This is a genomic window from Stenotrophomonas sp. Steno-C15 (assembly GCF_056393265.1).
In genome coordinates, this window is the sequence record NZ_JBWJPF010000024.1 from 1 (window position 1) to 54293 (window position 54293).

The window sequence follows — 54293 nt, forward strand, 5'->3', positions numbered from 1 at the left end:
TGACTCAGCCGCCCAGCGCCGGTGGTTCACCATAGAAGCGCCGCAGATGCGCGGCGACATCGGGCAGCGCTTCGGCCAGCACGTCCGGAGCGGAGAAGTGGTACTCGCTGGCGACCGCGAAGAACTCCTCCGGTGCTTCGGCGGCATACGGGTCGATCAACGTCTCCTGGCCGGCATCCACCTGCGCGCAGAACGCATCGTAGGACTGCTGGAAGACAGCAGCCCACTCACGTTGCCACGCACGCGGCAGCGGCGGTGTGCCGTCCATCGCGCCATCGAGCGCATCGAGCTTGTGCACCATCTCGTGCACGGCCACGCAGTAGCCCTCGTGCGGTGCGGCCAGATCGGCCTGCACGTCGGCCCAGGACAGGATCAACGGCCCGCTGTCCCACGATTCGCCGATCAGCTCGTCGTCCCATTCGTGCAGCACGCCCGCCGCATCCATGTGGCTGCGATGCACGCGGAATGCGTCGGGGTACACGATCAGCTGCGACCAGCCCTGCAGCCCCACCTCGCCGAACTCGAGCAGTGGCAGGCAGCACAGGGCCGCCAGCAGCACGCCGTCGGCGGCCTGCAGCTGCAGGTTGCCGATCGGGGTGATGGTCTTCTCATGCAGGAAGCGCGCCGCCAGCGTGCGCAGCCGGGCGCGTCGTTCGTCGGAAAGCCCCTGCAGCCATGCCGCACGGCGGCAGGCCTCATCCCAGTATGCGTCTTCGATCGGCCGCGGTGCGGGCCGCAGCCACTGCAGCAACGACTTGATCAGCGGAACATTCCTGGCAGGTAGCTGTGCCACTTCGGCGCGCGCAGCCGCTGCAGCATGTCCTCATCGCTGCCGCCACCGCCGGTGCTGGTCGCGCTGCTGGCCGCCGGGCGTGCCGGAGCAGGCTTGGCCGTGGTGGTCGATGCCGTCGGTGCGCGCTGCGAGGCGGCATCGCCGTTGGAGGACACACAGGCGCCGCGGCTGTCATCCAGTGCTGCTGTGGCCGACGCCGCGAAGGGCATCGTCAGCAGGATCAGGCAATGGGCATAACGGCGCATTGACGACATCCACGTTAAGGGAAGGTGAGTTCCCGATTCTAGCCCGAACCCGGCACCGGATTGGAAGCCCGCTGCCGGCCCCGTGGCGGGCGTCGCTGGCGGCTTTCCCGCATAATTCCGTCCTGACTTCGTGGAAGCTGCCGTGGACGATCGCCAATTGCTGGCCAAACTCGCTGCCGGTCGCCTGTCCGGCGACGCCCTGGCCCGTGAGCTGGGTCAGACCCGGGCGGCAATTTGGAAGCGCATTCAAGGGCTTAGGGCCGCAGGTGTCGATATCGAGGGCCGTGCCGGCGAAGGCTATGGCCTGACCCGCCCGGTCGAGCTGCTGGACCCGGCGGCCATCCGTGCCGCCCTGCCGGCCGATGCCCTGTCCCTGCTGCATGACTTGCAGGTGGCCTGGACGGTGGATTCCACCAATGCCGAATTGCTGCGGTGCAGCGCGCCCCAGCGCGGGGTCAGCGTCCTGCTGGCCGAACGCCAGACCGGAGGGCGGGGGCGGCGCGGCCGCACCTGGGCCTCGCCGCTGGCGGCCCACGTCTATCTGTCGGTGCTGCGCCTGTTCTCCGGGGGCCTTGGCCGGCTGGCGGGGCTGAGCCTGGTTGCCGGTATCGCCGTGGCCGAAGCGCTGCACGATCTGGGTTTCACCCAGGCGCAGCTGAAGTGGCCGAATGATCTGATCGTCGATGGCCGTCGCAAGCTGGTCGGCCTGCTCGCCGAGGGCGGCGGCGAATACGCCGGTCCGGCTCGCGCGGTGATCGGCATCGGCATCAACACGCACATGCCGCCCTCGTTCGCCGAGCAGATCACCCAGCCCTGGGTGGATCTGGACACACTGGCCGGCACGCCGGTCGACCGCAACATCGTCGTCGCCGCCGTGCTCGCACGGCTGCTGCCGGCGCTGGAGGAATTCGATCGCGAAGGGCTGGCCCCGTTCCTGCCGCGCTACGCCGCCTTCGACATGCTGGCCGGCCGCGAGGTGCGCGTCGAACTGGAGGGGCAGTGGCAGCACGGCACCGCACTGGGCCTGGCCGATGACGGCGCGCTGCGCGTGAGCATCGACGGCTGCGAGCGCCGCCTGCATGCCGGCGAAGTCACGGTGAGGGCGGCATGAGCGACTGGTTGTTCGACCTGGGCAATTCGCGCTTCAAGTTCGCGCCGTTGCAGGGGGATCGCGCGGGTGACGTACAGGCCTGGGCGCATGGCGCCGAAGGCATGGCCGGGCAGCCGCCGCACAGCCTGCCCAGCGGCGCGACGGCGTTCGTCGCCAGCGTGGCCGCACCTTCGCTGACCAGCGCCATGCTGGACCAGCTGCAGCGGCGCTTCGACCAGGTGCATGTGGTGCGCACCAGCGCCGAATGCGCAGGCGTGCGCATCGCCTACGCGCGCCCGGAGAAGTTCGGCGTGGATCGTTTCCTTGCCCTGCTGGCCGCCGCCAAGGCGCAGCGCCCGGTGCTGGTGGTGGGCGTGGGCACGGCGCTCACCATCGACCTGCTCGATGCCCGTGGCCAGCATCACGGCGGCCGCATCGCCGCATCACCCACCACCATGCGCGAAGCACTGCATGCGCGCGCCGTGCAGCTGCCCGCCAGTGGCGGCGATTACAGCGAGTTTGCCAATGACACCGCCGACGCACTCGCCTCCGGTTGCGATGGTGCTGCGGTGGCGCTGGTCGAGCGCAGTGCGCAGCAGGCGCAGGCACTGCTGGGTGTGATGCCGTCGCTGCTGGTGCACGGTGGCGGCGCGCCCGCGCTGATGCCATTGCTGGACGGCGCCGACTACCACCCCTCGCTGGTGCTGGACGGCCTCGCCCGCTGGGCGGTGCACCAGCCTGCAGGCTAGTATCCGCGCATGCTCACCCGTGCCCTGATCGTCGTTCTGGCCATCCTCAACCTCGGCGTTGCCTGCTGGTGGCTGCTGCGCGATGCGCCGCAGAAGCCTGCGCCGCCACCGCGGCCCGCCGGCGTGGCGGAACTGCGCTGGGTGCCCGGCGGCACCGATGCGGCGGTGGCCGCGCAGGCATCGTCGGAGGCACCGGCGCCAGCACTGGTGGAGCGCGACCCCGCAGCGGCGACCGCCGTGGCGTCCACTCCTGCCCCTGCCGCGCCGGCCAAGCCGCAAGCCGAGCCGGCCAAGGCGCCGGCTGCGGAAGCAACCTCCAGCCCGACGCCAGCGCCGGCGCCGGTCGCACCGCCGGTCGCGCAGGCGCCTGCCGCCAGCGAGCCGCCGCGCTGCATCGCGTTGGGTCCGTTCGCCGATCGTGCCGCCGCCAGCGCAGCGCAGGGCCGGGCCGGCACGCTGCTCAGCCAGGCGCGCCTGCGCGAGCAGCCGGCCGCCAGCGGCAGTGCCCGCTACCGCGTGCTGCTGCCGGCCGCCGCCAGCCGCGAAGAGGCGCAGGCCACGGTCAAGCGCATCGTCGCTGCGGGCCTGGGCGACTACTACATCATCAGCCAGGGTGAGGACGCCAACGCCGTGGCGCTGGGCCAGTACCGCAACCGCGAAGGCGCCGAGCGGCGTATCGCTGCGGTGCAGGCCGCCGGCTTCCAGCCGCGCCTGGTGGCCAGCGGCGACGCCGGCCAGTGGTGGGTGGACGGGCAGCTGGCCGGCACCGCACAGCCTGCGCAGGTGCAGCAGCGCAGCGGCGCCGCCCGGCAACAGTCGCTGGAATGCGCGCGACTGCGCTAGAATCCCCCCACTGCGGCGCTGCCGCCAGTGCGTCACCCATGCCGCTTTAGCTCAGTTGGTAGAGCAACTGTCTTGTAAACAGTAGGTCATCCGTTCGATTCGGATAAGCGGCACCATCCCGCAGTCGCTCGCTTCCGCAGCGTTCTTTCTCCTGCCGCGAATTGCAGCGCGTTTGCCAGGCGCCAGAGTCGCATACGCAGGGCTGTCAAAAAGAAGAGTGAACTCGAAGCATCTGAGGTGGCCACGCATCTCCGTACGCCTGAAGAAATGGCCGCCTATCTCGATGCCTGCATCATTGAAAGCAATGGCGATTCGGCCTTCACTGCCAAGACACTGGGCGATATCGCGCGTGCCCAGGGGATGAGCAAGATTGCACGAGCGACGGGGTTGTCGCGCGTGAGCCTCTATCGGGCGCTGTCCGGCGAGCGGAGTCCTGATTTCGCGACCGCTACCTGAGCGGCACGCGCTCGCGCACACGATCTCCCGGAGGCGGCATGCTCAGTCCGGAATGCGGGCGATCACCTTGATCTCGAAGTCGAATCCGGCAAGCCAGTTGACGCCCACCGCCGTCCAGTTGGGATAGGGCTTCTCGGGGAAGACCTCGCTCTTTACGGTCATGACGGTTCCGAACTGGTTCTGCGGGTCCGTATGGAGGGTGGTCACGTCGACGATGTCGTCAAGCCCGCAACCACCGGCCTTCAGGGTTGCCTCCAGGTTCGCGAAGGCCAGGCGGACCTGCGCCTCGAAGTCGGGCTCGGGCGTCCCGTCGCTGCGGCTGCCCACCTGGCCGGACACGAACAGCAGGTCACCCGACTGGATCGCGGCCGAATAGGTCTGCGAGGTGTACAGGTCCTGCCGGCCGGCCGGGAAAACGGCATTGCCCTTGCTCATGGGATTCTCCAGAAGGGGATCGATGAGCCTCAAGGTAGTCCTCGGCATTGGCCGGATAAACGCCTATAAAGCGCCATCACTATTTGCCAAATCAAAACAATCGGCGGGCGTGGCGGCGCGGCTCATGCCGCGTGCAATTGCAGCTCCACATACTCCGCCAGCCCCCGGCAGGCCAGCAGCAGGCCTTCGCGCGCGCCGTCGCCGATGTCGTCCTTCTCGGCGCCATCCACACGCACGCGCTCGGCGGCGTGGAATACCTCCAGCAGCGTGACCAGGCCGGCGGCGGCGCGGTCGGTACGCGCACGGGTCACGCCCTGGCCTGGGCTGGGTACGGGGCCTTTCCACGGCTGACCATCGGCGGCATCGCCGCTGCGGATACGCTGCAGGCAGCCCACCAGCGTGATCGGCTCAGGCAGATCAACGGCAGCGGAAAGCGCAGCTTCCAACGGCTCTGCCAGTTCGCGGGGCAGGTGCTCGGCGGCATCGCCCAGGGTGGCAAGCAGATAGGGGTAGCGGGGTGCGGTCATGGGACATCCTCATGCGGAACAGAGGCGCCACCCGCAGAGGGTGGCGGACGATGCGTGGTTCCAATACCGGAGTCGATGAACCGGCGGGCACAAGGCCCCCACGCACCGCCCGCCGTAGATCGGCAGACGGATTGCCAGCCGGCGCCACCCCGAGACAGGTGGCGCCGACTGACAAGCGTAAACAACATCGACTTCCGGGATTGGAGCCCGGGCCACCCGTTGTCGGTGGCGATTCATCATGCGCACGCGCAAACACCGCCCGCCAGTCATTCTTTCCAATGACTTCGTGCGATTCGAAAGAAAAAATGAATTATCGCTTTTGACCTGTTTCGCGCGATGTAAAGGCAAAAGCGACATCCTGCGCGATGCCTTTGCAATGGCGGATTCCAGTGATTCCCACGCACGGCAATGGACGCGACATACGCGAAGTAAAGCTGGCTTAACCGGTGCGGCAGACCGAGCCAGCACGATGCTAACGGCAATGGCCGGCAAGTGCAGCGCCGATCCTGATGGTGCTGAAGGATCGGCGCTGCGGTAGACGCCACAGTGTTGCCATCCGCCCAGCCTGGGTGCCCTGCCATCTGCGCATGCGTCGTCATGGCCCATCGCTCACGTGCGGGCTGGCTACATCGCCCATACGCGCCCGGCCGTGCTGATTCCGACACTGTGTTGCCATGCGGTGTTCCGCCACCGCTGACCGCATCTGCCCTGCTGCACCGCCGCGAGTCGTGTCACACAGCTCTGGCTAGACTGTGCTTCTTTTTCCGTTGCAGGAGGCACCCATGGCCCATCCCATTTCCGTCTCGTTGATCGGCGTCCCCACCGATGTCGGTGCCGGCCATCGGGGCGCGCGGCTGGGGCCGGAAGCGCTGCGCGTGGCGGGCCTGCCGGAGGCGCTGGCGGCGCGCGGTGTGGACGTGCGCGATCTGGGCAACCTGGACGGCCCGCGCAACCCGTGGACCGCGCCGGTCGAAGGCTACCGCCATCTGGACGAGGTGGTGGCCTGGAACCATGCACTGATGGAGGCCAGCTATGCCGAGCTGCAGGACGGGCGCATGCCGATCATGCTCGGCGGCGACCATTGCCTGGGCATCGGCTCGATCACCGCAGTGGCCCGCTGGTGCCGCGAGCAGGGCAAGACCCTGCGCGTGCTGTGGCTGGATGCACACTCGGACTTCAATACCAGTGATGTCACGCCGTCGGGCAACATCCACGGCATGCCGGTGGCCTGCCTGTGCGGGCTGGGGCCGGAGGCACTGACCCGTCTGGGCGGCAGTGCGCCGGCAATCACGCCCGCCCAGATGCACCAGATCGGCATCCGCTCGGTGGACCCGGAAGAGAAGCGCCTGATCAAGACCCACAAGGTCGACGTCTACGACATGCGCTACATCGACGAGAACGGTATGAAGCGCACCGTGGAGGCCGCGCTGGCCGGAATCGATGACAGCACCCATCTGCATGTCAGCTTCGATGTCGACTTCCTCGACCCGAGCATCGCACCCGGCGTCGGCACCACGGTGCCGGGTGGGGTGAACTACCGCGAAGCGCAGCTGGTGATGGAAATGATCGCCGACAGCGGGCGCATGGGGTCGCTGGATATCGTCGAGCTCAATCCGCTGCTGGACAAGCAGAACGCCACCGCCGAACTGGCCGTGGACCTGGTGGAAAGCCTGTTCGGCAAATCCACGCTGATGCGCGATTGAGGGCATCCCTGAACGGATCGCCGATCCGTTCACGCCCGCTGCACGCCGCAGCCGCCAGATTGCACCTCACGCGGCGGCGGTGGCTTCGGCCCTGCCTGCCGAGCGACAGAACCCCATCCGCGTTGTAGCGGTGAAGCGGCGAACCCAAGGAGAAGCCCATGAAGCGCGTAGTTGCCCTGATGCTGTTGTCGATGTTCTCGGTGGCCATGCTGGCCGGCTGCAACACCGTTGCCGGTGCCGGCAAGGACGTGCAGAAGGCCGGTGAAAAGGTCGAGGATGCCGCCAAGGGCAACTAAGCCCGACGCGGTGTGGAACAGAAAAAGGCCGGGATCTTCCCGGCCTTTTTTGTGCGTGTGTGCTGCCGTGTTGTTGCCATCGCGTGTGGCGATGGAGTGAACCATTCAAGCACGTGAGCATGTGTTTCATGAGCGGTTGACCGCCTTTCAACAGCGGATGCGGGAAGCTGCAGTCACGGTAAGAACGCCGTTGCAACCAAGGATTCCCAGCAATGAACAAAGACATCATTTCCGGCAAGTGGTCGCAGCTGAAGGGCAAGGCCCAGGCCAAGTGGGGCGATCTGACCAACGACGATTTCGATGTGGCCGAGGGCAATGCCGAATATCTGGCCGGCCGCCTGCAGGAACGGTATGGCTGGGCCAAGGACCGCGCCGAGAAGGAAGTCCGTGACTTCGAAGACAGCGTGCGCAAGGACTACCCGGACTACAAGTAAGCAGCCGGCGGTAAGCGGTTCCCCCACGTCGACGCCCGCACCCTCTGGTGCGGGCGTCGTGCTGTCAGGGACTCAACGTGTCGGCGGATCCGGCACGTAGCGGTTCGGAAACGCCTGCGGCTCGCGCGGCAGGCGCGAAGGCGGGTCGAGCACGATGCCGCGTGCGCGCAGCGCGCGTGCGCTGTCGTAACGCAGCTGCACGACCTGCGCCGGCGTGCGGCTGGCCCGTTCGAATGCGGTATCACGCACCGAGGAGCGTTCGCGCGCGCCGTGACCGGTGCCCAGCGACGGTGCCTGCGACCGCGCTGAGTAGCCGTCCATGCGGCTGGCGCTGGCGTCCGCAGCGGATTCCGCAGCGGCCGGTGCCGGGGCGCCACGGCGCAGCAGCGGCTCCGGTCGGAGCGGCCAGCGACGGGCCTCCTCGAACACCGCCGCGCCGATCACGCCGATGTTGTCCGCACGGCCGGTACGGCTGGCATAGCTGCCACTGGGGCTGCTGAAGACGAACTGCGCCACTTCATCCTGGCTCTTGCGCCAGCCGGTGATGTCGGCGCGCTGGCCGGGGTTGAGCACATAGCCGGTCTGCGACGGGTCGGCATCTTCGCCGGAGATGGCATTGATGCCATCCACCGAGAGCACCACCAGCACCCGCCGCGGGCTGTCGTTGTAGAGGCGTACCGCATAGCGATGGCCGCGCTCGCCCGCCACCCAGCGCTGTCCATCGGCTGCATGGCTGCGCAGTTCGGTGCCGCGGTCGCGGTCGATCAGGGTCATCCGCACAGGGCCGTCCTGCGGCATCGGCGGTGGCGGCGGAACCGGGCGGAAGCCGGCCAGGGGCAGGATCAGCAGCAGGGGCAGCAGGCGTTTCATGTGGGAACTCCGGTGGGCTCGGGTGAATGAACGACCCGCAGGCCCTGACGGGGTTGGCCGTGGGCACGGTAAACTGGTTCTGTTCATCGAAGGTTTCCCCACGCAGTCATGACGACCCGAGTCCTTACCGGCATCACCCCCTCCGGCACCCCCCATCTGGGCAACTACGTTGGCGCCATCCGTCCGGCCATCGCGGCCAGCCGCACCCCGGGGATCGAGAGCTTCTTCTTCCTGGCCGACCTGCACAGCCTGATCAAGGCGCAGGATCCGCAGCGCACCCAGCGCGCGACCCTGGAGATCGCAGCCAGCTGGCTGGCCTGCGGCCTGGATCCGGAACACGTCTGGTTCTACCGCCAGAGCGACATCCGCGAAACCACAGAACTGATGTGGTTCCTGACCGCGATCGCCAGCAAGGGCATCCTCAATCGTGCCCATGCCTACAAGGCAGCGGTGGACAAGAACCGCGAGGAAGGCCTGGACGAGGATGCCGGCGTCAGCGCCGGGCTGTTCATGTACCCGGTGCTGATGGCTGCCGACATCCTGATCTTCAAGGCCAACCAGGTGCCGGTCGGTCGTGACCAGATCCAGCACATCGAGATGGCCCGCGACTTCGCCCAGCGCTTCAATCACGTCTACGGCAAGGAATACTTCCCGCTGCCGGAGGTGGTGATCGATGAGCAGGTGGCCACGCTGGCCGGCCTCGACGGCCGCAAGATGAGCAAGAGCTACCACAACACCATTCCGCTGTTCGCGCCGCGCGAGGAGCTGAAGAAGCTGGTGTTCTCGATCCTGACCGACTCGCGCGCACCGGGTGAGCCCAAGGACACCGAGGGCTCGGCGCTGTTCCAGATGTACCAGGCCTTCGCCACCCCGGAGCAGACCGCTGCTTTCGCCCGGGCATTCGCCGAGGGCATCAGCTGGGGCGATGCCAAGCAGCAGTTGTTCGAGCGCATCGACGGTGAGCTGTCACCGTTGCGCGAGCGTTACAACGCGCTGATGGCCGAGCCGGAAAAGATCGAGGCGCTGCTGAAGCGCCGTGGCCAGCAGCTGCGCGAGACGTTCGCGATGCCGCTGCTGGATGAGCTGCGGCACGCCGTGGGGTTGCGCGACCTGTCCACCGCCGGCGACATCGCCAGCGAGGATGCCGGCGCTGCCCGCGTGGCGCCGCCGCAGTTCAAGCAGTACCGCGAAAAGGATGGTCGCTTCTACTTCAAGCTGACCGCCGGCGACGGCACGCTGCTGATGCAGAGCATTGGTTTTGATTCGCCGCGCGATGCCGGCCAGCTGATCGCCGTGATCAAGCAGGCCGAGCAGGGTGATGCGCTGCAGAGCGAGCTGTTCAAGCTGGAGGCGGAGGTTGACGCGGTCCTGGCGGCACTGGCCGCGCTGCGCGAAGATGCCTGAGCGGACGATGCTGTAACGCCGGGCCCATGCCCGGCGGCGCTACCTGATGCACCCCGCCGGGCATGGCCCGGCGCTACCGATGGATGTGGAGCCGGGCATCGGGCCCGGCGCTATGGAAGGAGTCTGCGATGGCGTGGTTGTCGCTGCTGCTTTTCCTGCCCTGGTTCGTCGTGCTGGGCAGCCTGTACTGGCTGTTCCCGCGCCAGCCGCGCACGTCGCGGCGGCGCCTGTTCGATGGCCTGGTGCTGCTGCTGGCCTTTGTTCTGAGCATCGTGGCGATGCTGTGGGGCCACCACCTGGGCCTGGTGCAGACCGACGCGGGGCCGATCTGGCCGCAGGTGCTGGCGGTGCTCTATGCCTACGGCGCGTTCCTGGCGGTGCTGGTGCTGGCACTGCTGCTGCGACCGCGATGGTTGTAGTCCCGGGGCAGAGTGCGTGCCTCCGACCAAAGCCGCATCGAACCGGTCCTGCCTGCGCGCCTACCATGGACGCCTGATTCCGATTCCGCCAGGTGCGTGCCGATGATCGCCGACCCCAGCATCCACACCATCGATACCGGCTTCCAACGTCCCGACTTCGATGCGGCGTACCTGATCGTCGAGAACGGGCGGGGCGCCTTCGTGGACTGTGGCACCGGCCTGTCCGTGCCGGCGATGCTGCGGGCGCTGTCCGATGCCGGCCTGCAGCCCGACGCGGTGGACTGGCTTCTGCTGACCCATGTGCATCTGGACCATGCCGGCGGTGCGGGCCTGTTGATGCAGCAGCTGCCCAATGCCCGGGCCGTGCTGCATCCGCGCGGTGCGCCGCACATGATCGATCCGACCCGGCTGATCGCAGGCGCCACCGCGGTCTACGGCGCGGAGGAGATCGCACGCAGCTATGGCCGCATCGAGGCGATTCCCGAGCACCGCGTCGTGGTGGCCGAGGATGGCCATCGCCTCGATCTTGCCGGACGCGAACTGCTCCTGCTGCATACGCCCGGCCACGCACTGCATCACTACTGCGTATGGGATGCGCGCAGCCGCAGCTGGTTCACCGGCGATACCTTCGGTATCTCCTACCGCGAACTGGACAGCGCGCAGGGCGCCTTCATTTTTCCGACCTCTTCGCCCGTGCAGTTCGATCCCGAAGCGATGAAGGCGTCGATCCAGCGCATGCTCGACTACGATCCGCAGTCGATGTACCTCACCCACTATGGCCGCGTGGAGCAGGTGCAGCGGCTGGCCGGCGACCTGTTCGAGCAGATCGATGCGATGGCGGCGATCGGCCGCCAGTGCGACGAGCGGCCCGACCGCCATCGCTGCCTGCTGGCGGCGCTGCAGGCCCTGTACCTGGAGCGCGCGCAGCAGCATGGCTGTGTGCTGGATGACGCAGCGGTGGTGGCCGTGCTGGCCATGGACATCGAGCTCAACGCGCAGGGCCTGGCCTGCTGGCTGGATCGAGAGCGCCGCTGACGGAGCGGGACTGCGGCCGGCACTGCTGTCACGTTACACTCTGATGACTTCCCATCCTGCCGTGGTATTGCCGTGAACCCGATGCGCGTGTTGCTGCTGTCGTCCTGCCTGTTCGTGGGTGGCCTGGCCCAGGCGGCCAATGACCTTCCCGGCGGCGGTATCGACCCGCAGGCGCTGTCGCGCCACGTGCGTGTACTGGCGTCGGACGAATTCGAGGGCCGCGCTCCGGCCAGCGAAGGCGAAGAGCGCACCGTGCAGTACCTGATCGAGCAGTTCCGCAGCTATGGCCTGCAACCCGGCGGCGTGGACGGCAGCTGGGTGCAGCCGGTGCCGCTGGTGCGTGCGCAGCTGGAGGGGGCGGCCACGGCCAGCCTGGCGTTGAAGCAGGGCCGCCGCGCCCTGGTCAATGGCGTGGATGTGACCCTGCAGAGCCTGCAGCCGCGCGCCCGGGTGCAGATCAAGGATGCACCGCTGGTGTTCGTGGGCTATGGCATCGACGCACCGGAACGCCATTGGAACGACTACAAGGACATTGATCTGCACGGCAAGATTGCCGTGGTGCTGATCAATGATGCCGATTTCGAGGCCGACGCTCCCGGCGCGTTCGATGGCAAGGCAGTGACCTACTACGGCCGCTGGACCTACAAGTTCGAGGAGGCTGCGCGCCGCGGTGCCGAAGGTGTGCTGATCGTGCACGAGACCGCACCTGCGGCCTATGGCTGGGCGACGGTGAAGAGCTCGGGTACCTCGCCGTTGTTCGATATCGAGCGCAGCCAGGCCGAGGCAATGGCCCAGCACACACCGCTGCGCGGCTGGATGCAGCGCGAGCTGGCCGAGGCGATCTTCGCCGACGCCGGCCTCGATTTCGAGGCGGAGAAGCGCAAGGCGATGCGTGCCGACTTCCGTCCGGTGGCCCTGGACAACGCGCGGCTGAGCGTCGATTTCGCCCTCAAGCGCGAGCAGGTGGTGACCCGCAACGTCGTGGCCAAGCTGCCGGGCGGCGAGCACGGCGATGAAGCGGTGATCTTCTCGGCGCACTGGGACGCTTTCGGCATCGGCCAGCCCGATGCGAAGGGCGACCGCGTGCGCCGTGGCGCCATCGACAACGCCACCGGCGTGGCCACCGTGCTGGAACTGGGCCGGGTGTTCGCGGCCGGCCCGCAGCCGCAGCGCACGCTCTACTTCGTGGCGCTGACGGCTGAAGAAAAGGGATTGCTGGGGGCCAGCTACTACGCTGCGCATCCGCTGGCGCCGCTGGACAAGACCGCTGCCGTACTGAACATCGAGATGTTCAGCCCGGACGGGCCGACCCGTGACATCGCTTCGTGGGGCAAGGGCCGGGTATCGCTGGAAGGCGACCTGGAGCGGGTGGCCAAGGCACGCGGCCGCAGCTACAGCCCGGACCCCAACCTGGAGGCCGGTTTCTTCTACCGCGCCGACCATTTCGCCTTCGCCCGGCTGGGTGTACCGGCGATCACCATCGGCCCGGGCCTGGACAAGCTGGACGGAGGCGTGGAAGCAGGGCGCGCGCTGCGCGAGAAGTACTTCGCCGACTGCTATCACCAGGCCTGCGACGCGTGGACGCCGGGCTGGGATCCCAGCGGTCATGCCGCCGATACGCTGCTGGTCTACGACCTGGGCGCGGAGCTGGCCAACAGCCGGCGCTGGCCGACCTGGGAGAAGGACTCCGAGTTCCGCGCTGCCCGCGACAAGAGCGAGGCGGCACGCCGCTGACGGCTAGCGCCTGCGCAGCAGCGTCCAGGCACCCCATGCACTGGCGGCCAATGCCGCCAGGTAGCAGGTGATCATGGTGCCGAGGCTGACCGTGCGCAGGCCGCTGAAGCGGCCGAGCAGGTTCATCCGCAGCGAGCTGTGACCGCTGCCCAGGTCCACTGCCAGCTGCACTGCCAGCGCGCTGGCGAAGACCAGAAGGGCGATGCCGAAGCCGGTGCGTGGCCAGCGCGCCTGCGCGCCCGGGCGTCGCAGCAGCCAGCCCAGCGTGGTTGCCACCGCCAGCAGCAGGGCGGCCCACATCAGGGGCGTAGCGGGAGTTGCGGCAGCCACCGGCATTGCACCGGTGGCTGCCATCAGCACGGCATCCTTACTTGCGGGTGCCGTCGAGCCAGTTCGGGCCCTTGTTGGTGAGGAAGAACACATAGACCACCAACGATACCGCGATGGTGGCAGTGACATAGATGGCGAACCAGTCCACGTGGCTGGTCTTCAGCGCGCCCTGGTACAGCAGCGGGGCCGTACCGCCGAACAGCGAGTTGGCCAGCGCGTAGCCCAGGCCCACGCCCAGTGCCCGAACGTGGGTCGGGAACAGCTCGGCCTTCACCACGGCGTTGATCGAGGTGTAGCCGGTGAGGATGACGAAGCCCAGCGCCAGGGTGAGGAAGGCGAGGGTGGCATCGTGCTGGTGCGGCAGCTGCGTGATCAGGTACCAGCTGTACAGCACGCCGCCCACGCCGAAGAACACCAGCAGGCTCTTGCGCCCGATGATGTCCGACAGCCAGCCGCCGACCGGCTGCAGCACCATCAGGAAGGCCAGCACGCCCAGGTTGATCAGGGTGCCGGTCATCGGGTCGTCGCCTGCGAAGGCGCTCTGGATCATCTTCGGGCCGTTCACCGAGTAGGTGTAGAAGGCAATGGTGCCGCCGGCGGTGATCAGGAAGCACAGCAGCAGCGGGCGCCACTGGTGCACGAACAGTTCGTACATCGAACCGGATTTCTTGGCCTTGCCTTCGCGCGCGGCCTCGATCGAGGATTCTTCCAGCGACTCATCCATGCCACGGCGCAGCCAGAACACCACGACCGCGGCGATGCCACCGATGCCGAAGGCGATGCGCCAGCCGAACTCGGAGATCTCCGGCTTGCCCCAGACGTTCAGCATCAGGAACAGGGTCAGCTGGGCCAGCACATGGCCGCCGACCAGGGTGACGTAGTGGAAGGAGGACAGGAAGCCACGACGGCCCGGAATGGCGGCCTCGGACATGTAGGTGGCGCTCGCGCCGTACTCGCCACCGGTGGCGAAGCCCTGCAGCAGGCGCGCGAACAGCAGGATGATCGCCGCCCAGATGCCGATGCTGGCGGCAGTGGGGGTGATGGCGATGATGAAGGAGCAGAACGCCATCAGCGTGACCGATACGGTCAGGGCCAGGCGACGGCCATGGCGGTCGGCGAAGCGGCCGAAGAACCAGGCACCGATCGGGCGCATCAGGAAGGTCGCGGCGAAGATCGCCCAGACGTACATCGTGGAGTTCTTGTCTTCCGGCGAGAAGAACTGCGACTCGAAGTACACGGCGAACACCGAGTACACGTAGACGTCATACCACTCCACCAGGTTGCCGGCGGAGCCTTTGAGGGTATTGGAGATCGAGCGGCGCAATGCGGCGCCGTCGTTCGCGGGAACAGCAGGGTGGGGCGTGGTGCTCATCTGGGCGGGGATCCTCGATGCGATAGCGTCCGTGCGCGGAAAATACAGCGTCCGACCATGTGGTGGCGCAGCCGGGCAGCCTTCTTGGTACTGCATGACCCGTCAACGCGGGGTGGCAGGCCAGGACAGGGTGCATGGATGGACGACAGCGTGCCACCTTGCGGGGTGCCGGACCATACTCAAAACGTCCTAGAATCCGCCTTCCCCCGGTCCCTTGGTGCGTCATGTCGGCTCCCCCTGTTCCGTCTGCGGCTGCCCCCCGGGGCGGCCTTGTCGTGTTGGCGCTGCTGCTGGTCTACGTGGTCTGGGGCTCGACCTATCTCGGTATCGCCAAGGCCCTGCACGGCGGTGCGCTGCCGCTGACGATGGTTTCTGGCAGCCGCTTCATCATCGCCGGGGGCCTGATGTACCTGGCGCTGCGCCTGTTCTGGAAAATGCCGAAGCCGACGTTGCGGCAGTGGCGCAACCTGGTGCTCATGGGGGTGACCATGCTGGTGCTGGGCAACGGCATGGTGGTGCTGGCCGAACGCGATGTGTCGTCCGGCCTGGCGGCCACGGCGGTGGCATCGGTGCCCCTGTGGATGGCGCTGTTCTCGGCGCTGCGCGGCCAGCACGCCAGCCGTGGCGAATGGCTGGGCATCGCCATCGGCTTCCTCGGCGTTGTCTGGCTGAATGCGGGCAGCAGCCTGACGGCGACGCCCACCGGGCTGGTGCTGCTGCTGATCGCACCGATCGGCTGGGCCTTCGGCTCGGTGTGGGCGCGCGGCCTGGACCTGCCTGGCCCGTTCATGACGGCCGCCGGGCAGATGATCTGCGGCGGCGTGCTGCTGGTGCTGATCGGGCTGGCGGTGGGTGAGCGGCCCACCACGCTGCCCGATACCGGTGGCCTGCTGGCCATGGCCTATCTGTGCGTGTTCGGCTCGATCGTCGCGTTCACGGCCTACGTGTGGCTGCTGCAGAACGTACGCCCGGCGCTGGCCGGCAGCTACGCCTACGTCAACCCGGTGATCGCGGTGCTGCTGGGCGCAGCTCTCAACAGCGAACGCTTCGGCTGGCGCGACGTGCTGGCGATGGTGGTGATTCTGCTGGGCGTGGTGGTACTGACAATGGCAAGGACGCGCAAGCGATGAGCATCGACGAGACAGAACAACGCCGGGGCCTGCTGGTCACCGCATCCACCTTCGTGCTGTGGGGGCTGGTGCCGGTGTACTGGCACCTGCTCAATGAAGTGCCGTCGTTCCAGATCATCGCCCATCGCATCATCTGGAGCACGGTGCTGGTGGTGGCCTGGCTGCTGCTCAGTGCGAAACTGGGCTGGTGGCGCAAGATCGCCGCCCAGCCGCGCGCGCTGCCGATCCTGGCGGTGTCGAGCCTGACCATCGCGTTCAATTGGGGCCTGTACATCTGGGCCGTCAATGCCGGCCACGTGATCGAGACCAGCCTGGGCTACTTCATCAACCCGCTGGTGAACGTGCTGCTGGGGGTGCTGGTGCTGAAGGAACGCCTGCGCCGGCTGCAGTGGGTGGCGGTGGGCATGGCGGCGGTGGGCGTGGCCTGGCTGACTCTCGACGCTGGCACGCCGCCGTGGATCGCGCTGGGCCTGGCCTGTTCGTTCGGCCTGTACGGCCTGCTGCGCAAGCTGGTCTCGGTCGATCCCGTAGCCGGGCTGGGCGTGGAAAGCCTGTATCTGTTCCTGCCTGCGCTGGCGTTCGCGGTCTGGGCCGAGAATGGCCACGGTGGCGGATTCTTCAGCGGCTGGGGCCTGCGCAACGATCTGCTGCTGATCTTTGGCGGCGTGGTCACCGCCGTGCCGCTGATCGGTTTCGCCTACGGTGTGAAGCGCATCGCGCTGTCGCTGGTGGGCATCCTGCAGTACATCGCACCGAGCCTGCAGCTGCTGCTCGGCGTGTTCTTCTTCCACGAATCGTTCGACATGGCCAAGGCCGTCGGTTTCGCAGCGATCTGGGCCGGGCTGCTGCTGTTCATCGGTGACAACCTGCGCACGATGCGGGCGGCAAAGCGCTGAGCCGGAAAGCAACGCGGGACGGAGCACCGGCCCCGTCCCGCGTCCGCGCCGCCTCCGCTGGCGGCGCACGCATCAGGTTTCGCGCAGTGCCGTGGTGATCGGCAGGCGGGCGGCGCGCAGCGCCGGGAACAGGCCACCGACCAGACCGATGCCCAGCGCCCACTTCAGTCCCGTCCACAGCAGTTCCGGCGATACGTGGAACTTGAACACCACCGCGCTGAAGTTGCTGCCGATGGTGGACACGCTGTAGCCGTTGAACAGCAGCCACGCCACCGTGCAGCCCAGCAGGCCGCCGAGCAGGGCCAGCAGCATCGTTTCCAGCATTACCGCGGTCACCACCGGCAGTCCGCGGAAACCGATCGCGCGCATGGTGGCGATTTCGCGCGCACGCGTGGCCACGGCGGCATACATGGTGTTGAGCGCGCCGAACACCGCGCCCACCGCCATGATGGTACCGATCACCTTGCCGAGGATGTCGATCAGCTTGGTCAGGCCGCCGCCCTGCTTGCTGTAGTACGCGCGGGTGGTTTCCACGTCCAGCTTCAGGCGCGGATCGGCGGCGACGGCGGCCTTGAACTGATCGAAGCCCGGCTTGCCCTCGGTACGCACGCTGATCGACTGCCAGGCACTGCGCTGGTACGTGGTGGCCAGGGTATCGGCGTCGGTCCACAGTTCGGAGTCATGCGCATCACCGGTGGCGAACACACCGACCACCGTCCAGGTCTGGTTGCCCAGGGTGAGCGTCCTGCCGACCTCCATGTCGCGGAACTGGCCCTTGGCGCCCTGGCCGACCACGATCTCGCGCAGGCCGGTGGCGAACTTGCGGCCTTCGATGATCTTGACCTTGTCATGCACCGCCCACGCCTGCGGCCCGACGCCCCGGAACTGCGCGTTGACGTCGGTACCGTCCGATTTGGAGACCAGGTTGACCACCTGCGAGAGTTCAGGCGACAGCAGCGGCCGTCCCTGCGCATCGCGGCTGATGCCGGGCAGGGTGGACAGGGTCGGTACCTGCTCGCGGGTGATGACCGAATTGGTTTCCGCCTGCGAACCACCGCGCAGCACGATGGCGGTGGTGTCATCGCCGGTGTTGCTGAGCGTGGCCTGGAAGCCTTCGCCCATCGCCAGCATCGCCACCAGTACGCCGACGACGCCGGCGATGCCGACCACGATCACCGAGGATGCCCCCCAGCGCTGCGGCAGGCTGGCGATGCCGATGCGGGTGGCGGCCAGGGCCAGCCGCCCGCTGCGGGTCAGCGCCAGCCACAGCCCGACCAGCACCGCCACGGCAAGCACGCCCACCCACGGCAGGCCGATCCATACCGCCAGGCCGATTGCCAGCGCCAGCACGGTCACCGCGTTGCCGAACCACTTCTTGAGCTTGTTCTTGAACATGTCGGTGTCCTCCTCAGCGGCCGGCCAGTGCGTCGACGATCTTCAGGCGCTTGGCGCGCAGCGCCGGCAGCAGGCCGACGACCGCGCCGATCACCACGATCAGGCCCAATCCCATCAGCCAGGTCGGGGTGGGGATGTGCGGCGGCAGCAGGCCCATGCTCTTCGGGCCGATGGCGGGCAGGATCAGTGCCGCCAGGCCCATGCCGATCAGGCCACCGAGACCGATCAGCAGCACCGATTCGATCATCACCAGTATCAGCACCGTGCTGTCCTTGAAGCCCAGTGTCTTCAGCGTGGCCAGCTCCGGCACGCGCTCGCGCACGGCCTGCGCCATGGTGTTGCCGGTCAGCAGCAGCAGGGTGAAGAACACCGCACCCATGATCGAGGTGACGATCATGCCGATGTCGGCAAACTGCTTGACGAAGGCCTGCTGGAACGCCGATTCGGTCTGGGTCTTGGTCTCGTGGTCGGAGTTGGCGGAAATCGCATCGATGGCCTGTGCCACCCGCGAAGAATGGTCGGGGTTGTCGAGCGTCACCGTGTACCAGCTGACCTGGTTCTTGATGTAGTCGTTGGACTCATCGAAGTATTTCCAGTTCATCATCAGCTGGCGCTCTTCGTTGGAGGCCTGCGCCGGATCCTTGGAACGGAAGATGCCCTTCAGTTCCAGCGGCCAGTCGTTGCTGCCGCCGCGCGGGAAGATCGTCGCCTGCAGCGGGATGGTATCGCCGACTTTCCAGCCGAACTGCTTGGCCAAGGTCTCGCCGACGATCGCACCGGTGCGGGTGTTCTTCCAGTCTTCCAGCTGCGCCGGGTCGATCTGCAGTTCGCGGTAGACGTCGAAGTAGTTGGGCGATACCGAGAAGTTCGGGAAGAAGTTCTTCGGATCCTGGTAGATGCCGCCGAACCACGTGCCATAGGCCACGTCGCGCACGCCCGCCACCTGGCGGATCTGCGTTTCCAGGCGGATCGGCAGCGACTGGGTGATCGACAGGCGCGAGGCCACCACCAGGCGGTTGGCCCCTTCCACGCTGCCACCGGAGGTGAATGCCACGCGCACCGAGTCGAGCATGCCGAACAGGAGGAACGCGGCCACCACCGACAGCAGGGTCAGCAGGGTCCGGGTGCGGCTGCGGAACAGCTGCGCCCAGACCAGAGAGAAGTATTTCATCGCTGTGGCCTCCGTCAGTGGGCCAGCGGCGCGTCGGCCAGCTCGCCCTTGTCCAGGTGCACCGTGTGCGTGGCGTACTCGGCGGCCTTCGGGTCATGGGTGACCATGATGATGGTCTTGCCGTGTTCGCGGTTGAGCTGCTGCAGCAGGCCCAGGATCTCCTCGGCGGACTGGCGGTCGAGATCGCCGGTGGGTTCGTCGCAGATCAGGAAGGTCGGGTCGGAGACGATCGCACGGGCGATCGCCACGCGCTGCTGCTGGCCGCCGGACAGCTCGTTGGGACGATGGTTGCGGCGGTCGGCCAGGCCGACCAGGGTCAGCGCGATCTCGGCGTTGCGGCGGCGCTGCGCGGCATTGAGATGGGTCAGCAGCAGCGGCAGTTCGACGTTCTTCTGCGCGGTCAGCATCGGCATCAGGTTGTAGAACTGGAACACGAAGCCAACGTGGTGGCTGCGCCAGGTCGACAGCTGGCCACCGCTCATCTGATCGATGCGCTCGCCTTCGATGCTGATCTCGCCGCCGCTGGGATTGTCCAGGCCACCGATCAGATTGAGCAGGGTGGTCTTGCCTGAACCGGACGGCCCCATCAACGCGACGAAGTCGCCGCGGGCGATGTCCAGGTCGATGCCGCGCAGCACCTGCACCTTCTCGGGGCCGCGCTGGTAGGTCTTGGTGATGTTGCGCAGTGAAACCAGGGTCGACATGGGTGGTTCTCCACGTAGGCGGGAAACGGTGACGCACCCCGGCTGCCGGCCGGGCATGCGTGGAACGGTGTCGTTGTCGAACGGTGCCGCTGGCGGCGCCCCGGAAGGCGCCGTGCCGCTACTGCGTTTGCTTCTGCTGGACCCGGGTGCCATCGCGCAGGGTGTCCGGCGGGTTGACCACCACCAGCTCGCCGGCATTCACACCCTTGAGCAGCTGGCGATCCTTGCCCATGGCCTGGCCAGCCTGGACCGTGCGCTGCTGCACGCGGTTCTCGTCGCCGAGCACGAAGGCCACCGATGCACCCTCGCGCTCGACCACCGCGCCTGCCGGCACACGCACGCCCTGCGGCTTGGCTTCAGCCTGCGGCGCCGCCTGTTCCAGGAAGCTGACCCGCACGCCCATCTCCGGCACGATGCGCGGGTCCTTCAGCTTCAGGGCCACACGCACCTTCACCGTCGCCTTGCCCCGGTCGGCGGTGGGGATGATGGCGATCACCTCGGCCGGAATCTTCCATTCCGGATAGGCATTGAGGATGGCTTCCACCGGCATCTTCGGTTGCACGCGGCCAATGAAGGCTTCGCCGACCTCGACCTCGATCTCCAGCGAATCCATGTCGACGATGGTGCCGATGCCTGTGCGGGTGAAGCCGCCACCGGCCGACAGCGGCGAGACGATCTCGCCCGGCTGTGCCGCCTTGGCCGTGACCACGCCGGAGAACGGCGCACGCACGATGTTGTTGTCCACCCCAAGGTCGGCGATCGCCAGCTGGTCGTTGGCGACCTTCACGTTGCGCTGTGCTGTTTCCAGCTGCGCGCGCAGGCTGTCGCGCTGGGCCACGGCCTGGTCGTACTGCGAGCGCGAGACCAGCTGCTGCCCGACCAGCGCCTGCAGCCGGCTGGCCTCTGCCGCCGCCTGCCTCTGCTGTGCCTCCAGTCCGGCCACCTGGCTGCGTGCGGCCTGCAGCTGCGAGGCATACAGACTGCGCTGCGCGTCGGCATCGATCGGGTCGAGGGTGGCCATGATCTGTCCCGCCTCCACGCGCATGCCTTCCTCGATCATCACCTCGCGCACCTTGCCGGTGATCTTGGCCGACACCGTAGCCATGCGCCGGGCGACGACATAACCACTGGCATCGAGGACCGAGCTGCTGGCGCTGCCCTGCTGGATGGCGACCGCCGGTGCGGTTTCCACCTGCACGGCCGGAGTGCGGCCGAACAACGCGAAGGCGCCTGCGGCCAGGAGCAGCACCACCGCGATCACGGCGATCCACAGCCAGCGGCGACCGCTGCCACCACCACCAGAGGCAGGCGGCGGTGACTTGCGTTCGATACGGAGTTCCTTCAACAGCTCGGCAGAAGCGTTCATTCGTTCCATCACAGGCGTTCGGGCGGGTGTGACCGGAAGGGCGACAGCGGCGGTTCCGGCAGTGGAGCGTGCGGCACAGCATGACGGCAGGCACGGGGATGGCGGCAGTGACAGCTGTCATCCGATGACCTTGACGGTGGCAACTGCGAAACGTGACCAAGGGGGCGCAGGATGGCAACGTCCCCGCTACCGGTACCGCCCATGGCTCCGATCGCCCCGTCGCTGGCTGGCCTGCAGCAGGTGCAGGTGCGCCGTAACGGCGCCGGCAAGAGTACCGCGATCAGCGGGCTGTTGCGCCTGCGCAGGCCTGGCGGAGGGCAGCGCACGCGACCGGCAGGGCCGTGCTGGCGCGCCCGCGCCTGCGCAGGATCGGCTGAACTGGCATGATCGGCAGCGATCGTTCCCGCCTGGACCCTCCCGTGTCATCGAGCTGGCTGGCCTCCCTGCTGCGCCCTGCGCCGGACTCGGCGGTCGCCGACACGCTGCGGCGCGGCAAGTCGCCCTGGAGCGAGGCGATCCATCTGCTGTGGTCGGTGTGGATCGTCCTGACCCCGCTGCTGGGCCATGGGTTCACCCTGCGCTGGCTGCTGCTGACCCTGGCCAGCTACCCGCTGTTCCTGCTGCTGTACGCCAAGGTGCTGGTGTCGCCCCGCCACCACGCAACCCGTTATGCGCTGGGTCTGATTGCAATGGCCCTGGTCCTGCTGCCCTGGTATCCGTCCGGGCTGACCTACTTCGTGTTCGGCTGCGTACTGATGCGGGTCAGCGGGCGTGGCGGCTGGTGGCGGTACCTGCTGCAGTTGACCGGTCTGAACATCGTGTTCTGCGTGGTCGCGCTCGCGTTCGAGTATCCCTGGCAGAGCCTGGTGTGGATTCCGGCGGTGTCGTACATCGTCGGCCTGGTCGTCAATGTCGAGGCGCTCAACCAGGAGAAGGAGGCGGCCCTGCAGCTGTCGCAGGAGGAAGTACGTCGCCTGGCGGCGACCGCCGAGCGTGAGCGGATCGGTCGCGACCTGCACGACCTGCTGGGCCACACGCTGTCGCTGATCACCCTGAAACTGGAGCTGGCACGCAAACTGCACGATCGCGGCGACGCGCGCGCGCGGCAGGAGATTGGCGAGGCCGAGGCCATCGCCCGCGAAGCGCTGGCGCAGGTGCGCAGTGCGGTCACCGGCATCCGGGCCAGCGACCTGGCCGGGGAGCTGGCCTCGGCGCGGCTGCTGCTGGAGTGCCAGCAGGTGCATCTGCAGTACGCGCCGCCGCCGCCGATGCCGGTGGAGGTGGAGCGTGGCCTGGCGCTGGTCCTGCGGGAGGCCGCGACGAATATTGCCCGCCATGCGCAGGCGACACAGGCGCGGGTGGACTTCATGAAGGAAGGAAAAGTACTGGTGATGCAGATCCGCGATGATGGCCGGGGTGGCATGCAGGCCGAGGGCAATGGACTGAGCGGCATGCGTGAGCGCACTGCGGCGCTGGGCGGGTATGTCACCGTGCAGTCTCCGCGCGGCGAGGGCACGGTGCTGAGCGTGCGCGTGCCGCTGTCGGCGGCCACTGTCCCGTTGCCGCCCGCTGCACCCGCGCCGGTGGCGCAGGACGGCGCGGCATGATCCGCATCCTGCTGGCGGAAGACCAGGCCATGGTGCGCGGCGCACTGTCCGCATTGCTCAGCCTGGAGGCGGACATCGAGGTGCTGGGCAGCGCCGCCGATGGCGAGGCCGCCTGGCGCATGCTGCAGCAGCTGAAGCCGGACATCCTGGTGACCGATATCGAGATGCCCGGTCTGTCAGGGCTGGAACTGGCCCAGCGCATCGCACGCCACGAACTGCCCATCAAGGTGGTGATCGTGACCACCTTCGCGCGCGCCGGTTTCCTGCGCCGCGCGCTGGACGCAGGCGTGCTCGGCTATCTGCTCAAGGACGCGCCAGCGGAGAACCTGGCCGATGCACTGCGCAAGGTGAAGCAGGGCGTGCGTGCGATCGACCCACAGCTGGCACTCGATGCCTGGTCACAGGCGGACCCGCTGACCGACCGCGAGCGGCGCGTGCTGCGCCTGGCGGGCGAAGGACGGACTGCCAGCGAGATCGCCGAGCAGCTGGGGTTGTCGCACGGCACGGTGCGCAACTACCTGTCCGAGTGCATCGGCAAGCTGGGCGTGGCCAACCGGATCGAGGCGTACCGGCTGGCACGGCAGAAGGGCTGGCTGTAGCGGAGTGGCTCGACCCTTTTGAGCCGAGCCATGCCCGGCGGCTCCCGAGGGGTTCCCTGGCCCACGAGCGATCGACAGGCCGCAGTCGCGTCAGTCCTTCCCGCGCGCCATCGCCTGGAACACGCCATCGCGGCGGACCCACAGGTGGAAGAGGGCGGCACCGACATGCATCAGCACCGTGGCGAACAGCACGTAGGCCAGCAGGCTGTGCGCGCTGCGCAGTGCTGCATACAGTGCCGGTGTGTGCGGCACGATCGGTGGCAGGTGCAGTCCGCCCCCCAGCACGATGGGGTAGCCTCCCGCGGACAGCATTGCCCAGCCCACCAGCGGCATTGCCAGCATCAGCGCGTACAGCATCCAGTGCGATGCCTTTGCCGCCATCACCTGCCACACCGGAAGATCGGCCGGCAGCGGCGGCGGCCGATGGCGCAGGCGGTTGTACAGGCGCAGCAGCACCAGCACGCCGATCGCGATGCCCAGCGGGCGGTGCAGGTCGAGCAGCATCGGCCGCAGGTGCAGCGAGGCGACCATGGTCACGCCGATGAACAGCATGGCGATGATCATCACCGCCATCGACCAGTGCAGTACCCGCGCCAACAGGTTGAAGTGGCCATTGCCGGTACTCATCGTGCAGCCTCCTTCGGTTGCGCTGCCGCTCCGGCCGCGCGCTCGCGCTCGCGCCGGTTGAACGACTGCGAATAGACCGCCGACCGCGCGGCCAGGATCGGATCATCACTGCCGCGGATGCCGCTGGGCAGGATCAGCGGGTCGAAGTTCAGCTCGCCGCAGGCGCCCTGTTCCTGCGACTGCATGCGTTCCAGGCTCAGCACGCCTGCCACCACCGTTTCCCGCGCGTCCGGCCAGGGCACCGACGGATCATCGATGGCGTCCCCCGGTTCGGCGATGCTGACCACCAGGTCCCATTGCACCGGGCCGGCCGCCAGCCGGCGCTGCAGGTCCTGGCTGAGGAAATCGACATCGGCGCGCTTGCGGGCGTCGGCATCAAGCTCGGCGACCGGCGTGCGGGGCTGCCACTGCCAGCGCACGGCGCGTCGCTGGCCCTGCGCATTGGTGAACCAGAAGCTGTTGACGCTGTTGAAGCGGGTATTGGCCCAGCTGTCGGTCCACGGCGCGGTCCGTGCCCATTGCTGGAACGCCTGCGCGCTGGGGTACTTGGCCAGCACCGCCGCCATCTTCTGCGGGTCGGGCTTGCCGGTCGCCGGATCGGGGATCTGCGCCTGCGTCTGTTCGAAGAAGGCCTCCGCCGTCGGCACCGCGAAGAACGGGAAACTGTTCATCGCCATCCGCCATTCCTGGCCATCGTCGCTGACCAGCTGCAGGGCGATGCTGCGCACCCGGGCGCTGCCATCGGCCCCATGGGGATCGCCACCACCGATCGACAGGCGGCCCAGCACCGGTACCCGGGCCTGCGAGAACACGCGCGCGCTGGACAGCGTCGGCGCCTGTGCACTGGGTGCGAACCAGCCACTCACGCACACGCCCTTGCTGTGCGCACGGCGGAACCCGGGATGGGCCGGGCCGGTGGCCTCGATGGTGTCGGTGAAGCGTTGCGCGGTGAGGCGGTGGCCGACCCAGCCGGCCAGCCAGGCAAAGCCCAGCGTGATCCCGCCAAGAATCAGGGCGATCAGCGCGATCCAGGGCAGCGGCGAATGCCTGCGCGGTGTGCGCGGCCCCTGGCCGGCGCGGGTGTAGCGGAAGAGCGACATGGTCGGAGTCCTGCCTTCACGGAATGTGTGGGTGGTCGACCGACACATCCTCGCAGAACCCGACCGTGGCCGGAATTCAATTTTTCGTCACAACTCGGTGGAGCGGACCCCTGTCCGGCTCCACCCGCGCATCGGCTGCGCTCAGGCGTAGCGTGCCTTCAGCATCGCCCAGGCCGAGCGCAGGGCCAGTGCTTCGCCGCCGGCCGGGCGGCCCGGCCGTTCGCCATCGTTCCAGGCGTACACATCCAGGTGCGCCCAGCGCTGGCCATCCTCAAGGAAGCGCTCCAGGTATAGCGCGGCGGTAACCGAGCCCGCCATGCGCGAACCGGCATTGGCCAGGTCGGCGATGCCGCTGCTCAGGTAACGCAGGTAGGGACGCCACAGCGGCATGCGCCAGACCGGGTCGCGCGTTTCATCTCCGGCCTGCAGCCACTGCTGGGCGACGGTGTCATCGTTGCTGAAAAGTGCCGGCAGGTCCGGGCCCAGCGCGATGCGCGCAGCGCCGGTCAGGGTCGCGAAGTCCAGAACCAGGTCCGGCTTCTGCTCAGCGGCGAAGGTCAACGCGTCGCACAGGATCACACGGCCTTCGGCGTCGGTGTTGTCGATCTCCACGCTCAGGCCCTTGCGGGTGGCGATGACTTCGCCCGGACGGAACGCATCCGGGCCGATCGCGTTCTCCACCGCCGGCACCAGCAGGGTCAGGCGCACCGGCAGCTGCTGGGCCATCACCAGTCCTGCCAGGGCCAGCGCGTGCGCGGCGCCGCCCATGTCCTTCTTCATGTTGCGCATGCCATCGGCCGGCTTGATGTCCAGCCCACCGGTATCGAAGCACACGCCCTTGCCGACCAGCACCAGCGCAGGATCCGTCGCCTTGCCCCAGCGCAGCACGACCAGGCGCGGCGCGCGATGCGATGCGCGGCCGACGGCATGGATGGCCGGGAAATTCTGCGCCAGCAGCGCATCACCGGTGATCGCTTCGACCTCGGCGCCGTGCGCCGCTGCCAGCGTGCGTGCGGCCTCTTCCAGCTGCTGCGGACCCATGTCCTCGGTGGGCGTGTTGACCCAGTCGCGCACGCGCAGGCTGGCGGCGATCAGATCCGCCACTTCCCCGGTCGGTGCGGCAACCAACTGCGCCGGGTGCCGGTTGCGCTTGCGGTAGCGGTCGAAGCGATAGCTGCCCAGGCCCCAGCCCAGCTGCAGCAGTGCCTGCTCGCTGGCCGGCAGCTCACTGGCGAGCTGCCACACGCTGCCTTCGGGCAGGGCGTGCGGCGCGTGCGCATAGCTGTAGGCATCGCCGCGATCGCCCACGCCCATCACCGCACCGGCCAGACCCTCGCTGCCGGGCAGCAGGGCGATGCTGTGCGAGCCGGCGATGAAGCCCTGCGAGGCCAGCCACGCCTGCGTGGCGGCCGGCTGTCCGGCGTTCCAGCGGGCGAACTGCTCGCGATCCAGCACGTACAGCGGCAGTGCGGCAGAAGTGTCGGCGGTGAAGCCCGTGATCTCGCTCATGCGTCAATTGCTCCGGGGTGCGGTGGCGCCGAGGTTGGCGTCCAACCAGTCGGCCAGGCCGGTGAGGGTGTCGAACTGCAGGTCGGGCTGCAGCTGCGGATGGGTCCAGGTGGCGGCGTCGCGGTTGATCCAGCAGCCGCGCAGGCCGGCGGCGATGGCGCCGGCCACGTCCATCTCGATGTGGTCACCGACATGCAGCACCTGCGCCGGGGCCACGCCCAGCCGGGCACACGCGGCATGGAAAATGCTCGCCTCCGGCTTCGCCGCGCCATGTTCGCGCGCACCCAGCTGGAAGGCGAAATGATGGGCCAGCCCGATCCGCTGCAGGTCCGCATTGCCATTGCTCAGCGCGGCCACCGGTACCCGCGCGGCGATACGCGCCAGGGCATCAAGCGCATCGGGATAGCACTCCACCTGATTGCGCGCGGCATAGAACGCTTCGTAGGCCGGCTCCAGCAGGTCCAGGCTGGCGCCGCTGTTCTGCAGCGCCTCACGCAGCGTCAGCCGGCGCAGCGCGCTCAGGTCATGATGCAGATGCGGGTTGTCGCGGAACGAGCGCTCGCGCAGTTCGCGCATCGCCGCCAGCGGATACATCGCGGCGGTGGCCGGGCTGTGTTCACGCATCCAGTCGTGCAGCACCTGGTCGATGCGGGCGCCGATCGGTGCGAACGGCCACAGCGTGTCGTCGAGGTCGAGGGTGATGGCAAGGACAGGGAAATTCACCCGGCCATTCTACGCCTGCCCGCACGCGCTTTCATTCCAGCAGGCGCGCCCAGCCCTGCATGCCGTCCAGCCGGGCCAGCACCAGCTTGATGCAGACCAGCAGCGGCACCGCCAGCAGCAGCCCGATCATGCCCCAGGCCCAGCCGAACACCATCAGTGCCAGGATCAGGACCAGCGGCGAGAGCTTCATGCGCCGGCCCAGCACGATCGGGGTCACCAGCTGGCCCTCCAGGGTATGCAGGCCCAGATATGCCGCAGCGGGCAGCAGTGCCTGCAGCGGGTCGCGGAATTCGACGAAGCCCATCAGCAGCATCAGCGCCACTCCGATCAACGGGCCCACATAGGGCGCGAAGTTCAGCAGTGCCGCCACCGTCCCCCACAGCAGCGCTTCCTGCAGGCCGATACCCAGCAGCATCAGCACGCCCGCGAAAACCAGGCCGACCAGCGTGTTGATCACGCTGATGGTCAGCACATAGCGCGACACCTCGCGCTCGATCGAGCGCAGGATGTCGCTGGTGAAGCGCTGTTGCTGGCGGTTCGGGAACAATGCGATCGCCGCGCGCTGCAGGCTTTGCCCATAGATCATGAAGAACAGCGTCAGCAGGACCACGGCCAGTACCGAGGCGGCCAGCCGGGGTGCGCGGGTCAGCATGCGATAGGGATCGTCCAGCTGGGTCCGGATCACCTGCACCTTGCGATTGCTGTCGCCGCCGGCAACGCGGGCGAAGTTCTCGGCCGCCAGATTGGCCTGCTGCACCGGCTTGGTCAGATCCTGTACCTGCCGGGCGACCTTGCGCAGCTGTTGTGGCGCTTCCTGCGCCCATTCCATCGCCGGGCCGATCAGCTGCACGGCCAGCGAGCTGGTCACGCCCAGGCCGGCACCGAGAACCAGCAGCGCTCCCAGCGCCCGCGGAATCCACAGCTTCTGCAGCAGGCGCAGGATCGGGTTGCCGACCAGCGCGAAGAACATCGCCAGCAGTACCGGCAGGATGATGTCCTGTGCGGCCCACAGCGTGTAGGCCACCGCCAGCGTTGCCAGCACCACCAGCGACATCGGCCCGCGCGGGCGGGTGGGCGGCGGAAGGGCGGCAGCAGACGGTGCGGGTTCGGCCGGTGACGGGGACAGGAGGGACTCGCTCATCGACGTACCGACCGGGAAGGGGAGCCTATTATCCGTCCGCCGCGGTCAACGCGGCGGATGCTGTTCGTCAACGTTCGGACAGTTCGGTGGCCGCTTCGGCAGGCCGCGGTTCGCGCGCCTCAGGCTCGGCAGGTGGCGCGGAAGCGGGTGCCGCGGCAGCGGGAGCGACCGGGTCGGCGGCGGCTTCGGCAGTGTCGGCCGCATCGTCTGCGGTGTCGGCGGCGTAGGCTGCCACGGCGGCAGCCAGTGCTGCCTGGCCGCTGGCCACCAGGCTGGAGACCGAGCCGATCATCTGCAGCCAGCGCGCACCGTTCACTTTGCCCGGCACTTCCAGCTTGCCGGCCACGAAGCCACCGGCCAGGCCGACCACCACGATGCGCAGGGGAGACCAGCCCCGGCGCCAGACCTCGCTGAGCACGGTCCAGTTGTCCTGGGTTTCACCCATGCGCACGGCCACCACCTGTTCGCAACGCTTCACCCGCCGCTGCAATGCGCCGAACTTCATGGCTTGCCCTCCGGAATCTGTACGCCGGCATCGGGATCGTCTTCGCTGGGCTCGTCGAACAGGCCAAGGCGCGACAGCTGGCGCCGGGTAGCGTGCATGCCGGTGTGGTGGAAGAAGTAGGACACCCGCCAGATCGCATAGCCGGTTACCGCGAGGCTGATCAGCGAGGTGATCAGAAGCGCCTGCAGCCAACTCAGGCCCCAGCTCTGCAGCAGGGCGATGAGCGTGGCGGCCATCAGCAGCCAGGCCGAGGCCCCGAACACGATCGCCACGCCCGCCCAGGCCAGGGCCCGGCCGAACGCACTGCGGGCGAGCGCGAAATCCGACGAGGCCAGGCGACGCAGCGAGCGCAGCGTGTGCTTGGCCGAATCGGCGGCGGCGCGACCGGCCGCGCCGACCTGGCGGATGCTCTCGTCCAGCGGCGGGGTGGCCGCCGGATCGGGGCGTTGCGTGTTGTCTTCGCTCACGCCGTGGACTTACTTGTCGCTGCTGCCGCGAGCCAGCTTGGCGATGATCCAGCCAGTGGCGAAGGCAACACCGAACGATGCCAAGGGACGTTCACGGATCAGTTCAGCGGCGCTGTCGATCAGATCCTTGCCCTTGTCCATCAGTGCATCGACCTGTTCCTTGGCGGCAGCGCCGCCGAATTCAGCCGCAGCCAGGCCGGACAGCGCCGTGTCGGACAGCTCGGCCTTGACGTTGGCCTTGCCGATGCGCAGTTCGTCGGTTGCAGCGCCGGTCGCGCCCTTGATCGCACCGCCGGCAGCACTGGCGGCCTGCTTGAGGTGGGAACCGGCTTCACCCAGGTGTTCCTTCAGGTTCTCGGTATTGGTGGGGCTCATCGAATCACTCCTGTTGCGATGGGGGAACGGACGATCGGCTTCAGCCGACAGGGACGTACAGCAATAGCACTGGCCGGGTATAGGGGGTGTTACGGCGGAGCGATCAGCGCATCACCAACTGGCCCTGCTGCTGGCCGTTGTTGCGCAGGATGCGCAGCACCAGGGTCGGTGGCCGCTGCTGGAAATTGGCGCGCCAGCTGGCCAGGTCGGCGAATTCACCCACCGTGGCATCGGTGATGATGTCGCCCTGCTGGAGCCCGTTGCTGGCTGCGCGGCTGCCGCGCTTGACCTCGCTGACCAGCACCCCGCGTACGCCGGACTGGCGCAGCGATTCGGGCAGGTCGACGAAGGTCGCGCCGCCCAGGCGCGGGTCCAGGCTGTCGCCGCTGGCGGCGCGCGCCTGCTCCTTCAGCGTCGCCCGGATCTGCAGCGGCTTGCCTTCGCGGCGCACGTCCAGCGCCAGTACGCTGCCTACCGCTGCCAGGCCCTCCACGTTGTGCAGGGCTTCGGCGCTGTCCACGCGCTGACCGTTGGCGGCAACCACCACGTCGCCCGGCTTCAGCCCGGCCGCCGCACCGGCCGAACCGGCCAGTACCCGGGTGATCAGCGCGCCGCGGGTTTCGCCCAGGCCCAGGCCCTGGGCGATCTGCGCGCTCAGGTTCTGGCTTTCCACGCCCAGGGTGCCGCGCACCACCACGCCATGCTTGACCAGCTGGTCGACCACGCTGCGCGCCAGGTTGGTGGGAATGGCCAGGCCCAGGCCGATGTTGCCGGCCATGCTGCCCTGCGGGTTGAAGCTGGCGGTGTTGATGCCGACCAGCTGGCCCTGCAGATCGACCAGCGCACCTCCGGAGTTGCCCGGGTTGATCGAGGCGTCGGTCTGGATGAAGTTCTGGTAGCCCAGCCCACGGATGCCACTGCGGCCGACCGCCGAGACGATGCCCGAGGTCACCGTCTGGCTGAAGCCGAACGGATTGCCGATCGCCACCACGAAGTCGCCGACCCGCAGCTGGTCGCTGTTGCCGAGCTTGATCTCGGTGAGGTTCTGCGCCGGGATGCGGATCAGGGCGATGTCGGTGTCGCGGTCCGAACCGAGGAATTCCGCCTTGACCGTGCGCCCGTCAGCGAGCGTCACCTGCACGTCATCGGCGTTCTCGATGACGTGGTGGTTGGTCAGCACCAGGCCTTCCTTCGCGTCGATGATGACGCCCGAACCCAGCGATTCGTTGATCCGTTCCTGCGGGATGTCCGGGAACAGGCGGCGGAAGAACGGGTCGTTGAAGAAGGGGTTGCGTACCCGTACCACCTGCTTGGTGTTGACGCTGACCACGGCGGGCATGGTCTTTTCCAGCATCGGTGCCAGCGAAGGCACCGGCTGGCCGGCGACCGAAGCCGGCAATGCGGCGGTGGCCGGAAGGGCCGCCGGCAAGGGCGCGGCGTCGGCGCGGTTGTCCAGGTGGGCGTTGATGCCGGTGGCGACGAATCCACCGAAGGCGGCGGCGATTGCGAGCGTGAGAAGGGTAGGTAGCGGTCGCATGGGAGTCGGTTCGCAGGCGTAGGATGGGGGCCGTTGGCCCATACGGTAAAACAAGCTGAATGAATCTGCCGCGGCGTGGATAAATGCGCGATGAAAGAGACCCTCGTCGATGCGGCGCCCGACGACGGCTGACCCGCCTGCGGTGCGGTCGGCCATCGGCGCTACACCGATAGGGTGTGTCCGCCGGCGTGGTCAGGACACCCTCTGATACTTGCGCAGTTCCGCCGATCCAAGGTGCGCGATGGCACGTCGCGCGTGCAGGTTGCGGCAAGGGGCGTGCAGGCAGCCCGTCGCCGCGACGTGCACCTCAATCCCATGGCGCAGCGCTGAAAAAAAGGGGTTTGCTGCGGATCGACGGTAGCAGCACCAGCCTCCCCATACACTACTATCGTCGCAGCAGACGCGATTGCAGGCGTACCACCCGTTCCACGATCGTCATTGTCGGTATAGCATCGCCCCGTTTTGACAATCCACGCCCCCAGGAGGGCAACATGAGCAACGGTAATGGTGTGTCGGTCGTGACCGACGCCGTCGAGAACGCGAAAGAAACCGCCACCAACGTCGGCGAGACCATCGCCCACGCCGCTGAAGACGCAGTGAAGTCGGTGAAGAAGACCGTCAAGCGCGCCCGCAAGGCCGCCACCACCCGCGTCGCCAAGGCCAAGAAGGCCGTGGCCAAGGTCGAGAAGACCGTTGCCAAGAAGGCCGAGAAGGCCGCCAAGTCGGTCGGCAAGACGGTCGCCAAGGCCAAGCAGAAGCTGGAAGCCGCCAAGAAGAATGCCAAGGCCGAAGCCGCTGCCCTGAAGAAGGAAGTGGCCAAGAAGAAGGCCGCTGCCGGCAAGACTGTCGCCAAGAAGGCTGCTGTTGCCAAGAAGTCCACCAAGGCCGCCACCAAGGCTGCCGGCAAGAAGGTCGCCACGGTGAAGAAGGCTGCGACCAAGAAGGCAGCCGCCACCAAGAAGACGGTTGCCAAGAAGGCCGCCGCCGCGAAGAAGGTTGTCGGCAAGAAGGTGGCCACCGCCAAGAAGGCCGTGGCCAAGAAGACGGTCGCCGCCAAGAAGGTGGCTGGCAAGAAGACCGTGGCCGCGAAGAAGGTTGTCGGCAAGAAGGTTGCCGCTACCCGCAAGGTCGCCACCAAGAAGGCGGCTGCCGCCAAGAAGGTTGTCGGCAAGAAGGCCGCTGCCACCCGCAAGACGGTTGCCAAGAAGGCAGCGACCACCAAGAAGGCTGTCGCCCGCAAGGCTGCACCGCTGAAGAAGGCCGCTGCCAAGAAGGCCCCGGCGAAGAAGGCCGTGCGCAAGGCCGCCAAGCGCAAGTAATCGCGCGAGCGGCGAAGGCCCCTCCGCCCTGCCGGGCGGTGGGGCCTTCTGCGTTCATGGGGGGACAACGGCCCGGCATGAAGCCTGCGGGGTCGTCCTGGGGCAAGATGAAGTCCCTCCGCTGGAGTTCCCATCATGCGTGGCATCGATTTCAGTTCCTGGCAGGGTGTGCTTTCCACGTTGGCCGGCCTGGTCCTGATCACGCTGCTGGGTGTGGGTATCCGCCTGCTGGTGATGCAGACCCTGCAGCAGCGCCGCGAGCGCGAGAACCGGCAGATCAACGAACGGCTGCGCACGCTGATGGCCGCCTACAAGACCCTGGGCGGTTCGTTCACCGGTGAGCTGGGGGTCGACCCCAGCCATCTGCGCGACCTGCGCCAGCGCGCCCATGAGCAGGGCATCGTCGAACCCGGCTCGGATCGCGCGAGGCGCATCCGCGATGCCGTCGAAGCGGCCTTGTCGGACATCCTGCTGCTGGGTACCGATGAGCAGGTGCGGCTGGCCGCGCGCGCCGCCGATGAGCTGGCGCAGGGACGACCGGTGCACACGCATGAGCTGGTGGTGTCGCTGCGCGATTTTGTCCGCGAAGCCCTGGATCTGGCGCCGATCCCGGCCGATCTGCAGATTCCACGGCAGGGCCCGACCCGGCCCGCAAGCGGCAGCGGGGGCGGCAAGGGCCGCCCTGAAGGCGAAGGCAAGGGCGGCCGTGCGGGCGGCGGCGGAATGGGCATGGGCGCCGGCATGGGCGGGCTCGGCCTGGGGGCCGGCGCCGCACTGGGCGCCGGCACTGCCGGAGAAGACGACGCAGGTACGCGCTGAGCGCCGCGAAGGCGTCAGCGGGTCAGTTCGTAGATGGGTGTGAAACCGCCATAGATCATCCGCGCGCCGTCGAATGGCATCGGGTTCTTCGCGGGGTCCAGGCGCGGGTCTTCCATCATCTTCTGCATGCCTGCATCACGGGTGGCCTTGTCAGGCCACTCGATCCAGGAAAACACCACCGTCTCTTCCGGTGTTGCTTTCACTGCGCCGAAGAAGTCCGTTGTCTTGCCATGCGGCACGTCATCGCCCCAGCACTCGACCACGCGCAGCGCCCCGTACTCGATGAAGACCACGTCGCCGCTTCGCGCATGGGCGAGGAACTTTTCCTTGTTGGCGGTGGGAACCGCCAGAACGAAACCATCGATGTAGCTCATTGCCTGCCTCCGTGATGGACCGCACTGCATGTGCGGCCTTCTTCTGTTCGACGAACCAGGGCGCGGCAGATCGACACGGCCGCGATCGAAGCATGCAGGACGTACCCGCGCGCCGCGCGTATGCCAGAGACCGCCTGAATCAACCCAGAAAATTCAGCAATGCGAAGCCTGCTGTTTTCAGGGTGCGTTGTGGCGAATAACGGAGAATTTACATTCCCGATGCGACGGCGCTTCCGCGCTGCTGCTCACCATAAGAAAGTAAAGGTGTACCCCCATGAAGAATTCGCTGATTGCCCTGGCGCTGGCTGCTGCCCTGCCGTTCTCCGCCTCGGCTGCCGAGAACCTGTCCTACAACTATGCTGAAGCCAACTACGCCAAGACCGACATCGACGCGTTCAAGGCCGACGGCTGGGGCGTGAAGGGTTCCTACGGCTTCCTGCCGAACTTCCACGCCTTCGGTGACTACAGCCGCCAGGAAATCGACCACACCAACCTCAAGCTGGACCAGTGGAAGGTCGGTGTCGGCTACAACCAGGAAATCGCACCGTCGACCGACTTCGTGGCCCGCGTGGCATACCAGAAGCGTGACCTGGAGCATGGCCTGGATTTCAACGGCTACAGCGCTGAAGCCGGCATCCGCACCGCGTTCGGTGCCCACGCCGAAGTCTACGGCATGGTTGGTTACGAAGACTTCTCGAAGAAGCGCGGCATCAATCCGGAAGGCGAGTGGTACGGCCGCCTGGGTGGTCAGGTGAAGCTGAACCAGAACTGGGGCCTGAACGGCGAGCTCAAGATGAACCGCGATGGTGACAAGGAATACACCGTCGGCCCGCGCTTCAGCTGGTAATCGCTGCAGGCGCTCTGCGCCCTGCGTGCATCAACAGGCCCGGCATCTGCCGGGCCTGTTGCGTTCCACGGAACCGAAATGAAATCTGACTGCGGCTGCGCGGTCGATGCTGCATTGCAACGAATTGGATTCCGCCGTTGCAGGGTGCGACCTACGGTGGGCATCCCCTTCCGCCGGATCTGCCTGATGCCGCCCGCCCCCGCCACCCCGCATACCGGAAAGCTGCGCCGCCTGGCGCTGCTGGATCCGCATCCGGTGCTGCGGCTGGGCCTGGAAGTGTTGTTATGTGAGCACAGCGGCCTGCAGGTCCGTGCCAGCTTCGCCAATGAAGCCGACCTGCTGTCGCTGCTGCATCAGCAGCCCGGTTGTGTCGATCTGCTGGTGATCGATGCCCTTCCGCTGGGTGACCAAGGGGTTGGCCTGCAACTGCTGCGCACGCTGTCGCAGCGGTGGCCATCGCTGCCGGTGCTGGTGCTTTCAGCCCATTGCAACGCCAGCACGGTGGTGACGGCCATGCAGGCCGGCGCGCGCGGCTTCCTGTCCAAGGCGACCCCACCGCGCGTGCTGCTGCGGGCTGTGCAGGTAGTGGCCCGGGGTGGGCGGTTCGTGCCGCCGGAACTGCGCCCGCAGTTGAGCCGCTCGCGGGCGCGCCGCATGCCCTCATTGATGCCGCTCAGCCGCCGCGAGCGCGAGGTGCTGCGCCTGGTGCTGGAAGGCTGCAGCACCGGCGAAGTCGCGCAGCGCTTCGGCCGTTCCGCAAGCACGGTCAGCTCGCAGAAAAAAGCCGCCTACCAGAAGCTCGGCATCCGCAGCGACGGCGAGCTGTTCCGCATCCGCCACCTGCTCGAATGCGGCTGAAACCCGGGCTTATTCCCCCTGGTACTGCTTCTCTTCGACCAGTGCCGACCCCGCAACGCGGTTGATCTCGTTCTTGACCTGCACGCGCTCGCCATTGGTACCGTACACGCCGCGCGCCAGCTGGACGAAGGCATCATCGAACACCTGTGCCGCTTCCTTGTCGCGCAGCTGGTCCTGGATGTCCCACATGCGCTCGTTGATGGTCTTCAGCTGCTGCTTCAGCGCGGCAAGTGCCGGCTGTGCCTGCAGCTGCTGCTGCAGCAACGGCAGCAGGCCGTCCAGCTCCGTCCGCACATTGGCCAGCTTGGTGGCATCGCCGATGCGTTCGGCCTTGATCTCGAGAATGGTGATCTTGTCGATCAGCTCGCCGATCGATACCGGCGTCAGGATGGCGTCCATGGGTGGTTTCCTGGAAACAGGCGGCCATCATACCGCGCCACTGCCAAGCGGTTTTACGCTGATTTTGCGCCCCCGCCACGGTAGCGCCATCGAACCGTTACGGCCCTGCCATCGACACTGCCGTCCCGGCGGTTGAGCCGCCATTGGATGAGGAATGATGTGCAGTGGACAGCAGGGGAATGATCGCGGCGTTGGCCGCGGCGTTGGCGGGACTGCTGGGCGTGGGCAGCGCGCAGGCACAGGTGAGCGGCAACGCCACGTTGACCAGCGATTACGTCTGGCGCGGCAGTTCGCAGAGTGACGGCGACCCGGCGGTGCAGGCCGGAGCGAAGTTCGCGCTCGCGTCCGGGTGGTATGCCAGCGCGTGGGGCTCGAACGTATCGTTCAAGCCGGACAACGGCGCACGCAGCGAGTTCGATCTGGTAGCGGGCTGGTCCGGCACACCGGCCGCGGACTGGACGCTGGACGCCAACCTGACCCGCTACGTGTATCCGGGGACAGCCCGCGCGCTGGACTGGACAGAGTTCGCTGCCACGGTGGGCTGGAAGCAGCGGACCTGGCTGCAGGTCGCGCATTCCAGCGATGCCCTGGCCGGTGGCCGTCGCGGTACCTACGCACAGCTGGGCGTTCGCCTGCCGCTGCACGAGCGCTTCCGGCTTGAAGCGGCCGTGGGCCACTACTGGCTGGCGGCCGCGCAGGGGCCGGATTACCTGCACGGGCAGCTCAGCGCCGTCGCCACGTTGGCTCCGGCGTGGGAAGTGCGGGCCACCGTGCATGACACCGATACCGCGGCCAGACGGCTGTTCCCGGGCAACGCGGGCGGGCGCTGGGAACTGGCGCTGCAGGGCAGCTTCTAGCGGGCCGGCGCCGCCACGACGGTATCGGCCACCCATGGGCCGGTACCGGGCGGCTCAACCGCGCAGGCGCTGGCTCAGGCCCTTGAGGAAGTTGCGCAGCATCTGATCCAGGCAACGTCGGTAGTTGGCATGCCCGGGTTGGCGGAACAGCGCCCCGATCTCGGACTTGGATACCTTGAAGCCGGCGCTGGCGAAGATGTCCATCAGATCGACGTCGCGCAGCTGGAACGCCACGCGCAGCTTCTTCAGCACCAGGTTGTTGTCGACGCGGGTTTCCACGGCGCGCTGCGGCTGGCTCTCGTCGCGGCCGCGCAGGTGCACGATCAGGCCATCCAGGAAGTGCGCCAGCGCACTGTCGTCCATCGGCACGAAGCCGGCTTCATCCTCGCGCCGCAGCCAGGCCCTGGCCTGCTCCAGATCCACCGCGAAGGCCGGGTCGGCCAGCTGGCACAGGGCCACCACGTGATGGTCGCCCAGGTCCAGGGAGTAGCGCACGCTGCGCAGTACATCATTGTTGATCATGGCCCATTGTAGCGGTCCGGCCGTTGTCACCGGATTGTCACCGGATTGAAGCATCGTGAGCGCTGTTCCGTAGAGACCTCCTCCGATGCGCCGGTACCTCGTTCTCCTCCTGCTGGCGGCCAGCAGTGCTGCCGCCCATGCCCAGGACCGTTTTGTTCCGGTCGAACAGCGGCTCACTGCGGCCCAGCTGGCCGAAGTGGGGCTGAGCCCGGCCCAGCTGCAGGCGTTGAACCGCGTGCTGCGCCAGGCAGAGGCCGCGTCGCCTGCCATTTCCGCGGTCACGGCCGCCCCCGCCGGCGCGCCGCTGCCTGCGAATGTTCCGGCGCCGGCAGCCATGCACCTGGGGCTGGAAGAAGGCCCGGTCAGCGCACGCGTGGTGGGGGAGGTGGCCGGTTGGGCCCCCGGCACGGTGTTCAGCCTCGACAACGGACAGCAATGGCAGGTGATGAAGGGACAGATGAAGCTGCGCAGGGCCCTCCAGGCGCCGCAGATCGAAGTGATCCCGGGCATCGCCGGCCGCTGGTTCCTGCAGGTCGACGAGGATCTGCCGAAGGCGCGCGTGTTCCGCCTGCGCTGAGTGTGCCCGGCGCGAAGACCGATCAGGCAAGGCAGGGTCCGGCCGACGGTGCCAGAATGGGGGTCTCGTTCCTCCACGGAGTTGCCTGATGTCCCGCACCGTCCTGATTACCGGCGCCACGTCCGGGTTTGGCGCCGCCGCCGTCCATCGCTTCGCCCAGGCAGGCTGGAAGGTGATCGCCACCGGCCGTCGCAGCGATCGCCTGCAACCGCTGGTCGAGCGCTATGGCAAGGACGTGGTGCACGCAGCGGCGTTTGATGTCCGCGATCCGATCGCAATGGAAGCGGCGCTGCTGGCGCTGCCCCCCGCATTCGGTGAGATCGACCTGCTGGTCAACAACGCCGGTCTGGCGCAGGGCACCGCTCCGGCGCAGAGCGCCAGCCTGCAGGACTGGACGACGATGATCGATACCAACATCACCGCCCTGGTGACGTTGACCCACCGCCTGCTGCCGCAGCTGGTCGAACGCAGGGGTGCGATCATCAACATCTCGTCGGTTGCCGGTGTCTACCCGTACCCGGGCGGCAACGCGTATGGCGGTACCAAGGCGTTCGTCAGCCAGTTCTCGCTGGGCCTGCGTTCGGACCTGCACGGTACGGGCGTGCGTGTGACCACCATCGAGCCGGGCATGGCCGAGACCGAGTTCACGGTGGTGCGTACCCACGGTGACCAGGCCGCGTCGGACAAGCTGTATTCCGGCGCCAACCCGATGACCGCCGAGGACATCGCCGAGCAGATCTTCTGGGTTGCCAGCCTGCCGCCGCATCTGAACATCAACCGCCTGGAACTGATGCCGGTCAGCCAGTCGTTCGCCGGCTTCCAGGTCGCGCGCGAGGGCTGACCTGCGTGCCTTCAGGGCCGCCCGGCGTGGGTCGGCCCTGCGGGGCCCAAAAAAAGAAAGCCGGGCAATGCCCGGCTTCTTCCGTTCAGACCCGAACGATCACTGTGCCTTGATCGCCATCGCCTGCAGGCCGGTGCCATCCAGCTTCTGCTTGGCTTCGGACAGCTCACCGGCGCTGCCGTAGGGCCCCATGCGCACGCGGTACACGGTCTTGCCATTGATCTGCGCCGACTCCACCCGTGCCGCCAGGCCCATCATCGCCAGCTTGGCCTTGGTGGCCTCGGCGTCGCCGGAGGCGCCGAACGCACCTGCCTGCAGGATGTAGCGCGCGTTGTCGCCGGCCACGGCCGGTGCCGCAGCGGCGGTCGGCGCCGCGTCCACGCGGGCGGCCTGCGCGGTCGATGCCGTGCTGGTCGCCGCCGGGCTGGTCGTGGCCGGTGCAGCCGTTGCCGGGCGTTCGCTCAGCGGGGCAGGCAGCGGACGGCTGGTCGCGGTCACCGGTGCCGTGCTGGCGACACTGGCCGTTGCGGTCGGTGCCGGCGTTGCGGGGACCGGTTTGCCTTCCAGCGCCGCCTGCGCGCGCTGCGCTTCGGCCTTGGCCCGGCGCTGTTCCTCGGCGCGGGTGCTGGCGGCCAGTTCGGCATCGGACATCTCCACTTCCTTGCCGGGCAGCAGGGTGTAGAAATCGTACTGGGTCGCCGCCGGCTTCTCGGCTTCGGCAGGTTTCGGCGTGGCCGGTTGTGCGGCTGGCTGCGTGCCGACATCGCCGTCGGCATCAGCGACCGGCGCCGGCTGCGCGTTCGGGTTCGGCTGCGGACCGGCGCGCAGGAAGCCATCGCCCTCGCCCTTGAACAGATTCGGCGCCGCCAGGAACACCACGGCGGCGATGGCCACACCGGCGACCAGCCACACCCATCCCGGGGTGCCCTGGCTGCTGCTGTTGCGTCGTGCCTGGTTTTTGCCGCGTCGTGCTGCCATGTGTACTGCGTCTCCTGATGCTTACATTTTTTCCGGGGCGCTCACGCCCAGGAGGTCGAGGCCATTGGCCAGCACCTGACGCGCCGCGCAGGCCAGCGTCAGCTTGGCGTTGCGATCGTCGGCGTCGTCCACCAGCACCGGTGTCCCGTGATACCACGTGTGGAAGGCATGCGCCAATTCACGCAGGTACTGCGCCACCAGATGCGGCTCCAGCGCCACGCCGGCGGCTTCGACCACTTCCGGATAGCGCGAGATCTCGTTCATCAGCAGCAGCGAGGCGTCATCGGCCAGGCGCACGAGCTGACCCAGGCCACTGCCCTGGTCATAGGCCAGTCCCTTCTCCTGCGCCTGGCGGAGCAGGCTGCACACGCGGGCATGCGCGTACTGCACGTAGAACACCGGGTTGTCGTTGCTCTGCTGGCGGGCCAGATCGATGTCGAAGGTCAGCTGCGAATCGGGCTTGCGCGCGATCAGGAACCAGCGGGTCGCATCGCGTCCAGCTTCTTCGATCAGGTCGCGCAGGGTGAAGTAGCTGCCGGCACGCTTGGACAGCTTCACTTCCTCGCCGCCGCGCATGACGGTGACCATCTGATGCAGCACATACTCGGGCCAGCCCTGCGGGATGCCCACTTCCAGCGCCTGCAGGCCTGCACGCACGCGCGCCAGCGACCCGTGGTGGTCGGCGCCCAGCTCGGTGATCGCGCGCTCGTAGCCGCGCTGCCATTTGGACAGGTGGTAGGCCACGTCCGGCACGAAGTAGGTGAAGGTGCCGTCGGACTTGCGCATCACGCGGTCCTTGTCGTCACCGAAGTCGGTGCTGCGCAGCCACAGTGCGCCGCCTTCCTCGTAGGTGTGGCCGGACGCCTGCAGCTTGGCCACGGTTTCCGCGACCTTGCCATCGGCGTACAGCGAGCTTTCCAGGAAGTAGATGTCGAAATCGACGCCGAACGCGGCCAGGTCCAGGTTCTGCTCGTTGCGCAGGTAGGCCACCGCGAAGCGGCGGATCGCCTGCATGTCGTGCGGATCCTTGGCGCCGACCACGAGGGTGCCTTCCAGGTCGACGCTGGCGCCGGCCATGTAGGCTCGCGCGACATCGGCGATGTACTCGCCGCGGTAGCCGCCTTCCGGCCAGCCCTCCTGGTCGGGGGCGATGCCCTGGACGCGGGCCTGCACCGACAGCGCCAGGTTCTCGATCTGCACGCCGGCGTCGTTGTAATAGAACTCACGCTTGGCGTTCCAGCCGTTGGCGTCGAGCACGCGGGCCACGCAGTCGCCGATCGCCGCAGCGCGGCCATGGCCGACGTGCAGCGGACCGGTCGGGTTGGCCGACACATACTCCACGCCCACCGTGCGGCCGTTGCCGGACAGGTTGCGCCCGTAGTCGTGGCCTTCCTTGATGACCGAGGCGGCTTCGCGCTGGTACGCGGCCGGAGCCAGGTGGAAGTTGATGAAGCCGGGTCCGGCGATCTCGACCTTGCTGACGTCCTCGCTGCGCGGCAGCGCCTCGACCAGTGCCTGCGCCAGCGCGCGCGGGTTGCTGCGCGCGGCCTTGGCCAGCAGCATCGCGGCGTTGGTGGCGAAGTCGCCATGGTCACGGGTCTTCGGGCGCTCGACCACGAAGTCCGGCGGCAGGGAGTCGGCGGGCAGGGTGCCATTGGCGCGCAAGGCTTCGATGCCTTGGCTGATCAGGGCGCGGAGGAGATTTTTCACGAGGCCTGCTGTGAGAATGAGCGGCGGAATCGCCCATTTTAGCGCAGATGCCGGCGGCCACGCTGACCGTTGCCTGCCTGTGCGGTCCCCCCGGGGCGGCCGGGGGGCCGGGGCTCAGCCGAACAGGCGGGCCTGGCGCTGGCCCAGCAGGCCACGTTCAGCAAACGAAACAGGGCGGCCTTCGCCCACTACGAAATGGTCGAGCAGGCGGATGTCGACCAGGGCCAGGGCCTGCTGCAGCTCCTCGGTGATGCGCGCGTCGGCCGGCGATGGCTCCGGGTCGCCGGACGGGTGGTTGTGGCTGATGATCACGGCGGCGGCATTGAGCTGCAGGGCGCGCCGGACGACCTCCCGTGGATAGACCGCCGCTGCGGTGAGGGTTCCGGCAAACAGTTCCTCGCACGCGATCAGCCGGTGGCGGTTGTCCAGGAACAGCACCAGGAACAGTTCGCGGGCCTGCCCGCGCAGACGGTGCTGCAGGTAGCGCCCCACCGCCCCGGGATTGTCGCCAACTGCTTCGCCGTGCTGCAGTTCGGCGGCCAGGTACCGGTGGGCCAGTTCCAGGCCGGCGGCAAGGGTGCAGCTGCGGGCCGGCCCCAGCCCGGGCAGTCGTGCCAGCTCGCCGGCAGGCCGGTCCAGCAGCACCCGTAGCGGACCGTGCGCGTGCAGCAGGTCGCGTGCAGTCTGCACGGCATCGCGGCCGCCGACCCCGGAGCCGAGGAACAGCGCCAGCAACTCCGCGTCGGACAGCATGGTGGGACCCCGCGCCAGCAGCTTCTCGCGGGGACGTTCCTGTTCAGGCCAGTCATGGATGGGCATGCCTGCATCATCGCCAGCGGCGCCCGGCGCTCCCATCGGCGCTTGCCGCCGATGACCGTCAGCCGATGCCTCAATCGCGCACGGTCTTCAGGTAGTCGAACAGTTCCTGGTTGCTCTGCAATCCCAGCTTGCGCTTGGCCTCGGCCTTCTGCCGGCTGATCGTCTTCGGGCTGCGGCCGCAGCGGGCCGCGATGGCGTTGATGTTCAGGCCCTCGGCGAGCAGCTGCAGGACTTCCTGCTCGCGCGCGGAGAGCGAGACCGGTGTGCGCTGGAACAGCAGGTCGCGCGACTGCAGGTGATGACGCAGCTGCTGTGAGACGAAGACCTGGCCGGACATGGCTGCCGCGAGCGCCATCGGCAGTTCGGCGAAGCCGGCGCACTTGTCGACCAGGCCATCGATGCCTTCGCGCAGCAGCCTGTCCAGCAGTCCCGGGTGGCGGGCACCGGTCAGCACCACCACCGGCAGGCCCGGATGACGCTCGCGCAGTGCGCCCAGCAGCGCAGGGCCGTCGGGGCCGGCGCCGGGCATGGACAGGTCGGTGAGGACGGCATGGCAGGTTTCACGCTGCAGCAGGTCGAGCAGCTGGGCACCGTCGGCCGCGCTGCCGGCCACCTGCATCTGGTGAGCCTCCAGCACGATACGGATGCCATGCAGTACAACCGGATGGTCGTCGGCGATGATGATGCGCGGTTGCACGCGGGATCCTCGGGGAAGCGGAGCGGCGCACCGGAGGTGGCCAGTACCGATTCTGCAAAGCCGACCCGGGCACGGGTATAGGAAAGTTCCGAATCATCGGCGGGTGAACCCGGGAACTGCGGTAGTGGAAGTTCCATCTGCTGATAGCTGCCAGCTATGTGCGCTGTGCATCGGGACATTACCGACCATCGGGTAAGCTAGCGCCCTCGTTTGCACAGGAATTCCAGGTGGCTGACTCCCCCAACGCATCCCCCGCGCCGGCCGGCGCGCTGGAAGGCCAGAAACTGCTGTTGTGTGTCGGCGGCGGGATTGCGGCTTACAAGGCCCTGGAACTGGTGCGGCGGCTGCGCGATGCCGGGGCGCTGGTGCAGGTGGCGATGACTGCCGGCGCCCAGCAGTTCGTGACCCCGCTCAGTTTCCAGGCCCTGTCCGGGCAGCCGACCCGCACTACGTTGTGGGACAGCGCCGCCGAACAGGCCATGGGCCACATCGAGCTGGCGCGCTGGGCCGACCGCATCGTGATCGCACCGGGCACCGCCGACCTGCTGGCGCGGCTGGCCCATGGTCACGCCGACGACCTGGTCAGCACGTTGTGCCTGGCCAGTACCGCGCCGCTGACCGTGTGTCCGGCGATGAACCATCGCATGTGGCTGCATCCGGCCACGCAGGCCAACGTCGCACTGCTGCGCCAGCGGGGCGCGCAGGTGATCGGACCGGTCGACGGGCCGTTGGCCGAGGGTGAGTCCGGCCCGGGGCGGCTGGCCGAGCCGGGTGACATCGTTGCCGCGCTGGCGGCCAACGGCAATGCCGTGGCGCCTGCCGCGCCCGCGGCAACCCGCGCGCTGCAGGGACTGCGTGTGCTGATCAGCGCCGGACCCACCTACGAGGACATCGACCCGGTGCGCTACGTCGGCAACCGCAGCAGCGGCAAGATGGGCTTCGCACTGGCCGCGGCCGCGGCGACGATGGGGGCGCAGGTGGTGCTGGTCAGTGGTCCCGTGCAGCTGCCGACGCCGGTCGGCGTGCAGCGCGTCGATGTGCGCTCGGCCGCACAGATGCGCGACGCCGTGCTCTCATCGCTGCCGGCCGACATCTATATCGGTGCCGCCGCCGTGTCCGACTACACCCCACGGCAGGTGGCGCCGCAGAAGCTGAAGAAGACCGCCGACAGCCAGTCACTGGTGATCGAACTGGTGCGTACCCCGGACATCCTGGCCGAGGTGGCCGCGCAGACGCAGTCGCTGAAGCTGGTGGTCGGTTTCGCCGCCGAAACCCACGACGTGGAGAAGTACGCGCGTGGCAAGCTGGTCGACAAACGCCTGGATCTGGTGATCGCCAACCAGGTCGGCATCAGTGGCGGTGGCTTCGAAAGTGACAACAACGCCGCCACGGCCTTCTGGCAGGATGGCGAACAGGTATTCCCGGCGACCTCCAAGCGCGAGCTGGCCGAACAACTGCTGGCGCTGATCGCGCGGAGGCTTCAGGCATGACCCAGGTGATTTCATCGCAACCGTTGCAGGTCAAACTGCTCGATCCGCGCTTCGGCGACAGCTGGCCGCTGCCGGCGTATGCCACCGAGGCCAGTGCCGGCATGGACCTGCGCGCAGCGCTGGACACCGCGCTGACTTTGCAGCCGGGCGATACCGCGCTGGTTCCCAGTGGCCTGGCCATCCACATTGCCGATCCGCACCTGTGCGCGGTCATCCTGCCGCGTTCGGGCCTGGGCCATCGCCACGGCATCGTCCTCGGCAACGGCACCGGCCTCATCGACGCCGACTACCAGGGTCCGCTGCTGATCAGCGTCTGGAACCGGGGCCGCGAGGCCTTCACGATCGAGCCGGGTGACCGCATCGCGCAGCTGGTGGTGGTTCCGATTGCCCGCGTCAGCCTGCAGGTGGTGGATACTTTCACCGACAGCGTGCGGGGAACGGGTGGATTCGGCCATACCGGGGTGCGTTGACGGGGGACATTGATGAGCGGCATCGGGGAAAGGCAGCAGGGACGGTCGTTGGGGCGCAGCGCACCGCTGCTGGCAGTGCTGCTCGTGTTGCTGGCCGGCTGGTTCGGCTGGAGCGCCGTGCAGCAGTGGCGCCAGGAGGCAGGTGGCAAGGCGCTGGAAGAGGCGCGTGACCAGGCCGTGCAGGGCCTGCAACAGGCCGCCAGTGGCCAGTTGCAGCAGCTGCAGCAGCAGTTGAAGAACGAGCGCCTGCAGCAGGCGCTGCAGGCCGGCGATGCGTCCGCCGCTGCGCTGGCCCTGCGCGAGAGCTGGTCCGGCGTGGAGCGGGTGGAGGTGCTGGGCGCCGACCTGGCCGCTGCCTACGCCGATCCGGCCACCTTTGGCTATGCGCGCCTGGCCCTGCTGGAGCAGGCATTGGGCGAGGACCGGCCGAGCCTGCGGGTGGTCCGCGATGGGGGAGGCAACCGCCTCGGCCTGGCTGCGCCGGTGCAACTGGGCAGTCTGGGGGCGGCGGTGGTCTACGTCCGTCAGCCGCTGCTGCGCCTGACCGCGCCGCTGGATCAGATCCGCGCACCTGCCAGTGGTTTCCTCGGCCTGCGCCAGGGCACGCACGATCTGGTCACCCAGGGCGATTCCGGCCTGGCGCAGATCGCCGAGGCGCAGGCAAGGCCGATTGCCGGCACCCCGCTGCGGCTGGCAGCGGCCGTGCCCAACGTCGAACCCGGCCCGCTCGGTCTGGGCGCGCTGGCCAGCGGCATCGTCGCGCTGCTGCTGGCCTTCATCGCCGTGCTGCTGCTGGTCGGTCGCGATCGCCTGCCGAAGCGCCTGCCGCTGCCGCGGCGCACGTCCGCCGTCGAGGTGGATGAGGGCCCGACGCTGCGCGAGAGCCTGCAGATGGCGCCACCGCAGGTCGCCGAAGCTGCCGCCGACGCCACAGTGGCCCCTCCGCCGCCGGTCCCGGCGGAAGCGCTGGCAGCGGGCATCTTCCGGGCCTACGACATCCGCGGTGTGGTGGGCAGCGAACTGACGGCAAAGACCGCCGCGCTGATCGGCCAGGCCATCGGTACCGCTGCGCTGGAACAGGGCCTGCGCGAGGTGGTGATCGGCCGTGACGGGCGCCTGTCCGGCCCCGAGCTGGCAGCCGGCCTGGCCGAAGGCCTGCGCCGTGCCGGCTGCGCGGTCATCGACATCGGCCTGGCGCCCACGCCGGTCGTCTATTACGCCGCATTCCACCTGCGTACCGGCACCTGCGTGGCGGTGACCGGCAGCCACAATCCTCCCGAGTACAACGGCTTCAAGGTCGTCATCGGCGGCGAAACGCTGTCCGGCGATGCCATCACCGGCCTGTACCAGCGCATCGTCGAGGGTCGCCTTGTGCAGGCGGCCGAACCGGGTGACTACCAGCAGCGCGATGTCGGCGCCGATTACATCCAGCGGATCGCCGACGACGTGCAGCTCGACCGCCCGCTGAAGGTGGTGGCCGACGCCGGCAACGGGGTTGCCGGTGCGCTGGCCCCGCAGCTGCTGGAAGCGATCGGTGCCGAGGTGATTCCGCTTTACTGCGATGTTGATGGCACCTTCCCCAATCATCATCCCGACCCCAGCGAGCCGAACAACCTGCAGGACCTCGTACAGACGGTCAAACGCTTTGGCGCTGATCTCGGCGTGGCCTTCGACGGTGACGGCGACCGCCTGGGCGTGGTCACCGGCGAGGGCAGGATCATCTACGCCGACCGCCTGCTGATGCTCTTCGCCGCCGATGTGCTGATGCGCAATCCCGGGGCGATGGTGATCTACGACGTGAAGTGCACGGGCAAGCTGTCCGACCACGTGCTGCGCAACGGCGGCAGCCCGCTGATGTGGAAGACCGGGCACTCGCTGATGAAGGCGAAGATGCGCGAGACCGACGCCGAGCTGGCGGGCGAGATGAGCGGCCACTTCTTCTTCAAGGAACGCTGGTTCGGCTTCGATGACGGGCTGTACGCCGCCGCGCGCCTGCTGGAGATCCTGGCCCAGCGCGAGGAAACCCCGGATGAGGTGCTGTCCGGACTGCCGGAGATGGTGGCCACACCGGAGCTGAAGGTGCCGGTGTCCGAGGGTACGCCGCACGCCCTGGTGGCGATGCTGGTGGCGGCAGCGCAGTCGCCGGACAACCCGTATGTGGGTGGCCGCCTGTCGACCATCGACGGCCTGCGTGTGGATTTCCCCGACGGCTGGGGACTGGTGCGCGCCTCCAACACCACCCCGGTACTGGTGCTGCGCTTCGAGGGCGACGACGAGGCGGCGCTGGAGCGCATCCAGGCACTGTTCCGCAGTCAGCTGCAGCCGTTCGTCGGCGACACCCCGCTGGGGTTCTGATCGATCCGGGTGGGTGCCGACCGTTGGTCGGCACACCCTCACCCCTTGAACCGCAATCCGACGCCAGGTTCGGTGAACAGGTAGCGTGAATCCAGCGCCGAATCGCCCAGCTTGTGCCGCAGCTTGCCCACCAGGATGCGCAGGTAGTGCGTGTCGTGCTGGTGGGTGGGTCCCCAGATCTCCTGCAGGATCTGCGGCTGGGTGACCACCCGGCCGGCATTGCGCAGCAGCAGCGACAGCAGCGCGTACTCCTTGCGGGTCAGCGCCACCGGTTCGCCCGCGATCGCCACTTCCCGGCGCACCAGGTCCACATGCAGATGGCCGTCGTCGAATACCGGAGGCGTGCCATCGGTCGGCACGCTGCGTGTCCGCAACAGCGCGCGCACCCGCGCCATCAGTTCCTGCGTGCCGAAGGGCTTGGTCACATAGTCGTTGGCACCGTTGTCCAGCGCCCGCACCTTTTCCGCTTCTCCGGCACGTACGGTCAGCATGATGACCGGCACCTGGCTCCATTGCCGCAGCTGCTCCAGCACCTGGTGGCCCTCCATGTCCGGCAGGCCGATATCCAGGATCACCAGGTCCATGTCCTCGCTGGCAGCCAGCTGCAGGCCTTCCTGGCCGGTCGCGGCCTGCCTGACCTGATAGCCCTGCGCCCGCAGGCTGATATCCAGGAAACGGCGGATCTGGGTCTCGTCATCGATCACCAGCACGCGCGGGGCCGGTACGCTCGCATCAATCGGGGTCGGGCTCATCGTGGGAGGCTGGCTTGAGCAGGGGCAGGGTGATGCGGATCAGGGTACCGCGACCGTCACGTCCCGGCAGCGCCTGCACGCTGCCGCCATGCGCGCCGATCATTCCCTGGCAGATGGTCAGGCCCAGACCGGTACCATGGCGGCCACGGTCGCCACGCTCGACGCTGTAGAACATGTCGAAGATACGTGCCCGCTCTTCGTCGGGGATGCCGGGACCGGCATCGATCACGTCGATGCGCAGTTGGCCGTCCAGTTCGCGCGCCTGCACCTGTACCGCGGCATCGGCGGGGGAGAACTTGGCCGCGTTCTCCATGACATTGAATACTGCCTGCTCGACCAGCGCCGGATGCACCCAGATCGGCGCCAGGGTCGGCGGGATATCCAGTTCCAGCCTCACGTTGGGCTGGTAGCGCTGCAGCCGTCGCGCGGCTGACCCGATCAACTCGTCCACCCCGATCCAGTCGCGGTTGATCTTCAGGCCTTCGTGGCCCAGCCGGGTCATGTCCAGCAGGTTCTGGATGTAGCGGTCCAGCCGTTCGCCTTCGACCAGGATGGTGTCCAGCAGCGCGCGGTGGTCAGCCACGTCCATCGCCGTGCCATAGCTGGCCAGGCTGTCGGCCGATCCGATCATCGCCGCCAGCGGCGAGCGCAGATCGTGCGATACCGAAGACAACAGAGCAGAGCGCAGGCGCTCGGTCTCGTTGCTGACGTGCGCCCGCTCCAGCTCGGCCACCAGCCGCGTGCGCAATGCCGCCTGGGCAATGTCGTCCACCATCGCTTCGGCGAGCTGGCGCTGCTCGGGCAGCAGGCGTGCACCTGGCAGATACAGGCCGGCCACGCCGATTGCACGGTCCTCGCCATCAAGCAGGGGCAGGAACCACCATTGCGCGCCGGCCAGCGTATCGGTGAAACGCCCGCTGGGCTGGCCGTGGCGCAGTGCCCAGTCGGCGGCAGCCAGGTCGGTGTCGCCGGGCAGGGTGCGGCCGCCGGCGGTGGTGTCCACGCCGATCCGCAGCCATGCCGGCACGTCCATCGCCTGCTCCAGCGCATGGCGGCCGGCCAGTGCCACCTCGCCATCGCCGGCAGCGCTGGCCAGCTGTCGCCCCAGCTGCTGCCGCGCGCGCGCATGACGGTTGGCGGCCCGTAGGGCGATCACCTGCATGCGCAGCCGTGATGCCAGGCGCCCGGCCACCAGTGCCGCTGCCAGGAACAGGAACACGGTGATCACGCCTTGGCGTGCGCCGATGGCGAAGGTGAAGCGTGGTGCGATGAACAGGAAGTTGTAGGCAAGGAAGCACAGGATCGCGGCCATGACCGCCACGCTGGCGCGGGTGCGGGCTGCGACCAGCACGACCGCCACGATGAACACCATCGACAGGTCGGCCATGCCCACCCAGCGTTCAACCAGCCACGCGACCAGGCAGGCCAGCGCGGTGGCGAGCAGGGCCTGCAGTGGTTCGTGGTTGATGCCGCGCGCCGGCGGCAACAGGCCTTCGCGGCGCGAACGCGCACGTGCCTGCGGCGTGCTGATGATGGTGATTTCGTAGTGCGCACCGCGCTGGATCAGCTGCTGGGTCAGGGTGCGGTTGAACATCCGTGCCAGCGGCCGCTCGCGGGTGCGGCCCAGCACCAGGGTCGAGACACCGTTGTGCGCGGCGTGGTCGAGCAGGGCATCGGCGATGCTGGAGCCATGCAGCAGTTCGGCATCGCCGCCCAGGCGACGTGCCAGCGCGAACGCCGCGTCGATCTCGCGTCGGGTTGCTTCGTCCTGGCGTCGTCCCTGCACCGTCACCACCGTCCACGGCGCATCGCGCCGTTCGGCAATGCGGCGCGCGACCCGCACCAGATACTCGCTCTGCCCGCCACCATCGATCGCCACCAGTACGCCGCGGCGCAGCGGCAGGTTGCCCTCGCCGCGTGCGGCACGGGTCTCGCGCAGGCTGCTGTCGACACGATCAGCGGCTTCCTGCATGGCCAACTCGCGCAGTGCGGTCAGGTTGGCCGGCGAGAAGAACGCCTGCAGTGCCTGTGCCGCCTGCTCCGGCACGTACACCTTGCCCTGCTGCAGGCGGGCGATCAGTTCGCGTGGCGGCAGGTCCACCAGCACGATGTCGTGCAGGCGGTCGAGCACACCGTCCGGCACGGTTTCGCTGACCCGCACCCCGGTGATGCGCATCACCACGTCATTGAGGCTTTCCAGGTGCTGGATGTTGACCGTGGTCCAGACATCGATGCCCGCATCCAGAAGCTCCATGACATCCTGCCAGCGTCGCTCGTGGCGGCTGCCCGGTGCATTGCGATGTGCCAGTTCGTCGACCAGCACCAGCGCCGGGCGCCGCGCCAGCACGGCATCCAGGTCCATTTCCTGCAGGGCGTGGCCGTGGTAGGCCACGTCCTTCAGCCGCAGCCGTGGCAGTCCTTCCAGCAGCGCCTGGGTATCGGCACGGCCGTGCGTCTCCACCAGACCCACCACCAGGTCGACCCCCCGGCGCAGCTGTTCCTGCGCGCGGTTGAGCATCGTGTAGGTCTTGCCCACGCCCGGCGCCGCGCCGAGGAATACCGTCAGCTTGCCACCGGCTTCGCGTTGCAGGCCTTCCACCAGGGCGTCGGCCTGGCGGGTTCGCAGGTCAGTCATGGCGGCCATTGTGCGCGCAGCGGGTGCACGATCGCATCACGGCCTGGCGGCTGCGTGGTCCAGCGCGAAGTTCAGCGTCACCACGTTCACCCGCGGCTGGCCGAACAGACCCCATTGGCGTCCCTCGGTGTGGGCCTGCAGCAGCGCCTGCACACGTTCCACCGGCAGGCCCCGGGCACGCGCCACGCGGGCCACCTGCAACTGCGCCGCCGCCGGCGTCAGCTGCGGATCGAGCCCGCCGCCGGATTGGGTGACGAGGTCCGCCGGCACCTGGTCCGGTGCGACGCCTTCGCGCGCTGCGACCGCAGCCGTGCTTGCGGCGACGCGCTCGGTCAACGCAGGGTTGCTGCGTGCCAGGTTGGAGCCGGCCGCCGCCATCGGGTCATAGTTGGCGGCCGATGGCCGCGCCTGGAAGTAGCCATCGCCAGTGAACGGCTGCGCCAGCCACGCCGACGCACGCACCTGGCCGCTGCCATCGCGCAGCAGGCTGCCTTCGGCCTGCATCGGGTACGCCAGGCCGGCAAAACCGGTGGCGATGCCGGCGTAGACCGCACCGGCCAGCAGCAGGGTCGCCACACCCAGGCCGATCGCCGGGCGCCAGCTGGCGTCGTCCTGCAGGCGGGCCATGCGGGATGCGGCCTTGGCTTCGCGCGGAAGGGAAGAAGAAGTGGAAGCAGAGCGGTTCATGAGCCGGATACCAGGACAAGAAGGAGGTCGATCGCCTTGATCGCCGCGAACGGCAGCAGCACGCCACCCAGGCCGTACACCAGCATGTTCCGGCGCAGGAGCGCGGTGGCCGTGGCCGGGCGGAAGCGCACGCCGCGCAGAGCCAGCGGAATCAGAGCGGGAATCACCAGGGCGTTGAAGATCAGCGCGGCCAGCACCGCGTTGCGCGGACTGGACAGCTGCATCACGTTCAGCGCTGCCATCGCGGGTACCGCCGCGGCGAACAGCGCCGGCAGGATCGCGAAGTACTTGGAGACATCGTTGGCCAGCGAGAAGGTGGTCAGCGCGCCGCGGGTGATCAGCTGCTGCTTGCCTACTTCCACCACCGCCAGCAGCTTGGCCGGATCCGAATCCAGGTCGACCATGTTGCCGGCTTCCTTGGCGGCCTGCGTGCCGGAGTTCATGGCCAGCCCGATGTCGGCCTGGGCCAGCGCCGGCGCATCGTTGGTGCCATCGCCGACCATCGCCACCAGACGGCCCCCGGCCTGTTCCTGGCGGATGCGTGCCAGCTTGTCCTCGGGCCGGGCTTCGGCGATGTAGTCGTCGACGCCGGCTTCGGCAGCGATGGCGGCCGCGGTCAGCGGGTTGTCACCGGTGATCATCACCGTCCGGATGCCCATCGCCCTCAGCTGTGCGAACTTCTCGCGCATGCCGTGCTTGACCACGTCCGACAGTTCGATCACGCCCAGCACATGGCGACCTTCCGCCACCACCAGCGGCGTGGCGCCGTTGCGGGCGACCTGTTCGACGCGCCCGCCCAGCTCGGCCGGCACCACGCCTCCCTGCGCCTGCACATGGTTACGGATCGCATCCAGCGCACCCTTGCGGATCTGCCGGCCATGGGCAAGGTCAACGCCGGACATGCGGGTCTGCGCACTGAAGGCCAGGTAGACGGCCTGCTCCGGCTCGGCGGTGGTGCACCCCTGCTCGCGTGCCAGGCGCACGATCGACTTGCCTTCCGGGGTCGGGTCGGCCAGCGAGGACAACAAGGCCGCGTCGCGCAGCTGGCTGGCGTCGATCCCGGCCAACGCATGGAAGTGGCTGGCCTGGCGGTCGCCGTAGGTGATGGTGCCGGTCTTGTCCAGCAGCAGCACATCGACGTCGCCGGCCACTTCCACCGCCTTGCCCGACTTGGCCAGCACGTTGGCCGCCAGGGCGCGGTTCATGCCGGCGATGCCGATGGCCGGCAGCAATCCGCCGATGGTGGTCGGGATCAGGCAGACCAGCAGTGCGATCAGCAGCAGTGGATCGACCTGGACGCCGACATGGGCGCCGATGGCCGGCAATGTCGCCACCACCACCAGGAAGGTCAGCGTCATCGCCGCCAGCAGCAGGGTCAGGGCGACCTCGTTCGGTGTCTTCTGCCGGTTGGCGCCTTCCACCAGCGCGATCATCCGGTCCAGGAAGCTGTGGCCCGGCTCGGCGGTCACACGCACGACGATCTGGTCGGACAGCACCTTGGTACCGCCGATCACGCCGGAGCGATCGGTACCCGCTTCGCGCAGCACCGGTGCCGATTCGCCGGTTACCGCCGCTTCGTTGATGGTGGCCAGGCCCTGCACGATCTCGCCATCGGCTGGCACCAGCTCGCCGGCACTGACGATGACGTGGTCGCCCGGGCGCAGTTCGGCGGCCGGCACCTGCGTTTCTGCGGCTCCTGGCTGCGGGGCGGCCAGTCGGCGCGCCACCAGGTCCTGGCGGGCACGGCGCAACGATGCGGCCTGGCCCCGCCCGCGTGCTTCGGCGACGGCCTCGGCGAAGTTGCCGAACAATACGGTGACCAGCAGGATCGCGGTCACCGCCAGGCCGAAGCCCAGTGGAGCGTTGCCGGTCAGGGTGATGGTCGCGGCGACGATCGTGCCGGCCATCACCACCGCCATCACCGGGCTGCGCACCAGATGCATCGGTGAAAGCTTGCGTACGGCGTCGACCAGTGCGCGGCGCAGGCCGGCCGCATCGAGCAGGGCAGGGCGTGACGCAAGCGGGTTACGGGTTGAGGTTGCGTGGCTACTCATGGGGGTGTCCTCAATGCAGTCCCAGGCTCAGGTGGTCGGCGATCGGGCCAAGCACCAGCGCCGGCATGAACTGCAGCACGGTCAGGATGACGATCACCGACACCAGGGTCAGGGCGAACGTCGGGGTTTCGATCTGCAGGCTGCCCGCTGATTCCGGTGCCTGCCGCTTGGCGGCGAGCTGGGCAGCAACCACCAGCGGAATCACCAGCAGCGGAAAGCGACCCAGCAGCAGCACCAGCGAGCAGCTCAGGTTCCACCACGGCGTGGCATCACCCAGTCCCTCGAAGCCCGAACCGTTGTTGGCGTAGGCCGATACGTATTCGTAGAACACCTGGCTGATGCCGTGGAAGCCGGGATTGGAGGTGCCGGCCAGGCCGGGCACGGCCAGAGTGACCGCGGTGAACACCAGCAGGGTGATGGGCTGCAGCAGCACCAGCAGGGCCAGCAGGCGCACCTGCGGGGTCTCCAGCTTGCGACCGAACAGTTCCGGCGTCCGGCCCGTCATCAACCCCGCCAGGAACACGCCCAGCAACAGGTAGACGATGAACTGCTGCAGGCCGCAGCCGATGCCACCCCAGATCGCACTGACCAGCATGTTGACCAGGGCAATGCCACCGCTCAGCGGGGCCAGCGAATCGTGCATGCC

Annotated in this window: 59 protein-coding genes and 1 tRNA gene (1 of these 60 running past the window's edge); 28 read left to right on the forward strand and 32 right to left on the reverse strand. The window is 68.0% G+C overall.

What is annotated here, in order from left to right; all coding sequences use genetic code 11:
* Positions 1-4: 4 nt before the first annotated feature.
* Both AC06FB_RS15650 and AC06FB_RS15655 read right to left on the reverse strand, forming a co-directional pair.
* The gene (locus AC06FB_RS15650; protein ID WP_322523071.1) at positions 5-793 is read right to left on the reverse strand and encodes a M90 family metallopeptidase; all 789 of its coding nucleotides are present in this window, start codon (positions 791-793) and stop codon (positions 5-7) included.
* Positions 760-1038, reverse strand: a complete 279-nt coding sequence (locus AC06FB_RS15655; RefSeq protein WP_053520154.1) for a hypothetical protein — start codon at positions 1036-1038, stop codon at positions 760-762. Before AC06FB_RS15655 ends, AC06FB_RS15650 begins: the two co-directional genes overlap by 34 nt.
* 142 nt (positions 1039-1180) lie before the next feature.
* Here AC06FB_RS15655 and birA point away from each other — a divergent pair, with 142 nt between their 5' ends.
* The 5 genes from birA to AC06FB_RS15680 all read left to right on the forward strand — a co-directional run bounded on the left by birA (position 1181) and on the right by AC06FB_RS15680 (position 4176).
* Entirely contained in the window at positions 1181-2149 is a 969-nt protein-coding gene (gene birA / locus AC06FB_RS15660) for a bifunctional biotin--[acetyl-CoA-carboxylase] ligase/biotin operon repressor BirA (RefSeq protein WP_322523072.1), read from the forward strand.
* Entirely contained in the window at positions 2146-2877 is a 732-nt protein-coding gene (locus AC06FB_RS15665) for a type III pantothenate kinase (protein ID WP_074902219.1), read from the forward strand. The genes birA and AC06FB_RS15665 overlap by 4 nt, the downstream gene beginning before the upstream one ends.
* Before the next feature lie 9 nt (positions 2878-2886).
* Positions 2887-3720, forward strand: coding sequence for an SPOR domain-containing protein (locus AC06FB_RS15670; protein ID WP_263176886.1), 834 nt, complete (start codon positions 2887-2889; stop codon positions 3718-3720).
* 40 nt (positions 3721-3760) lie between these two features.
* Positions 3761-3836 (forward strand) — tRNA-Thr (locus tag AC06FB_RS15675).
* A 121-nt stretch (positions 3837-3957) separates the two neighbouring features.
* Positions 3958-4176 carry an addiction module antidote protein gene (locus AC06FB_RS15680; protein ID WP_258391177.1) on the forward strand — a complete coding sequence of 73 codons (219 nt, stop codon included), beginning with the start codon at positions 3958-3960 and terminating at the stop codon, positions 4174-4176.
* Between the two features lie 42 nt (positions 4177-4218).
* Here AC06FB_RS15680 and AC06FB_RS15685 read toward each other — a convergent pair whose 3' ends face one another.
* Positions 4219-4611 carry a RidA family protein gene (locus tag AC06FB_RS15685; protein ID WP_322523073.1) on the reverse strand — a complete coding sequence of 131 codons (393 nt, stop codon included), beginning with the start codon at positions 4609-4611 and terminating at the stop codon, positions 4219-4221.
* A 122-nt stretch (positions 4612-4733) separates the two neighbouring features.
* Positions 4734-5138 carry a hypothetical protein gene (locus AC06FB_RS15690; protein WP_111186496.1) on the reverse strand — a complete coding sequence of 135 codons (405 nt, stop codon included), beginning with the start codon at positions 5136-5138 and terminating at the stop codon, positions 4734-4736.
* A 238-nt stretch (positions 5139-5376) separates the two neighbouring features.
* Here AC06FB_RS15690 and AC06FB_RS15695 point away from each other — a divergent pair, with 238 nt between their 5' ends.
* The 4 genes from AC06FB_RS15695 to AC06FB_RS15710 all read left to right on the forward strand — a co-directional run bounded on the left by AC06FB_RS15695 (position 5377) and on the right by AC06FB_RS15710 (position 7571).
* Positions 5377-5676, forward strand: a complete 300-nt coding sequence (locus tag AC06FB_RS15695) for a hypothetical protein (RefSeq protein WP_154582393.1) — start codon at positions 5377-5379, stop codon at positions 5674-5676.
* Between the two features lie 244 nt (positions 5677-5920).
* Positions 5921-6841 carry an arginase gene (gene rocF, locus AC06FB_RS15700; protein ID WP_322523074.1) on the forward strand — a complete coding sequence of 307 codons (921 nt, stop codon included), beginning with the start codon at positions 5921-5923 and terminating at the stop codon, positions 6839-6841.
* Between the two features lie 158 nt (positions 6842-6999).
* Positions 7000-7137: an entericidin A/B family lipoprotein gene (locus AC06FB_RS15705; protein ID WP_053520147.1), complete on the forward strand. Its 138-nt coding sequence runs from the start codon at positions 7000-7002 to the stop codon at positions 7135-7137.
* Positions 7138-7349: 212 nt separating this feature from the next.
* A complete protein-coding gene (locus tag AC06FB_RS15710; protein ID WP_019661831.1) occupies positions 7350-7571 on the forward strand; it encodes a CsbD family protein in 222 nt (73 codons plus the stop codon).
* A 72-nt stretch (positions 7572-7643) separates the two neighbouring features.
* Here the strand turns inward: AC06FB_RS15710 and AC06FB_RS15715 are convergent, their stop codons facing one another.
* Positions 7644-8441 carry a hypothetical protein gene (locus AC06FB_RS15715; protein WP_065174207.1) on the reverse strand — a complete coding sequence of 266 codons (798 nt, stop codon included), beginning with the start codon at positions 8439-8441 and terminating at the stop codon, positions 7644-7646.
* A gap of 108 nt (positions 8442-8549) precedes the next feature.
* On the opposite strand from AC06FB_RS15715, the gene AC06FB_RS15720 reads away from it, so the two are divergent.
* From AC06FB_RS15720 to AC06FB_RS15735, 4 genes are all read left to right on the forward strand, one after another.
* Positions 8550-9845 carry a tryptophan--tRNA ligase gene (locus AC06FB_RS15720; RefSeq protein ID WP_065174208.1) on the forward strand — a complete coding sequence of 432 codons (1296 nt, stop codon included), beginning with the start codon at positions 8550-8552 and terminating at the stop codon, positions 9843-9845.
* Positions 9846-9973: 128 nt separating this feature from the next.
* Complete coding sequence (locus tag AC06FB_RS15725) at positions 9974-10264, forward strand: hypothetical protein (RefSeq protein ID WP_065182023.1); 291 nt, start codon at positions 9974-9976, stop codon at positions 10262-10264.
* Positions 10265-10366: 102 nt separating this feature from the next.
* Positions 10367-11299 carry an MBL fold metallo-hydrolase gene (locus AC06FB_RS15730; protein ID WP_053520143.1) on the forward strand — a complete coding sequence of 311 codons (933 nt, stop codon included), beginning with the start codon at positions 10367-10369 and terminating at the stop codon, positions 11297-11299.
* Positions 11300-11380: 81 nt separating this feature from the next.
* Entirely contained in the window at positions 11381-13033 is a 1653-nt protein-coding gene (locus AC06FB_RS15735) for a M28 family metallopeptidase (RefSeq protein WP_128987916.1), read from the forward strand.
* 3 nt (positions 13034-13036) lie between these two features.
* On the opposite strand, the gene AC06FB_RS15740 is transcribed toward AC06FB_RS15735, so the two are convergent.
* Positions 13037-13387, reverse strand: coding sequence for a hypothetical protein (locus AC06FB_RS15740; protein ID WP_231108646.1), 351 nt, complete (start codon positions 13385-13387; stop codon positions 13037-13039).
* Positions 13388-13400: 13 nt separating this feature from the next.
* Positions 13401-14735, reverse strand: a complete 1335-nt coding sequence (locus AC06FB_RS15745) for an MFS transporter (protein WP_478053872.1) — start codon at positions 14733-14735, stop codon at positions 13401-13403.
* Positions 14736-14959: 224 nt separating this feature from the next.
* On the opposite strand from AC06FB_RS15745, the gene yedA reads away from it, so the two are divergent.
* Both yedA and rarD read left to right on the forward strand, forming a co-directional pair.
* Entirely contained in the window at positions 14960-15865 is a 906-nt protein-coding gene (yedA, locus tag AC06FB_RS15750) for a drug/metabolite exporter YedA (protein WP_111186490.1), read from the forward strand.
* Complete coding sequence (gene rarD, locus AC06FB_RS15755) at positions 15862-16761, forward strand: EamA family transporter RarD (protein ID WP_053516550.1); 900 nt, start codon at positions 15862-15864, stop codon at positions 16759-16761. Before yedA ends, rarD begins: the two co-directional genes overlap by 4 nt.
* A gap of 72 nt (positions 16762-16833) precedes the next feature.
* On the opposite strand, the gene AC06FB_RS15760 is transcribed toward rarD, so the two are convergent.
* The 4 genes from AC06FB_RS15760 to AC06FB_RS15775 form a co-directional block, all read right to left on the reverse strand.
* Positions 16834-18156: an ABC transporter permease gene (locus AC06FB_RS15760; RefSeq protein WP_478053873.1), complete on the reverse strand. Its 1323-nt coding sequence runs from the start codon at positions 18154-18156 to the stop codon at positions 16834-16836.
* A gap of 13 nt (positions 18157-18169) precedes the next feature.
* Complete coding sequence (locus tag AC06FB_RS15765) at positions 18170-19327, reverse strand: ABC transporter permease (RefSeq protein ID WP_478053874.1); 1158 nt, start codon at positions 19325-19327, stop codon at positions 18170-18172.
* Positions 19328-19341: 14 nt separating this feature from the next.
* The gene (locus AC06FB_RS15770) at positions 19342-20031 is read right to left on the reverse strand and encodes an ABC transporter ATP-binding protein (protein WP_478053875.1); all 690 of its coding nucleotides are present in this window, start codon (positions 20029-20031) and stop codon (positions 19342-19344) included.
* A 118-nt stretch (positions 20032-20149) separates the two neighbouring features.
* Positions 20150-21397: an efflux RND transporter periplasmic adaptor subunit gene (locus AC06FB_RS15775; RefSeq protein ID WP_065174211.1), complete on the reverse strand. Its 1248-nt coding sequence runs from the start codon at positions 21395-21397 to the stop codon at positions 20150-20152.
* Between the two features lie 201 nt (positions 21398-21598).
* On the opposite strand from AC06FB_RS15775, the gene AC06FB_RS15780 reads away from it, so the two are divergent.
* From AC06FB_RS15780 to AC06FB_RS15790, 3 genes are read left to right on the forward strand one after another with little or no spacing between them, the layout of a single operon-like run.
* A complete protein-coding gene (locus AC06FB_RS15780; protein WP_065182016.1) occupies positions 21599-21784 on the forward strand; it encodes a hypothetical protein in 186 nt (61 codons plus the stop codon).
* A complete protein-coding gene (locus AC06FB_RS15785) occupies positions 21781-23004 on the forward strand; it encodes a sensor histidine kinase (RefSeq protein WP_460256199.1) in 1224 nt (407 codons plus the stop codon). Before AC06FB_RS15780 ends, AC06FB_RS15785 begins: the two co-directional genes overlap by 4 nt.
* Positions 23001-23603 (forward strand): response regulator transcription factor, encoded by a 603-nt coding sequence (locus tag AC06FB_RS15790; protein WP_053516542.1) that lies wholly within the window; start codon positions 23001-23003, stop codon positions 23601-23603. Before AC06FB_RS15785 ends, AC06FB_RS15790 begins: the two co-directional genes overlap by 4 nt.
* Before the next feature lie 90 nt (positions 23604-23693).
* Here AC06FB_RS15790 and AC06FB_RS15795 read toward each other — a convergent pair whose 3' ends face one another.
* From AC06FB_RS15795 to AC06FB_RS15835, 9 genes are all read right to left on the reverse strand, one after another.
* Positions 23694-24230: a cytochrome b gene (locus AC06FB_RS15795; protein WP_065182014.1), complete on the reverse strand. Its 537-nt coding sequence runs from the start codon at positions 24228-24230 to the stop codon at positions 23694-23696.
* Entirely contained in the window at positions 24227-25330 is a 1104-nt protein-coding gene (locus AC06FB_RS15800) for a catalase family peroxidase (protein ID WP_065182013.1), read from the reverse strand. Before AC06FB_RS15800 ends, AC06FB_RS15795 begins: the two co-directional genes overlap by 4 nt.
* A 141-nt stretch (positions 25331-25471) precedes the next feature.
* On the reverse strand, positions 25472-26839 hold the full coding sequence (locus tag AC06FB_RS15805; protein WP_478053876.1) for a leucyl aminopeptidase family protein: 1368 nt from the start codon (positions 26837-26839) through the stop codon (positions 25472-25474).
* Positions 26840-26842: 3 nt separating this feature from the next.
* A complete protein-coding gene (locus AC06FB_RS15810; RefSeq protein ID WP_065174216.1) occupies positions 26843-27562 on the reverse strand; it encodes an HAD family hydrolase in 720 nt (239 codons plus the stop codon).
* Between the two features lie 31 nt (positions 27563-27593).
* Positions 27594-28703: an AI-2E family transporter gene (locus AC06FB_RS15815; RefSeq protein ID WP_053516537.1), complete on the reverse strand. Its 1110-nt coding sequence runs from the start codon at positions 28701-28703 to the stop codon at positions 27594-27596.
* Between the two features lie 67 nt (positions 28704-28770).
* Positions 28771-29208 carry a hypothetical protein gene (locus AC06FB_RS15820; protein ID WP_053516536.1) on the reverse strand — a complete coding sequence of 146 codons (438 nt, stop codon included), beginning with the start codon at positions 29206-29208 and terminating at the stop codon, positions 28771-28773.
* Positions 29205-29675: a phage holin family protein gene (locus AC06FB_RS15825; RefSeq protein WP_053516534.1), complete on the reverse strand. Its 471-nt coding sequence runs from the start codon at positions 29673-29675 to the stop codon at positions 29205-29207. The genes AC06FB_RS15820 and AC06FB_RS15825 overlap by 4 nt, the downstream gene beginning before the upstream one ends.
* 9 nt (positions 29676-29684) lie before the next feature.
* Positions 29685-30050, reverse strand: a complete 366-nt coding sequence (locus AC06FB_RS15830) for a hypothetical protein (RefSeq protein ID WP_053516533.1) — start codon at positions 30048-30050, stop codon at positions 29685-29687.
* A 103-nt stretch (positions 30051-30153) separates the two neighbouring features.
* Complete coding sequence (locus tag AC06FB_RS15835) at positions 30154-31587, reverse strand: Do family serine endopeptidase (RefSeq protein ID WP_053516532.1); 1434 nt, start codon at positions 31585-31587, stop codon at positions 30154-30156.
* Between the two features lie 491 nt (positions 31588-32078).
* Between AC06FB_RS15835 and AC06FB_RS15840 the strand changes: the two genes are divergently transcribed.
* Both AC06FB_RS15840 and AC06FB_RS15845 read left to right on the forward strand, forming a co-directional pair.
* Positions 32079-32906: a histone gene (locus AC06FB_RS15840; protein ID WP_461289088.1), complete on the forward strand. Its 828-nt coding sequence runs from the start codon at positions 32079-32081 to the stop codon at positions 32904-32906.
* A 135-nt stretch (positions 32907-33041) separates the two neighbouring features.
* Positions 33042-33725 (forward strand): hypothetical protein, encoded by a 684-nt coding sequence (locus AC06FB_RS15845; protein ID WP_277381309.1) that lies wholly within the window; start codon positions 33042-33044, stop codon positions 33723-33725.
* 14 nt (positions 33726-33739) lie between these two features.
* Here the strand turns inward: AC06FB_RS15845 and AC06FB_RS15850 are convergent, their stop codons facing one another.
* Positions 33740-34099 carry a DUF1428 domain-containing protein gene (locus tag AC06FB_RS15850; RefSeq protein ID WP_053516528.1) on the reverse strand — a complete coding sequence of 120 codons (360 nt, stop codon included), beginning with the start codon at positions 34097-34099 and terminating at the stop codon, positions 33740-33742.
* A 274-nt stretch (positions 34100-34373) separates the two neighbouring features.
* Between AC06FB_RS15850 and AC06FB_RS15855 the strand changes: the two genes are divergently transcribed.
* A complete protein-coding gene (locus AC06FB_RS15855) occupies positions 34374-34946 on the forward strand; it encodes an OmpO family porin (RefSeq protein WP_053516527.1) in 573 nt (190 codons plus the stop codon).
* Between the two features lie 186 nt (positions 34947-35132).
* Positions 35133-35804: a response regulator transcription factor gene (locus tag AC06FB_RS15860; RefSeq protein WP_459040849.1), complete on the forward strand. Its 672-nt coding sequence runs from the start codon at positions 35133-35135 to the stop codon at positions 35802-35804.
* A 9-nt stretch (positions 35805-35813) separates the two neighbouring features.
* Here AC06FB_RS15860 and AC06FB_RS15865 read toward each other — a convergent pair whose 3' ends face one another.
* Entirely contained in the window at positions 35814-36203 is a 390-nt protein-coding gene (locus AC06FB_RS15865) for a DUF6165 family protein (protein WP_053516526.1), read from the reverse strand.
* Between the two features lie 164 nt (positions 36204-36367).
* Here AC06FB_RS15865 and AC06FB_RS15870 point away from each other — a divergent pair, with 164 nt between their 5' ends.
* Positions 36368-37060, forward strand: a complete 693-nt coding sequence (locus AC06FB_RS15870; protein WP_478053877.1) for a TorF family putative porin — start codon at positions 36368-36370, stop codon at positions 37058-37060.
* A gap of 54 nt (positions 37061-37114) precedes the next feature.
* Here AC06FB_RS15870 and AC06FB_RS15875 read toward each other — a convergent pair whose 3' ends face one another.
* Positions 37115-37582, reverse strand: coding sequence for a YehS family protein (locus AC06FB_RS15875; protein WP_478053878.1), 468 nt, complete (start codon positions 37580-37582; stop codon positions 37115-37117).
* Positions 37583-37667: 85 nt separating this feature from the next.
* Here AC06FB_RS15875 and AC06FB_RS15880 point away from each other — a divergent pair, with 85 nt between their 5' ends.
* Both AC06FB_RS15880 and AC06FB_RS15885 read left to right on the forward strand, forming a co-directional pair.
* A complete protein-coding gene (locus AC06FB_RS15880; RefSeq protein ID WP_478053879.1) occupies positions 37668-38159 on the forward strand; it encodes a hypothetical protein in 492 nt (163 codons plus the stop codon).
* An 88-nt stretch (positions 38160-38247) separates the two neighbouring features.
* The gene (locus AC06FB_RS15885; RefSeq protein WP_065174225.1) at positions 38248-39000 is read left to right on the forward strand and encodes an SDR family NAD(P)-dependent oxidoreductase; all 753 of its coding nucleotides are present in this window, start codon (positions 38248-38250) and stop codon (positions 38998-39000) included.
* A gap of 99 nt (positions 39001-39099) precedes the next feature.
* Here AC06FB_RS15885 and AC06FB_RS15890 read toward each other — a convergent pair whose 3' ends face one another.
* The 4 genes from AC06FB_RS15890 to AC06FB_RS15905 all read right to left on the reverse strand — a co-directional run bounded on the left by AC06FB_RS15890 (position 39100) and on the right by AC06FB_RS15905 (position 43204).
* Positions 39100-39978, reverse strand: coding sequence for an SPOR domain-containing protein (locus AC06FB_RS15890; RefSeq protein WP_111186478.1), 879 nt, complete (start codon positions 39976-39978; stop codon positions 39100-39102).
* Between the two features lie 21 nt (positions 39979-39999).
* The gene (argS, locus tag AC06FB_RS15895) at positions 40000-41688 is read right to left on the reverse strand and encodes an arginine--tRNA ligase (protein WP_053516518.1); all 1689 of its coding nucleotides are present in this window, start codon (positions 41686-41688) and stop codon (positions 40000-40002) included.
* Between the two features lie 114 nt (positions 41689-41802).
* The gene (gene radC, locus AC06FB_RS15900; protein WP_065174506.1) at positions 41803-42507 is read right to left on the reverse strand and encodes a RadC family protein; all 705 of its coding nucleotides are present in this window, start codon (positions 42505-42507) and stop codon (positions 41803-41805) included.
* A 70-nt stretch (positions 42508-42577) separates the two neighbouring features.
* On the reverse strand, positions 42578-43204 hold the full coding sequence (locus AC06FB_RS15905) for a response regulator (RefSeq protein ID WP_065182003.1): 627 nt from the start codon (positions 43202-43204) through the stop codon (positions 42578-42580).
* A gap of 227 nt (positions 43205-43431) precedes the next feature.
* Here AC06FB_RS15905 and coaBC point away from each other — a divergent pair, with 227 nt between their 5' ends.
* The 3 genes from coaBC to AC06FB_RS15920 are packed head-to-tail and all read left to right on the forward strand — an operon-like array spanning position 43432 to position 47519.
* On the forward strand, positions 43432-44694 hold the full coding sequence (coaBC, locus tag AC06FB_RS15910; RefSeq protein ID WP_065182002.1) for a bifunctional phosphopantothenoylcysteine decarboxylase/phosphopantothenate--cysteine ligase CoaBC: 1263 nt from the start codon (positions 43432-43434) through the stop codon (positions 44692-44694).
* On the forward strand, positions 44691-45164 hold the full coding sequence (gene dut, locus AC06FB_RS15915) for a dUTP diphosphatase (protein ID WP_053516506.1): 474 nt from the start codon (positions 44691-44693) through the stop codon (positions 45162-45164). The genes coaBC and dut overlap by 4 nt, the downstream gene beginning before the upstream one ends.
* Positions 45165-45176: 12 nt before the next feature.
* On the forward strand, positions 45177-47519 hold the full coding sequence (locus tag AC06FB_RS15920) for a phosphomannomutase/phosphoglucomutase (protein ID WP_478053880.1): 2343 nt from the start codon (positions 45177-45179) through the stop codon (positions 47517-47519).
* Between the two features lie 38 nt (positions 47520-47557).
* Here the strand turns inward: AC06FB_RS15920 and AC06FB_RS15925 are convergent, their stop codons facing one another.
* The 5 genes in view from AC06FB_RS15925 to kdpA are tightly spaced (at most 36 nt apart) and all read right to left on the reverse strand, a layout consistent with a single transcriptional unit that may run on beyond the window.
* Complete coding sequence (locus AC06FB_RS15925; RefSeq protein WP_053516504.1) at positions 47558-48271, reverse strand: response regulator transcription factor; 714 nt, start codon at positions 48269-48271, stop codon at positions 47558-47560.
* On the reverse strand, positions 48252-50906 hold the full coding sequence (locus AC06FB_RS15930) for an ATP-binding protein (protein ID WP_478053881.1): 2655 nt from the start codon (positions 50904-50906) through the stop codon (positions 48252-48254). Before AC06FB_RS15930 ends, AC06FB_RS15925 begins: the two co-directional genes overlap by 20 nt.
* Positions 50907-50942: 36 nt before the next feature.
* Positions 50943-51593 (reverse strand): potassium-transporting ATPase subunit KdpC, encoded by a 651-nt coding sequence (gene kdpC / locus AC06FB_RS15935; RefSeq protein ID WP_065182000.1) that lies wholly within the window; start codon positions 51591-51593, stop codon positions 50943-50945.
* Positions 51590-53647, reverse strand: coding sequence for a potassium-transporting ATPase subunit KdpB (gene kdpB, locus AC06FB_RS15940; protein WP_197600100.1), 2058 nt, complete (start codon positions 53645-53647; stop codon positions 51590-51592). The genes kdpC and kdpB overlap by 4 nt, the downstream gene beginning before the upstream one ends.
* A 10-nt stretch (positions 53648-53657) precedes the next feature.
* A protein-coding gene (gene kdpA / locus AC06FB_RS15945) for a potassium-transporting ATPase subunit KdpA (RefSeq protein WP_459040855.1) crosses the window boundary here: on the reverse strand, positions 53658-54293 show its 3' end. 1071 nt of this gene lie beyond the right edge of the window; 636 of the gene's 1707 nt are visible here — the last part of the coding sequence; the start codon falls outside the window, past its right edge; the stop codon is at positions 53658-53660.

Coding starts and splice junctions, on each gene's coding strand:
- AC06FB_RS15655 (WP_053520154.1), bottom strand. CDS start 1,038: ATGCGCCGTTATGCCCATTGCCTGATCCTGCTGACGATGCCCTTCGCG.
- AC06FB_RS15665 (WP_074902219.1), top strand. CDS start 2,146: ATGAGCGACTGGTTGTTCGACCTGGGCAATTCGCGCTTCAAGTTCGCG.
- AC06FB_RS15670 (WP_263176886.1), top strand. CDS start 2,887: ATGCTCACCCGTGCCCTGATCGTCGTTCTGGCCATCCTCAACCTCGGC.
- AC06FB_RS15685 (WP_322523073.1), bottom strand. CDS start 4,611: ATGAGCAAGGGCAATGCCGTTTTCCCGGCCGGCCGGCAGGACCTGTAC.
- AC06FB_RS15690 (WP_111186496.1), bottom strand. CDS start 5,138: ATGACCGCACCCCGCTACCCCTATCTGCTTGCCACCCTGGGCGATGCC.
- AC06FB_RS15695 (WP_154582393.1), top strand. CDS start 5,377: ATGCGCACGCGCAAACACCGCCCGCCAGTCATTCTTTCCAATGACTTC.
- rocF (WP_322523074.1), top strand. CDS start 5,921: ATGGCCCATCCCATTTCCGTCTCGTTGATCGGCGTCCCCACCGATGTC.
- AC06FB_RS15705 (WP_053520147.1), top strand. CDS start 7,000: ATGAAGCGCGTAGTTGCCCTGATGCTGTTGTCGATGTTCTCGGTGGCC.
- AC06FB_RS15710 (WP_019661831.1), top strand. CDS start 7,350: ATGAACAAAGACATCATTTCCGGCAAGTGGTCGCAGCTGAAGGGCAAG.
- AC06FB_RS15715 (WP_065174207.1), bottom strand. CDS start 8,441: ATGAAACGCCTGCTGCCCCTGCTGCTGATCCTGCCCCTGGCCGGCTTC.
- AC06FB_RS15720 (WP_065174208.1), top strand. CDS start 8,550: ATGACGACCCGAGTCCTTACCGGCATCACCCCCTCCGGCACCCCCCAT.
- AC06FB_RS15725 (WP_065182023.1), top strand. CDS start 9,974: ATGGCGTGGTTGTCGCTGCTGCTTTTCCTGCCCTGGTTCGTCGTGCTG.
- AC06FB_RS15730 (WP_053520143.1), top strand. CDS start 10,367: ATGATCGCCGACCCCAGCATCCACACCATCGATACCGGCTTCCAACGT.
- AC06FB_RS15735 (WP_128987916.1), top strand. CDS start 11,381: ATGCGCGTGTTGCTGCTGTCGTCCTGCCTGTTCGTGGGTGGCCTGGCC.
- AC06FB_RS15740 (WP_231108646.1), bottom strand. CDS start 13,387: ATGGCAGCCACCGGTGCAATGCCGGTGGCTGCCGCAACTCCCGCTACG.
- AC06FB_RS15745 (WP_478053872.1), bottom strand. CDS start 14,735: ATGAGCACCACGCCCCACCCTGCTGTTCCCGCGAACGACGGCGCCGCA.
- yedA (WP_111186490.1), top strand. CDS start 14,960: ATGTCGGCTCCCCCTGTTCCGTCTGCGGCTGCCCCCCGGGGCGGCCTT.
- rarD (WP_053516550.1), top strand. CDS start 15,862: ATGAGCATCGACGAGACAGAACAACGCCGGGGCCTGCTGGTCACCGCA.
- AC06FB_RS15760 (WP_478053873.1), bottom strand. CDS start 18,156: ATGTTCAAGAACAAGCTCAAGAAGTGGTTCGGCAACGCGGTGACCGTG.
- AC06FB_RS15765 (WP_478053874.1), bottom strand. CDS start 19,327: ATGAAATACTTCTCTCTGGTCTGGGCGCAGCTGTTCCGCAGCCGCACC.
- AC06FB_RS15770 (WP_478053875.1), bottom strand. CDS start 20,031: ATGTCGACCCTGGTTTCACTGCGCAACATCACCAAGACCTACCAGCGC.
- AC06FB_RS15775 (WP_065174211.1), bottom strand. CDS start 21,397: ATGAACGCTTCTGCCGAGCTGTTGAAGGAACTCCGTATCGAACGCAAG.
- AC06FB_RS15780 (WP_065182016.1), top strand. CDS start 21,599: ATGGCTCCGATCGCCCCGTCGCTGGCTGGCCTGCAGCAGGTGCAGGTG.
- AC06FB_RS15785 (WP_460256199.1), top strand. CDS start 21,781: ATGATCGGCAGCGATCGTTCCCGCCTGGACCCTCCCGTGTCATCGAGC.
- AC06FB_RS15790 (WP_053516542.1), top strand. CDS start 23,001: ATGATCCGCATCCTGCTGGCGGAAGACCAGGCCATGGTGCGCGGCGCA.
- AC06FB_RS15795 (WP_065182014.1), bottom strand. CDS start 24,230: ATGAGTACCGGCAATGGCCACTTCAACCTGTTGGCGCGGGTACTGCAC.
- AC06FB_RS15800 (WP_065182013.1), bottom strand. CDS start 25,330: ATGTCGCTCTTCCGCTACACCCGCGCCGGCCAGGGGCCGCGCACACCG.
- AC06FB_RS15805 (WP_478053876.1), bottom strand. CDS start 26,839: ATGAGCGAGATCACGGGCTTCACCGCCGACACTTCTGCCGCACTGCCG.
- AC06FB_RS15815 (WP_053516537.1), bottom strand. CDS start 28,703: ATGAGCGAGTCCCTCCTGTCCCCGTCACCGGCCGAACCCGCACCGTCT.
- AC06FB_RS15820 (WP_053516536.1), bottom strand. CDS start 29,208: ATGAAGTTCGGCGCATTGCAGCGGCGGGTGAAGCGTTGCGAACAGGTG.
- AC06FB_RS15830 (WP_053516533.1), bottom strand. CDS start 30,050: ATGAGCCCCACCAATACCGAGAACCTGAAGGAACACCTGGGTGAAGCC.
- AC06FB_RS15835 (WP_053516532.1), bottom strand. CDS start 31,587: ATGCGACCGCTACCTACCCTTCTCACGCTCGCAATCGCCGCCGCCTTC.
- AC06FB_RS15840 (WP_461289088.1), top strand. CDS start 32,079: ATGAGCAACGGTAATGGTGTGTCGGTCGTGACCGACGCCGTCGAGAAC.
- AC06FB_RS15845 (WP_277381309.1), top strand. CDS start 33,042: ATGCGTGGCATCGATTTCAGTTCCTGGCAGGGTGTGCTTTCCACGTTG.
- AC06FB_RS15850 (WP_053516528.1), bottom strand. CDS start 34,099: ATGAGCTACATCGATGGTTTCGTTCTGGCGGTTCCCACCGCCAACAAG.
- AC06FB_RS15855 (WP_053516527.1), top strand. CDS start 34,374: ATGAAGAATTCGCTGATTGCCCTGGCGCTGGCTGCTGCCCTGCCGTTC.
- AC06FB_RS15860 (WP_459040849.1), top strand. CDS start 35,133: ATGCCGCCCGCCCCCGCCACCCCGCATACCGGAAAGCTGCGCCGCCTG.
- AC06FB_RS15865 (WP_053516526.1), bottom strand. CDS start 36,203: ATGGACGCCATCCTGACGCCGGTATCGATCGGCGAGCTGATCGACAAG.
- AC06FB_RS15875 (WP_478053878.1), bottom strand. CDS start 37,582: ATGATCAACAATGATGTACTGCGCAGCGTGCGCTACTCCCTGGACCTG.
- AC06FB_RS15880 (WP_478053879.1), top strand. CDS start 37,668: ATGCGCCGGTACCTCGTTCTCCTCCTGCTGGCGGCCAGCAGTGCTGCC.
- AC06FB_RS15885 (WP_065174225.1), top strand. CDS start 38,248: ATGTCCCGCACCGTCCTGATTACCGGCGCCACGTCCGGGTTTGGCGCC.
- AC06FB_RS15890 (WP_111186478.1), bottom strand. CDS start 39,978: ATGGCAGCACGACGCGGCAAAAACCAGGCACGACGCAACAGCAGCAGC.
- radC (WP_065174506.1), bottom strand. CDS start 42,507: ATGCCCATCCATGACTGGCCTGAACAGGAACGTCCCCGCGAGAAGCTG.
- dut (WP_053516506.1), top strand. CDS start 44,691: ATGACCCAGGTGATTTCATCGCAACCGTTGCAGGTCAAACTGCTCGAT.
- AC06FB_RS15920 (WP_478053880.1), top strand. CDS start 45,177: ATGAGCGGCATCGGGGAAAGGCAGCAGGGACGGTCGTTGGGGCGCAGC.
- AC06FB_RS15925 (WP_053516504.1), bottom strand. CDS start 48,271: ATGAGCCCGACCCCGATTGATGCGAGCGTACCGGCCCCGCGCGTGCTG.
- AC06FB_RS15930 (WP_478053881.1), bottom strand. CDS start 50,906: ATGACTGACCTGCGAACCCGCCAGGCCGACGCCCTGGTGGAAGGCCTG.
- kdpC (WP_065182000.1), bottom strand. CDS start 51,593: ATGAACCGCTCTGCTTCCACTTCTTCTTCCCTTCCGCGCGAAGCCAAG.
- kdpB (WP_197600100.1), bottom strand. CDS start 53,647: ATGAGTAGCCACGCAACCTCAACCCGTAACCCGCTTGCGTCACGCCCT.